Below are 57671 nucleotides of genomic sequence, written 5' to 3'. Positions count from 1 at the left end.
AAGCACCGGTGATCATGATGAGCCAGAACCGGCAGGAGGCACGCGACCGACTGCATGCAGAGGGCGACTACAAGGTGAACCTGAAGGCCGAGCTGGAGATCCGACACCTGCACGAAAAAATGGATTACCTGCTGCATCAGCACACCACCAAGCTGATGGAGGTGCAGCAGATCCAGCTGGACCTGCTGCGCGAGCTGGCACACGCACGCACCAAGGCAGCCAAGTAGCTCAGATGGAGCGCGGCAACGGACCGCGAGGGGTGAGCTTCACATTCTGAGCAGGCAGTCTGGCACCGTCCTTGATCCACTGGCGTAGAGCATGCGCATCCTTCTTGGAGATGGCATGCCCGCTGGGAGGCATGGCCCCGGGGACTTCATCCGGGAAAATGACCACCTGATAAAACCGGCTGGCATCAGGTCTGCCGGGAACGATCCAGTGGGAGCCGATGAGCTTGGCGATCGCCCGAGTATCGTTGATCGGCGGCATGGTGGAGAGGCGATTGTCGCCATGACAGTGCACGCAGTTGTGCTCCAGAACGTGGAGCGCAGCGTCTGCACCGCTGGCATCGGCTGCCTGGCGCACAGTGTGTGCGCATGATGACAGCAGAACGGGCAGCACAAGGAGCAGGCGCAGGCTTTTCATGCCGCAGAGTGTGCCAGATCTTCGGCCTCAGGGAAACTGCAATGCATGCGCAGAAATTGGCTCACTCCTCGCCTTTGAAGTAGTCCGCCTCCTGCATTTCAAAGACCTTCCGCTGCGGCTTGGTCATCCATTTGCCGGAGTCGGGGTAGTGGATCACATCGGCGCGGGGCTGGTCGGCAACGACGATGAACGTCAGGTCTTCGGAGCCGTTGTTGATCAGCTGATGGGCCTCGCCGGGCGGAAAAACAAGGTAGTCGCCTGCCTTGATGGACTCCTTGCCGGCCGCGGTGCGCACCTGGCCCAAGCCGCTGAGGATGTAGTAGGCCTCCCACTGGGCCGAGTGCTCATGCAGGGGAAAATTGATCTTCCCTGCCGGGATACGGTGGATTTCGAGATCAAAGGGGTGCCCCCCACCCCAAGTGCCCACGTCCTTCTGCCCCCCGGCAGCGATGGAGAGTGAACGACGGGCGAGGCCATACTTGCCCTGCGGGGAGTTTTGCTGGGTCCAGGGGAGGTCTTCGGCGTGGGTACGTGTCATGAGGTCAGGATGTAGCATGCCGGAGGCGGTTTGGCGCGGGCTGGCGCAAAGATTTTTCGGTAAAAACGGCATCCCCGCTTGCCAACGGGGCGTTCCCAATGCAGTTAGAATCATTCTAATTCTAAAGTTGTCATGCCCCCCTCCCCTTCACGCACTCCTGCCAAACCTTCCGGTCTGGACTGCCGTCTTGCCGTGCTGGGTTCGGACGTACGCCTGACGCCGCACCGGCGCGAGGTCTTTGAGGTACTGGCGTCCTCCACGGACCACCCCACGGCCTATGACATTCTGGACCGGGTAAAAAGCCGCAGCCCGGGCATCTCGCTGGCCACGGTGTACAACTGCCTGGAGCACCTGACGAACGCAGGCCTGATCAAGCTCGTCCACTTGGAGCGCGGCCAGTCTCGCTACTGCGCCAATCTACACGAGCACGTCCATTTCCACTGCGAGACCTGCGGCAAGGTCATTGATGCGCATCCAGTGGCGGATTTTGACCCTGCCAAATTTTGGAACCTGCCTGCGGGCACCAAGGTGACCCGGACGGACCTCGCCATCCATGGCACGTGCGCGCAATGCGCCAGCAAGGCCTCCCAAACACACTCCTGAACTCTTCCCACCCACCCCTTTCCATGTCCCTCGAAATTAAAGCCCTCCACGCCCAGATCCCCGGCCGCGAAATCCTCAAAGGCCTGAACCTCACAATCAACCCCGGTGAAGTCCACGCCATCATGGGTCCGAACGGCTCCGGCAAGAGCACGCTGAGCAAGGTCCTCTGTGGCCACGAAGACTATGAAGTGACCGGTGGCGAGGTGCTGCTGGACGGCGAGAACATTCTCGACATGAGCGTGGACGCCCGCAGCCGCGCCGGTCTTTTCCTGGCCTTCCAGTACCCGCATGAGATCCCAGGCGTGAGCAATGCGAACTTTCTCCGTGCCGCACTGAAGGCCCGCCTGCCCAAGGGCGAGGACATCGACGCCGTGAAGTTTTACAAGCAGCTCTACGCCCGCATGGACCAGCTGGAAATGGACCGCAGCTTCACCAGCCGCAGCGTCAATGAAGGCTTCTCCGGTGGTGAGAAGAAGCGCAACGAGATCCTGCAGCTCATGATGCTGGAGCCCAAGTACGCCATCCTCGACGAAACCGACTCCGGCCTGGACATCGACGCCCTCAAGATCGTTTCCCGCGGCGTGAACGCCATGCGCAGCGAGAACCGCGGATTCCTCGTGATCACCCACTACCAGCGCCTGCTGAACTACATCCAGCCCGACATCGTGCACGTGCTGATGGACGGCCAGATCGTCCACACCGGCGGCAAGGACCTCGCTCTCAAGCTGGAGGAGAAGGGCTACGACTGGGTCAAGGAAGAGATGCTGGCGGCGGCTTGAACATCTCACCGGCTATAAACCCTCAACTTTCCTTTTTTATGGTCTCCGCTCCTGACTCCACACTCGAAGCTCATGCTTCTGAGATTCCTGACATTTCCGACATCAAAGTCGACAGCGTCGGCGATTTCACTTTCCCTGAGCGCAACAAGTATGACTCCGGCTTCGGCATCACCGAGAAAACGGTCGATTTCATTGCTGATGTGAAGAATGATCCTGACTGGATTCGGGAGTTTCGGCACAAGGCGCTCAAAGTCTTCCAGGAAAAGCCTATGCCCACACACTGGGCCACGAAGGATCTGGAGAACATTAAGTTTGACGAATTCCGCTACTACCTCAGCGACGGCCAGAAGCCGAAGCGCTCCTGGGACGATGTGCCTGAGGACGTGAAGAAGACCTTTGACCGCCTGGGCATTCCTGAGCAGGAGCGCAAGTTCCTGGCAGGAGTGGAAGCTCAGTATGACTCCGAAGCCGCCTACTCCAACATCAAGGCGGCCGTGGAGGAGCAGGGCGTCATCTTTGTGAACAGCACCGAGGGTCTGCACAAGTACCCTGAGATCTTCAAGAAGTGGTTTGGCAAGGTGATCCCCACGGGAGACAACAAGTTCTCCGCGCTGAACAGCGCGGTTTTCTCAGGTGGTTCCTTCATCTACGTGCCACCAGGCGTGAAGGTGAAGCACCCGCTGCAGGCTTACTTCCGCATTAACAGCGAGCAGTTTGGCCAGTTTGAACGCACGCTGATCATCGCTGACGAAGGCGCCGAAGTGATGTACATGGAAGGCTGCACCGCGCCGAAGTTTGAAACCGCCACGCTGCACAGCGCGGTGGTGGAACTGGTGGCCATGAAGGGCGCCAAGATCCAGTATGTGACCGTGCAGAACTGGAGCAGCAATGTCTTCAACCTGGTGACCAAGCGCGGCATCGCGCATGAGGATGCCGAAGTGCGCTGGATCGACTGCAACATCGGCAGCCGCCTGACCATGAAGTACCCGGGCGTGATCATGAAGGGCAAGCGTGCGCGTGGCGAGGTGATCAGCATCGCCCTGGCCAACAGCGGCCAGCATCAGGACACCGGTGCCAAGATGGTGCATGCCGCCGATGAGACGACAAGCAACGTCATTTCCAAATCCATCTCCATCGGCCAGGGACGCAGCACGTATCGCGGCCTGGTCCACATCCCGAAGCACCTGAAGGGCTGCAAAAACAACACGGAGTGCGATGCTCTGCTGATCAACAGCAACAGCCGCACAGACACCTACCCTGCCATCTCCGTGCGCGGCAACCAGCACGCCACTCAGCATGAGGCGAGCGTGAGCCAGGTGAGTGCGGAGCAGATCTTCTATCTGATGCAGCGCGGCCTGACCGAAGCGGAAGCAATGAGCCTCTCCGTCAACGGCTTCATCAACGATCTCGTGAAGGAGTTCCCGATGGAATACAGCGTAGAGCTGAAACGCCTTATCGATCTCGAAATGGAAGGCAGCGTCGGCTGACCAGAACCACCGGCCCTCAAACCTTCACTGCCATGTCCGCCACTCTCGCCACAGCCCCCAAAAACAATCCCGTCCCAGTGTCTGCAGCCACCGAAAATCCCGCCCCATCCGGTCTCGAAATCACCACGCCTGTGCGTGATGAACAGAACTCCCCTGGCTGGTTCCTGGCACGCGCTGAAGCGGCGTGGGCTGAGTTTCAGAAACTGCCGATGCCTGGCATCAAGGATGAAAACTGGCGCTACTCCAGCTCCAAAAAAATCGAGCTGGCAGATCATACGCCTGCAGCAGCTCCGACGACGGCAAACACCTCCGCAGCCCTGGCCGCCACGCAGGGCCTGAAGGAGCGTGCAGCACGCTTTGTCTTCGTGAACGATGTGCTGGTGGAGTCCGACACCGCCAACCTGCCTGCGGGCGTCGTTTGCGTGACGTTTGCCGATGCACTGCGAGATCATGGTGATGTGCTGAAGCAGCACTTCATGCAGCGTGAAATGACGCTGGGTTCGGCCAAGTTTGCCGCACTGCATCTGGCGCATGTGAAGGCTGGAGTGGTCATCATCGTGCCCAAGAATGTGGCCGTTGAGAAACCCGTCGAAGTTTTCCACTGGGTGGTCGGCGATCATGCCGCCATCTTCCCGCATACACTCGTGGTCACCGGCGACAATGCCGAGATCAGCGTTGTGGATCACTACCGCAGTCTTGAAGGCGAAGGCGGGCTGAGCATCGCCATTGCCGATCTCATCGGCGGACGTGGCAGCAAGATCACCTATGCCGCCTGCCAGGAGCTGGCGGATGACGCGCAGGCGCTGCATCTTTCCAGCATCGTTGCCGAGCGTGATGCCGCTGTGAAAAGCTTTCAGGTGCAGCTGGGCGCGAGCTTCAGCCGCAGCGAGAGCGTGAGCGACCTCGTGGGAGAAGGCTCCCGCAGCGACATGCTGAGCGTGTCCCTGCCCATCGGCGAGCAAATCGTGGACCAGCGTACGTTGCAGAACCACAAGGCCCCTCATGCCAGCAGCGACCTACTCTACAAGAACGCGCTGTATGGGAAGTCACGCAGCATCTTCAGCGGCCTGATCACCGTGGATGAAGGCGCACACTACACCGACGCCTACCAGACCTGCCGCAACCTACTCAACAGCAACGAAGCCGAGGCAACCAGCCTGCCAGGCCTCGAGATCAACGCGGACCAGGTGAAGTGCAGCCATGGTGCGACGAGCGGTCCCATCAGTGATGAAGAACTCTTTTATCTCAAAGCTCGTGGCATCAGCGATGGGGAAAGCCGCAAGCTGATCATCGAAGGCTTCCTGGCGGGTGTGATCGAGCGCTTTGGCAATGGAGAGCTGCTGGACACCCTTGTGGCCCGCATTGATGAGAAGCTGGAGCGTGCGGCTTGAGTCAGAGATACACGCGAGGCACGCGTGAGTTGATGTTGGTCAGCACCTCATAGGCGATGGTGCCGGCCGCATCTGCCACATCCTGGGCGGTGATGGTTTCAGCGCCATCACTGCCGATGAGGGTGACGACATCGCCATTATAGGCGGTGCCCCATTCCAGGTTCACCATGAACTGGTCCATGCACACCCGGCCGACGATGGGGTGACGCTGTCCACGAATGAGCACTGAGCCGCGATTGGAGAGGGCGCGGAAATAACCGTCTCCATAACCGACGGGCACTGTGACGACGCGCACCTGATGGTCGCTGCGCCAGGTGCCGCCGTAGCTCACCGGGCTGCCCGGTTGGACCACTTTGAAAAACACAACCTGGGATTTCCAGCTGAGGGCCGAAGTCAGTGGAACCGTGCGGAGTGTTTCCTTGGAAGGATAAACGCCGTAGAGCATGATGCCCGGGCGCACGAGATCGAGGTGGCTCTCCGGCAATTGCAGGATGCCGCCGGAATTGGCGATGTGGCGCAGTGGCGGCTGCAGTCCGTGTTTGGGGTAAAACTCGAGGACTTCAAGGAAGCGCGAAAGCTGCTCTCTGGCGGCGGAGAGATCGGAATCGTCCGAGCTGGCAAAGTGGGAGTAGATGCCTGCCACCTCCACATTGGAAAATTGGAGGCTGGCCTCCAGAAGCTTCTCCGCGCTGTACCAATGGACGCCGATGCGCTCCATGCCGGTGTCGATTTTCAGATGCACACGGGCCTTCGTTTTCACTGCGGCGGCGGCTTCATCAATCTGCCGCAGTTTGTCGATGGAGGAGGCGGCCATCATCAGGCCATGCTCGATGAACTGCGGGATCTGCCGTGTAGCAACACCGCCAAAGACGAGGATGGGAATGGTGACGCCCGCCTGGCGCAAGACAATGGCTTCTTCAAGAAGGGCCACACCGAGGCATGGCGCGCCATGAGTCATAAGGTGCCGCGCCACCTCCACGAGGCCGTGGCCGTAGGCGTTGGCCTTGACCACAGGCATGACCTGCGCCGTGCCCACGTGGGCGCGGATGGCGTCATAGTTCTGCGCGATGGCGCCGAGGCTGACCTCGACGTGGGCTGGGCGGATGGCGTCGGCTGGGTTCAAGTGGGTGACACTCGACTAGCCCAAGATCGCTTTCAACTTCGCAGAAACATCGGCAAAAGCTTCGTCGCTCAGCGCAGGAGTGGCCGCAGCGGCCAGAGGGAGGCCTTCCTCCGGCAGAGTGATCCAGGAGCGGCAGCCGCCGTAGCTCTTGGCATAAGGGAAGTGCCAGTTCTGCGGCAGCTTGTAGGCACGCACGAGGGCGATGTGCAGGCAGCTCTCGTCGTCATAGACAAAGCGCTCTTTTACCACGTCCTCATTCCAGATGTGCAGCGGGGCCAGGGCGGACACCTTGTCCCAGTCTGTGACCTTCCAGACCTGCTCCAGTGTGGCGCAGCCGTCGATGTCCACGGTGGTGCGCTGTTCCTCGGGCGGAAAGTCGCGCTGAGTGTTTTCCGGAACCCAGTTCAGCTTTTCAGCCTGATTGTGAAACCAAGTGGGAAAGAGGAAGAACTGGCGGTGCTTCCACTCAAAGCCGCCGCGGCCTTCATGGATGCCCCCTTTGCGCAGAATGATGCTGAGGCGGCCCTGCACGAGGGCATCGCAGACGAAGGACCATTCTTTGAATCCGGTGGGGGTGGTGAGGTTGGGCATGCCTTGCGGATACATCGCTGGCCAGCCCCCCGCAAGTGCTGGCAGAGCGCAGAAAGTGCGGCATGCTGTGCCACGTTTGATTCTCTGCATGGCTTCTCCTTTCAATCCCACGGGTGCCTGCACCCGAATCAGCCGCCGCCAGCTTCTTTCCGCCGGCGGACTGGGGATGTTTGGGCTGACGATGCCGCGCTTTCTCCATGGTCTGGAAAACCAGGGAATGGACAAGCTGGTGGCACGCGCCAAGTCGGTGATCTTCTGCTTTCAGTGGGGCGGTCCCAGCCATCTGGAGACCTTTGACATGAAGCCGGATGCACCTGAGGGCATTCGCGGCTTTCACAAGCCGATCAAGTCCAGCGCCGACGGCATCTGGGTGTCTGAGAAGCTGCCAAAGACAGCCAAGGTGATGGACAAGGTGACACTGGTGAGGTCCGTGCATCACACGATGAAGAATCACAACAGCGCCGGTTATTATGCGCTGAGCGGCCACGCCCCGCCGAGCGATGACCAGCGGCTGAAGGATTCCCCGGACCTCTTCCCCGCCTACTCCTCCGTGGTGGACAAGATAGCACCGTTAAGAGGGGAGATCCCGACTTCGGCCACCTTTCCCTACATCGTGAGCGACGGCTCGGTAACGCCTGGACAACGCGGGAGCTTTCTGGGGAAAGAGCACGATCCCTTCATCGTGCTGCGAGATCCCAGCGCGGCGGGTTTTGCACTGCCGGAGCTGAGCCTGCCCAGCGGGGTGAGCTTTGAGCGCCTGAACGCACGACGCGAGCTGCAGAAGCTGGTGGATTCACAGACCCGGCTGCTGGACTACTCCGCCGAGGCGCGAGGCATCGAAAGCTACTATGACAAAGCGCTGGCCATGCTGCACAGCGAGAAGCTGCGTGCTGCCTTTGACCTGACCAAGGAGCCTGACAAGGTACGCGACGGCTATGGTCGCACGCCCTATGGGCAAAGCCTGCTGCTGGCGCGGCGGCTGGTGGAGGCGGGCGTCAAGTTTGTGACGGTGAACTTTGCCCAGGGCATCGGCGGACAAAGCACCACCGAAGGAGGATGGGACACACACGGCTTCAATGACACGCGCATGTTCCCGATCATTGAGAAATATCACCTGCCCATCACCGAGCAGACGCTTCCGACCTTCCTGACGGATCTCGATGAGCGAGGCCTGCTGGATGAGACACTGGTGGTGTGGGTGGGAGAGTTTGGCCGCACGCCCAAGATCAACAAGAACGTGTCACGCGATCACTGGCCGCAGTGCTACACGGCCCTGCTGGCAGGCGGCGGTGTGAAACGTGGCTATGTGCACGGTGCCTCTGACAAAAACGGGGAGCATCCTGCGGATAAACCGGTGAAGCCGGATGATCTGGCCGCCACGATGTATCATCTGCTGGGCATCCAGCCGGACACTGAGGTGCGCGATGTGGTGAACCGCCCTGTGCCGATCAGCTACGGCAAAGTCATTCAGGAGATCATCGCATGAAAACACTGCTCGCCTCCCTGTGCCTGCTGGCATGCGCCAGCCTCAGCGCCAAGGACCTTGGCATGAACCCGCTGTTCAAGCACTACATCGGCACCTGGAAGGCGGCGGGGGAGCTGAAGGGGGAGAACAACAACACTCTGGACATCAAGGAGGAATGGACGGGTAGCGCGGATGGCGACAACTCCTTTGTGATCAGAGGCACGCGAACCATCAATGGAGACACTCAGCCATTTCAGTGGACCATCACCTATAACGAGGGTGCCGACAGCTACGAGGCCAATCTGACCGGTGCCGATGGATCCCAAAACATCCATTTCGAAGGCCATGTGTCTGAAGTGAACCTTACGTTTGAGCTGAAAGCCATCACCGGCAGCGGCCAGAGCAGCATCACCATCACCGAAGCGTTTGCGGGCACAGGAGAGGCGAAAGATGTGATCGAAAGCAAGGTGACCTTCACCGGAGATGCAGGCCAGACGACGCTGGAAGGCGTAATCAAGCACGAGAAAGAGAAACAACCGTAGTGAACATCACCGACTGGAACCAAGCGTATCAAGAGAACTTCACCCCGTGGGACAAGGGACTGCCTGCACCGCCTTTAGTGGAATGGCTGGAGAACAACACCCTCACCGGCCGCGTGCTGGTGCCAGGATGCGGCGCGGGTCATGATGTGGCGCATCTGGTGTCACGCGGGATTGATGCACACGGGCTCGACATCGCCCCACTGGCGGTGGAACGCGCCAGGGCGCACTACCCGCAGTTGGCAGAGCGTTTTGTATGCGCGGATCTGTTTGAATTTCGTGGAGAGTACGACGCCATCGTGGAGCATACCTGCCTATGTGCATTGCCGCCGGAATGGCGAACCAAATACCGGGATGCCGTGGCTGGACTGCTGAAGCCTGGAGGACTGCTCATCGGAGTGTTTTTCATCAATCCGGAAATGGATCCTGGTGAAAGCGGGCCGCCGTTTGGGATCACCCAAGACGAGCTCAGCGGCCTGTTTGCCCCGCGCTTTGAAGTGCTGGAAAGCTGCATCCCAGCCAAGGCCTACCCAGGCCGCGAGGAGCGTGAGTGTCTCCGCGTGCTGAAGCGGCATTAATTGGCCGCGGCAGGAGCCGTAAAGCCTTTGGGCACGAGCTGCTTCACCGTGGCAGCGATGATGTTTTCGATGCCCGGCGCAAAACGATTGGGGCGGCCATAATAGATCATGGCACCGCCGGCCTCGTAACCTCCTTCTTCCCAGACTCGCTGTGAGGGGATGTAGCAGGGCACGTCATTGGTGTAGCCGTTCACCCAAGTGCGGGCGGGATCGTACTCGCGTTTGAAGCGCAGGCTGTAGTCCACCACCACCTCTCCTGGCAGATTGATCGTCAGCAGGGAGTTGCCGTAGTTCCAGACCTGAATGTCATAAGGCAGGGCCGGTGGAATCTTTTCTCCACGCTCGAGCATCTCCAGATGCTTTTTGGCGTGATAGGCCGTCCACTTGTTGGAGTCCGCCGCCTTGGCTTTCCACTCCTCCAGGGTGAGTGGTTTGTCGAAAGGCAGCATTACCTCCTGATGAGCGCAGCTTAGAGGGCCATTCAGAGGCTGCATTGGGTTGTTGATGAGACGCACGATTTCTTTGGCAATGGTGACGCCATGATCCATGGCAAAGCGACTCTCTTTTCTCGGGTATGGATTTTGATCTGCCCCGCAGCCGATGGCGATGAGGCAAACGGATTCAGGGAAGCGCAGTTCCAGTTCTTCATGCGCCAGCCCCGCCCAGTCTCCGTGGATCTCATTCATGCCGAGCGTAGTGCAGTGGCAGGCATAACTGGCGTGCGTGGCGATGAGCTTTTTCCCGTCTGCGGACCTGACACAGAGCACAGGCAGAGCACGATCTGTCGGCCCGCTGAAGTTCTGCATGTTTTGAAACCCCTTGTCGGTTTTCAGCCGCCTGTTGAATGCGAAGTAAACTTTGCCCACGCTCCATTCCAGCCTGGCAGGCTCCATCTTGTCCCAGGCTTTTAGGATAATGCTGACGATGTGCGAGGTTAGGTCTTCGGTATAGCGTGCGATGCGCTGCACCTGATCTGCAGGCAAGTCTGCGCCAAAGAGAAATGGCAGCACGCCTGTGAGCATAGGGGCGCAGTGAGTGTGAGTCGAATGCAGAGCCAGGCGCTCGTCCGCCACCACTCTACCAGCGGCGGCGAGGCGTTTGAGAACTTCAGTGCGCACTGCAGCAGGCACACCGCAATTGTCCACACTGACAATGACTGCGGGCTTGTCATCCTGCCATTGCACAACCAAGGCGTTTGCATGCAGACGCTGCGCCACTTTTTCATACTCAGTCGTGCGGCTGCCGTAACCGCTGAGACGCACCGGATAGTTCGGAGTGATGTCTGCATCGGCTGCGCCAGCCTTCCATGATGACTGTGCGTGAACCTGCAAAGCCGTCAGGCTCAAAAGAAGAACCGCAAAAATGATTCGTCGCATTTGCCCAATTATGGACAAATGCGACAAACGCTTACAAGACTATTCGAAAATGTAGCTACGAGCACTACATGTTGGCGTTCGTCCAGTCGATGGCAGCACGGCAGATTTCCCAGAAGCTTCCGGGTTCCAGGCTGGCACCGCCCACGAGAGCGCCGTCCACGTCCTTCTGGCTGATAAGTTCGGCCATGTTGCCGGGCTTCACGCTGCCACCGTACTGGATGCGGATCTTGGCGGCGACATCTTCACCGAAGAGCTCTCCGAGCACCTGACGGGTGAAGGCGTGGGCTTCCTGTGCCTGCTCAGGGCTGGCGGTGCGGCCGGTGCCGATGGCCCAGACGGGCTCATAAGCGATGACACAGTCGGTGATGCGGCGGGGGCCAACTTCAGCGAGGGACTCGCGAAGCTGACTGCCGAGCACCTGCTCAATCTGCCCGTTGTCACGCTCGGCGAGGGTTTCACCAATGCAGAGGATCGGATGCAGACGGGCCTCAAGAGCCGCGAGCACCTTGGCGTTCACGATGGCGTTGGTCTCTCCGTAGAGGCTGCGGCGCTCGCTGTGGCCGAGGATGACGTGTCTGCAGCCACACTCCTTGATCATGCGTGCGCTGATCTCTCCGGTGAAGGCACCGGCAGGCTGGGCGCTCATGTTCTGGGCGGCCAATTCGACGCTTTGCTCACGGGCATTCATGAGCACATCCTGGGCTTTGGCCAGGCTGACGAAGGGAGGAGCCACGACGATCTGCACCGGCACCTTGTCTGGCACCAGACGGGCAAAAGAACGGAGAAAGTCATCCGTCTCCTGGGGCGTCATGTGCATTTTCCAGTTGGCGGCGATGATGGGTTTGCGGAAGTGGGCGAAGGCCATATGAGGGGAAGTTTACAGTTGTTTACAACGATTCGAATTACTTGTCTTTGAGGCAGGCAACGCCGGGGAGAACTTTGCCTTCGAGGAGTTCGAGGGAGGCGCCACCGCCGGTTGAGATGAAGGTCATCTTGTCACCGAGCTTGGCTTTCTTGACGGCCTTCACGCTGTCGCCGCCACCGATGATGGTCTTGGCGCTGGAATTGGCCGCCACGGCTGCAGCCACGTCGAAGGTGCCCTTGGCGCTGTCCTTGATTTCAAACACGCCCATCGGGCCGTTCCAGATGACCGTCTTGGCCTTGGAGATTTCCTCGGAGAAGAGCTTCACAGACTCGGGTCCGATGTCCACGCCTTCCCAGCCATCAGGGATGCTTTCGCCGACGGAGGTGAACTTCAGGTTGCCGAGCTTCTTGGTGTCGAAGTCAAAGGAGTCGGTGATCATGGCATCCACCGGGATGAGGATCTTAACGCCACGCTCCTTGGCCTTGTCCAGTGCGGCCTGGGCGATGGGCTCCCACTCGGGCTTGTAGAGGCTCTTGCCGATGGAGATGCCTTCGACGATTTTGCGGAAGGTGTAGGCCATGCCGCCGCCGATGATGATGCTGTCCGCCTTTTCGAGCAGACGGTTGATGACGCCGATCTTGTCGTTCACCTTGGCACCACCGAGGATCACCACGAAGGGACGCTCGGGATTTTCGAGTTCGTCGTGCAGCCAGGTGAGCTCCTTCTCCATGAGCAGGCCGGAGACTGCAGGCAGGTAGTCGGCAATGCCGGCCGTGGAGCTGTGCGCGCGGTGGGCGGAGCCAAAGGCGTCGTTCACAAAGATTTCGGCGAGTTCAGCCATGCCCTTGGCCAGGGTGGCGTCATTTTTTTCTTCACCAGCGTGGAAGCGGGTGTTTTCCAGCAGGAGCACATCGCCATTGCCCAGCGCGAGGGCCTTGGCCTTGGCTTCTTCGCCGACGCAGTCGCTAGCGAAGGCCACCGGCCTGCCGATCAAGGCGCTGAGAGCTGGGGCCACAGGAGCCAGGCTCTGCTTGGGATCACGCTGTCCCTTGGGACGGCCCAGATGGCTGGCGAGGATGATCTTGGCACCCTTTTCGATCAGGAAGTTGATGGTGGGCAGGGTCTCCTGGATGCGGGTGGCGTCGGTGATGACCATCTGGCCGTCCTTCTCTTCGAGCGGCACGTTGAAATCAACGCGCACAAAAACGCGTTTTCCGGCGAGGTCGAGGTCACGAATGGTCTGCTTGGGCATGATGGTTTTTTGATGAGGGGTAAACAAGCCGCAAGGCGGCGGGGGCGGGATTCCTAGCACAGAGCGTGCTCGGTGCGCATGCAATTTTTTGCGGACCGGCGCGACGAACTGGGCGAAATGCCTATCTCTCATTCAAGTCCAGCCGGTGAATCTCCAGGGGAAGCTCCTGCTCCAGGTATTCGATCAGGCTTTTCACCCGCTGTGGCAGGTGCTCATGGGCCGAATGAGCAATCTGGAGGTCTATGGGGGCCAGATGCCAGTCTGGGAGAAGCTGCACCAACCGTCCGGCGGTGATGTCACGGGCGGCCATCCACTCCGGCAGGATGGTGAATCCTGCCCCCTCGATAGCGGCCTCCCGCAGAGCCGTCACGGTATCCAGCAGCATGACCGGGATCAGCTTGAGCTTTTTGACCTGCCTGGTTCTTTCGAGCTCCACACGGTCGCGGGAGTAGAAATGCGGCTGCAGAATTCCCAGCCAAGGCAGATGATTGAGGTCGTCCGGCCTGATAGGAAGCCTGTGATATTTAAGAAGAGACGGGGCTGCCACCAGCCTGCGGTTGAGCTGGGCGATCTTACGGATTGTGACCCGGCGGTCGGTGGGAGCGCCAACCATGATGCCGCAGTCAAAGCCCTCTTTGATGAATTTGGTGGGCCGGTTGATAAGGTGCAGCTCGGTGGTGACGTCTGGGTGCAGCTTTTGAAAGCGCGAGAGCACACGGGAGACGATCCACTGCCCCACATCCACCACGGAGACCATCCGCAAGTGCCCGCGCAAGGCGCGGCGCTCCGAGCGCAAACGGCTGCCTAGACGATCCGCCACAGTGAGAAGCTCCCTGGCATCTGACAGCACAATGATGCCGGCATCCGTCAGTCTCATGGTGCGGGTATCTCGACGAATCAAGGGGGCTCCGATCTGGGCCTCCAGCGCAGCCAGGTGCCTGCTCAGCGTAGGCTGCGCGATGCCCAGCACCCTGGCGGCACGCGAGATGCTTCCGGAATCGGCAATCTGCACAAATTCACGAACATGCTGGAGGTCATTGAGGGAACTCATGCATTTATTGTATAAGTGATATGTCGATTATGCACTATTTAAGCGGTGACTGAGTTCGTAACTCTGCACATGCAGCGCGCACTGTTCTTTCCCATTCTCCGCACCACAGCCCTGCGGCGGGCCTTCGCAGGCCTGCTCATCCTGAGCTCCCTGACCGCCTGCAAACGCAGCAACAACGCCGCCGCAGGCCCTCCGCCCACAGCAGCCCCTGAAGTGACCGTGGCCAAGCCGATAGCCAAAAGGCTCATGGACTGGGATGAATTTACCGGGCGACTGACTGCGCGCAAACGCGTTGAGGTTCATGCACGTGTATCTGGATATGTGACCAAAGTCAGCTTCAAGGAAGGTGCCGAGGTCAAGGCGGGAGATGTGCTCTTTACTATTGATCCACGCCCCTACCAAGCTGTGGTCGAACGCGCTGAGGCCATGCTGGCCCAGGCCAAGTCTGCAGCCGAGGTGGCGAGCGTGGAAGCACGAAACGCCACCGCCCTGCGTCAAGGGCAGGCCATTTCGGTGGAGGAGTCCGAACGCCGTCTGAAAAGTGCCACCGGTGAAATGGCGGGCGTGCGTGGTGCTGAGGCGGCCCTGCGCGCCGCCAAGCTGGATCTCGAATTCACCGAAATCCACGCCCCAATCAGCGGGCGCATCAGTGATGCGCGTGTCACTGAGGGCAACCTCGTCAGCGGTGGGAACCAGGGAGCCACGCTGCTGACCACCATCGTCGAGCTGGACCCCATTTACTGCGAGATCGAGGCCGATGAGCGTTCTGTTCTCAAATACCGCGAGATGCATAAGACTGGCGAGCGCACGAGCGCCATGTTTGCCCGCATTCCAGCCCAGATGGAACTGCTGAACCAGGATGGCTGGCCCAACCACGGAGAGATCGATTTCGTGGACAACCAGCTCAATCCCGCCACCGGCACCATCCGTGCCCGTGCGGTTTTTCCCAATGCCGACCGCCTCATGTCCCCGGGCTTTTTTGCCCGCGTGCGCATCCCCGGCAGCGGCGAGTATGACGGCCTGCTGATTCGAGATTCTGCTGTGGGAGACGACCAGGGCAGCAGCTTTGTGTGGGTGCTGGATGCCGAGGACAAGGCCGTTTACAAACCTGTCACACTGGGCCCGCTTCTGGATGGCATGCGTGTCATCCGCAAAGGACTGAAAGCGGACGACCGAGTGGTCGTGCTGGGCCTCATGAGTGTGCGCAACGGAGTGAAAGTGAAGGCCACACTGACCGACATGCAGCCTGCGGCGGAAGCCACCAAATAACACTGACATGAATTTCGCCCGCTTCTTTGTGGACCGGCCCATCTTTGCGGCCGTGCTGAGCATCGTCATCACCCTGCTGGGTGTGCTCGCCTATGTGGCGCTGCCCATCGCGCAATATCCCGAGGTCATTCCCCCCACCGTTGTCGTCTCGGCCACCTATCCAGGCGCGGATGCACGCACTCTGGCAGAAACCGTCTCCACGCCGCTGGAGCAGGAAATCAACGGTGTGGAGGACATGCTGTATCTCTCCTCCTCATCCACGAGCGATGGCAAGGTGCAGATCACAGTGACCTTCCGCCTGGGCTCAGACCTGAACGAGGCGCAGGTGCTGGTGCAAAACCGCGTGAATGCCGCTGTCTCCCGTCTGCCGGAGGAGGTGCGCCGTCTGGGTGTGAATGTGAACAAGCGCTCGCCCGACCTGACCTTGTCAGCCCAATTCTACAGTCCTGACGGATCACGTGATGTCGCGTACCTGAGCAACTACGTCACGCTGCAGGTGCAAAACGAGCTCGCCCGCATTCCAGGCGTGGCAGAGGCTTCAGCACTGGGTGGGATGGATTACTCGATGCGCATCTGGCTGGACCCGGAAAAAGTCGCCGGCTTGGGCCTGACAGCGGGTGATATTGTGCGTGCGATCCGCGAGCAAAACGTGCAGGTGGCCGCTGGCTCGCTAGGCCAGCCGCCGGCCTCCAAGGACTCGGAGTTTCAATACACGCTCACGGCACCCGGTCGCCTGAAGAAGGTCGAGGAGTTTGGTGATATCGTGCTCAAGACCGGAAAGCAGGGCGACGTGGTGCGACTGGCCAATGTGGCGCGCATCGAACTGGGCTCCCGCGACTACTCCAGCCGCACCTACATGGACGGGTACAATGCCGTGTCTCTTCGCGTGTTTCAGCTTCCGGGCAGCAACGCCATTGCGACTGCTGATGCCGTCTATGCACGCCTCAAACAACTCAAGGAACGCTTTCCGCCGGGCATCGACTACGCCATCAACTACGACACCACCAAGTTTGTCCGTTCCTCGATCAAGTCAGTGCTGAACACGCTGATGGAGGCGATCCTGCTAGTCGTGTTCGTCGTCATCATCTTCCTGCAAAACTGGCGAGCCTCAATCATTCCGCTGCTGGCTGTTCCCGTGTCGCTTATCGGGACACTGGCCGTGATGCAGTGGATGGGTTTCTCGCTCAACAACCTTTCGCTGTTTGGGCTGGTGCTCGCCATCGGGATCGTGGTGGACGATGCCATCGTGGTGGTGGAGAACGTCGAGCGAAACATCGCGCTGGGCCTAAGCCCGCGAGAGGCCTCCGTGCGTGCCATGAATGAGGTGAGCGGGGCCGTCATCGCGGTGGCGCTGGTGCTCTGCGCCGTGTTCGTGCCCACGGCTTTCATCAGCGGAATCACCGGCCAGTTTTACCGTCAGTTCGCGCTGACTATCGCGGTCTCCACCGTGATCTCCGCCTTCAATTCCCTGACGCTGAGCCCTGCGCTCTGCGCCCTGCTGCTGCAGCCGCATGGGGTTAAGCAGGACTGGTTCACACGTATGCTCAACCTCCTTCTGGGGTGGTTTTTCAAGGGCTTTAATCGTGTGTTCCAGCTTGGCTCAGACCTGTATGCTTCTCTTGTCGGAAAGCTCATCCGTCTGGCGCTGCTGGTACTTATTGGTTATGGCGCGCTGATCGGGCTGGCGGGCAAACTCTTCCAGGATGTGCCCGGCGGCTTCATCCCCTCTCAGGACATGGGCTATGCCATCGTTTTGGTGCAGTTGCCAGACGCCGCGGCCTTTGAACGGACCGACGCCGTGGTGCGCAAGATGGACGCGATGGCACGTGAGATTCCCGGAATAGCGCACACCTTTGCCATCTCTGGTTATTCCTCCGTGCTGCAGGCAAACCAGCCCAACGTCGGCGCGGCTTTCCTTGTTTTTGACGACTTTGCGAAGCGCCAGTCTCCAGACCTGAAGGGAGATGCACTCCTGACAGTCATCCGCAAAAAATTCTCCACCATTCAGGAGGGGCGCGTGCTCGTGCTGCCACCGCCGCCTCTCCGTGGTCTTGGAAACGCAGGAGGCTTCAAAATACAGGTTCAGGACCTCAACAACGCAGGCTTGCCAGCACTGGAGGCCGCGACGCAAAAGCTGCTGGCCGCGGCCCAGCAGGAACCTGGTCTGATCTCCCTCATTACTGGCTTCCGAGCCCGGACTCCCCAGTTCAAGCTGGAGATCAACCGTGCGCAGGCCAAGACCATGGGTGTGTCTTTGGCAGACCTCAATGAAGCGCTGCAGATCTACCTCGGCTCTGTGTATGTGAACGACTTCAACCTTTTCGGCCGCACCTACCAGGTGACCGCACAAGCGGATGCGGAATACCGCAAAGATCCATCGGATGTGAGCCGCATCAAAATCCGTAACCAGGCAGGCGAAATGGTGCCGCTGGCAGCGCTGGTGAAAGTAGTGAAAACCGGCGGCGCCGACCGCGTGCAGCGCTACAACCTTTACTACTCCGCCGATATCAACGGCAATACCCTGCCCAGCGTCAGCTCCGGCCAGATGATCGAAAAGATTGAGCGCCTGGCCAAGGAACACCTGCCAGTGGGATTTGCCATCGAGTGGACCGACCTGACCTACCAGCAGATTCTGGCTGGGGACACGCTCATCTACATCTTCCCCCTGTGCGTGATCTTCGTCTTCCTGGTGCTCTCCGCCCAGTATGAGAGCTGGAGCCTGCCTATGGCCATCATCCTCATCGTGCCGATGTGCCTTCTCTCGGCCATTGGCGGCGTGTGGCTGCGAGCGCAAGACAACAACATCTTCACGCAGATCGGGCTGGTGGTGCTCGTGGGCCTCGCGGCCAAAAACGCCATCCTCATCGTGGAGTTTGCCAAGCAGCTGCAAGACAGCGGCATGGACCGTGTGAAAGCGGCTGTAGAGGCCTGCCGCCTGCGCCTGCGCCCGATTCTCATGACCAGCTTTGCCTTCATCCTTGGGGTGCTGCCGCTGGTGCTCGCCAAGGGTGCCGGTGCAGAAATGCGCCAGGCGCTTGGCACGGCGGTGTTCTTCGGCATGATCGGGGTCACCATCTTCGGCCTTCTTTTCACGCCTGTGTTTTACGTCATCATCCGCGCCTTCGTCGAGCGCCGCGAAAGCCGCCGTCAGTCCGTTGCCACCGCCCCTGTGATTCATGAAGCCCACTAGCTCCCTCCTCTTCATCGTCTGCCTGGTTTCCAGCTGCAATGTGGGGCCAAAGTTCGTCAAGCCTCGGCCCAAAATGCCTGCGGACTATGCCTCCCGCAGCACGCAGGAGCAGCGGGCCCACGAGGTGGACACCGCTTGGTGGCGCAAGCTCAACGACAGCACACTGAACGAACTGGTGGCGCAAGCCGAGGCTCAGAACAAGGACATCGCCGCCGCACGTGCGCGCCTGCTGGAGGCACGTGCTCTGTGGCGAGAGTCCCGTTTCAACTATGCGCCCACGGTCACGCTGGGCTCCACGTATGAAAACACCCGCAGCGGCGCCACATCCTTCTCAGGCCTGCGCACGCGCGACTACGAGTTGTACCGCACCGGATTTGATGCAGACTGGGAGCTGGATTTCTTTGGCCGCATCCGCAATTCCGTGAAAGCCGCCAAGGCCAACTCCAGCGCCATGGACACCAATCTGCAGGACCTGCTGATCTCCCTGCAGTCCGAGGTGGCCAGCAACTACATGGAGCTACGCGGAGCCCAGGCCCAGCTGACCGTGGCGAATGAAAACGCCAGCAATCAGCGAGATGCCCTGCACATTGCCGAAGCCTCGCTCAAAGGCGGCCGCGGTACTCAGCTGGACGTGGCGCGGGCAAACGCGCTATGGAACGCCACCATGGCACAGATCCCCACCTACCAGGAAAACGTCGCCAGGTCGATTCACCGCATTGCCGTGCTTTGCGGGCAAAATCCGTCTGAACTCCGGGCCAAACTGCAGGTGAGCAAAAAGCAGCCCGCAGTCCCGGGTCACATCGGCATCGTCAAACCGGCCGAACTGCTGCGCCGCCGTCCGGACATCCGCACCGCCGAAAATATTCTGGCAGCAGAAACAGCACGCATTGGTGTGGCCGTGGCGGATCTGTTCCCGCGTGTCACTTTTAACGGTCGCATTGGGTTTGAAGCCGCCTCACTCGCATACATGGGTGACCGCCCCAATGCTGACGGCTACAGTTTTGGCCCCCGGATCACCTGGGCTGCGTTCAATCTAGGCCGCGTTAAACAACAGATCGCAGCCGCAGGAAAGCGCGCTGACGCCGCCCTGGCCCGCTATGAGCAGACAGTACTTCTGGCGCTCGAAGAGGCCGAAAACGCGCTGACGGTTTATGATCGCGAACGCCTTCGCCTACGCCATCTGGAAGCCTCCGCAGCCTCAGCGCGCGAAGCCGCCACCCTGGCTCGCAAGCGCTATCAGGACGGCATCGCGGACTTCCTGACCGTGCTGGACGCAGAACGCATGGCCCTCGGTGCGCAGAATGACATCGTCGTCAGCCGCACCCGCGTGGCTACTGCCTGGGTGACGATTTACAAAGCCATGGGCGGTGGCTGGAACGGTTAAGCCCCTCCTCGCTGCGCTCACCTTCAGCAGAAGACACCTTTGGATGGGCTGCAAAGTTTGTCTGACGACTCTTCGATCTTGTTTGCCGGAATAGACAGTGCGCTCAGCTTTACGGGCCCACCATCAGCAGCTGACCTTCGCTTTTTGGCACGCCACCTTTCTTCTCGACGCTGAGGGCAAATTTGGCCTCCCCTTTCACAGCTTCGACAGGTTTGAAAACGGTTTTCACCGATCCTTTAGGATCGACGGTCACCACCCCAGCGCTGACTGGATCAGGCTTGCTGGGATCCACGACCCAAAGCTGGTAGTCTTTGTCAGACTCCACCTTCGGCATTTTGTCGAGCACGATCACGCCCTGACCGCGCTTCTGGTCCCAAACCACCAGCATTTCGCTGCGGCGGTATTCCCAGACCTTGCTCTGAAGTGTGGCAATCTGGAGCTGGGATTCCTGCTCCTGCTTTTTCAGCGCCTCTAGATCGGCGGTAAGTTTGGCAATCTGGGCGCTGGCATCGGTTTCACGCTTGCGGAGCGTGTCGATCTCCACCTGGAGGGCTTTTTTCTGCGCCTCGTATTCGTCGCGGCGTTTTTTGAGCTCTTCTTCCAGCGTGCGCGCCTTGGCTTTGCCATCGTCCACGACAGGAGCGACTGGATTAACGGGAGGGGCAATCGCGCGGGAGGCGGCAGCCAGCTGCTCCTTCATACCGGCACGCTCGCTCCACAGCCAGATAGATGCCACGGCAAAACTGGCGGCCAGAGCCCAGCCAGCACCACCAATGATGGCACCGCGAGAAAGACCGATGCCCTTCACCCCTTTGGCACGCATTTTAGCGCGGATGCGCTTCTTCATGTCGGCGGGGGGCGCCACAGGATGAACGAGATAACCAAGCTCCGCCGCAGTCAAATCAAGCTCGAGCCCCAGCGTACGCAGATCTTTGTCCCGTGTGGTGGTGCCGTCCAGTGTACGCTTCTCGTCGCTCTCCAGCATGCCAAGGGCATTCATGGCGGCCAGTTCTTCAAATCGTTCCTGTTCCATTATGCCCCTCCTTTCAAAAGATCGCGCAGGCGCAGCAGCCCGCGGCGGATGTTGGTCTTTACAGTGCCCAGCGGCATGCCGAACGATTCAGCGATCACGTGGTGAGTGAGTCCTTTGAGAAAGGCACATTCAATGAGCTGGCGCTGCTCCTTGGGCAGTTCATTCAGCGCCTGACGCACCGCCTCGCCGCGCTCAGCATCCTGCAGGGCTTCATCAGCAGCCTGGGAGGAGCCACCGAGGGTGGTCTGCTCCAGCACCGCACCATCCACGAGTCGGTTTCTGCGGCCAAGCATGCGCATGCGATCGATCGCCTTGTGGCGGAAGAGCATGACCGCCCAGGTGAAAGCCTTGCTTCGCTCAGGATCAAAACTGGGAGCACGCTCCCAGAGCTGCACAAAGCCCTCCTGCAACACCTCTTCTGCCTCTTTTTCATCATAGAGCATCTGACGCAGAAGGCCGAACAGGCGTGGTGCCAGCCTGTCGTAGAGCTGGTCAAACGCGCGCGCGTCCCCACGTCCAGCACGCTGGAGCAGTTCATCTTCGCTGAGTTCTGGCTGGCTCATGGGAGTTTGGCACGCTGGCGTAGCCGGATAGGCTGCCAAGCGCGGATTCCATGCCAGAGCTATTGCGGTCACACAAGTTTTTGCGTCATGAAAGACGCTCCGGATTCAAAAAAAATCATTTTATGCTCACCAAGCGGCAGTTTCGGGTGAAAAGCAGGGCAGATTCGATCTTTTCAGGTGGCAGCCCCGTGAGCCGCCTCAAGGCCTGCCGATAAAGCAGGATCTGCGGGCGATAACCCGCCGTTTTTTCCGCCAGAGCCTCTTCATCTGGCACCTCGTCTGTTTTGAAATCAATCAGTCGCACGGATTCTTGAGTAACGATGACTCTGTCAAAAACACCACTGATCCAGCTTCCCTCATGGATAAGGTCAAAAGGCTTTTCCCGCCAGGCCTTGGCACCGGCTCCTGGCTGGCCGAAGGCATATGATGCCGCTGCAGACTGCAGGACGCCACGCACCATGGCCAGCGCCGCCGCCTCCACCGCCTCTCCACGCAGGAGACCGAAGTCCCGCCAGCGGGCTTCGAGGTCTTCCATGCCGGAGGTGGAATCCCACCACTCCACGTGGGAAAAGAGTTCGTGCACCAGATTACCCAACCGGCGCCCAGGCTCGCGCCCGGCACTGAAGAGCATGGATCCTTTGACCTGAAAGTCTTCCTCGCCCGAAGGCGTGACCCGTCGGGCCAGTGGCTGATGCTCCCTTAGAAGCCCCCCCACCCCCGCCTTTGTAAGTGCCATTTCAGGTGGTCCTGGAGGATGACAGGGGAGGTGGACGTACCACTCGGGATCGCCCGTCTGCCACTCGGTTAGACAGGGACCGGAGGAGTCGCCCTCGCCTTCCACGGCCAGCATCCGGCGCACAAATTGCGCCTCCTTCATCGTGGGCTCCTTGGCCTTGGGCGGTGGCTCAGCGATCATGTATAGACCACGTTTTGCCCGTGTCATAGCCACGTAAAGGCGGCAAAGCGACTCAAATCCAGCCCTCTGCCGGGCTGTATCCTGCTCCTGCTTCAGCGCCTCGTGGAACGGGGCAAAAATGCGAGGCGGCTCCTGCAACACCCACGAAACCCTCCCCTGAGCGTCACGACTGACGAGCAGCGACCGTGACCGCACATGGCTCATCGAATCGCCGTCCATATCCGGCAAAATGACCACATCAAACTCCAGCCCCTTGGCTTTGTGCACCGTCATCACCTGCACCGCATTGGCCGCACCGCGCACCTGCACAGGCATTTCACGCACATGCAGCAGAAAGGCATCGATGTCCCGAGAGCCGCCTGAGTCGAAAGCGGCGGCCATTTCGCCAAACTGCCGCAGCCGTAGTTCGTGAAACACATCCATTTCCGGCAGCATGGCGCGGAGGTGCTGCGCCCATGCCTCCACAAAGCCGACAAAGCCATGCTCCAGCACGCAACGACGCACCTGCTGGCAGGTCCATTGCCAGCCACGGTCCGGCGTTTCGATCTGTGGCCAGAGCGGCGTCATTTTAAGGTGCTCCAGCGCCAGGATATCCCCTGGATGCGCCGCCAGTTGCAAAAGCGAAAGCAGCGCCAGCGTGACAGCGTTGTCCGTGGCGGGATAGATCTGCGACTCGCACACGACCTCCATGCCCGTGGTGGCGCGCAGTTCCTCGGCAATCGCGTTGGCACTTCTGTTGCCCCGCACCAGGACGGCGCAGGTCAGCCCGCGCTCCAGGGGGCGGATCTCGTTCAGCAGTGCCGTCACTGCGGGCGTGGTGCCAGTGCTGCGCTGTCCTTCTTCATTCTGCACACTGAGCAGCGCCGCGCAGCCTCTCACATTCTTGTTCCGCTCCGCAGCCAGATGCCTCTTGAATGCAAAGCCTGCGGTGCATCCGGGCAGCAACGCCTCGATCCTGGCCTCGTCTTCGAAAACCGCATTCACTGCCTCCAGCACCGCCGGAGCGCTTCGGAATGACTGGCTGAGTGTCTGCGGTTCCAGCCCCTCTTCATCATGGCCCGGCCACTGGCGGAGCACATCGTCAAACAGCCCCGGCTCTGCCTGTCGCCAGAGGTAAATGGACTGCTTGGGATCTCCAACGGCGTAGAAGCTGCGCCTGCCGGAATCATCCTGCATCACCTCGTCCACCAGACCGCTGACGACGTTCCACTGCACGCGGCTCGTATCCTGGAATTCGTCGAAAAGCCAGTGGTCGTAGCGGCCGTCGAGGCGAAACCACAAATCAGCACTCTCTCCGTCAGCCCACTCGGCACCATCCGTGGAGGCAGCTGCCAGCAGGCGCTGCACATCGGCAAAGGAGAGCCGGCCACGCGCCCGCACACGCCGTGAGTATTCGACCTCATAGAGAGACATCAAAGCCGCCATGCCTTGGGTGCGCTGCACCCGGCAGGACAGCTCCTGCTGCAGCAGCAGTCCTGCCACACGCACCCAGGCGCGCGCCACTTCGCCGCTGAGTTCAGTTTTTTTGCCTCTTCCCCAGCTGATATCCGCCCTGCCAGCCTGCAGCTCCGGCCAGACAGCGCTCGTCTTTTCTAGAAAGTACTTCACCCGCAGCGGCAGAGTGGCTCCAGGCTCCCAGGCAGAGGCTTGGGCAATGAGCTGGTCCAAAAAATCCCTTCCTTCGTCCGTGCGTGGCGCAAAGCGATCTTGCAGGGCCTGCAGCGCGGCTCCCAGGCCGCTTGCCCCCTCCTTCTCCAGTCCAGGCAGTGCCCCCCAGCGAGAGCCATCGCCACTGTCCAACCAGGTGGCGTGATGGTCATCGATCCAGGACTCCAGACTGCCGGCAGCGCTGCGCTCTTCGATGCCAAAGGTGGCCTGTTTAAACCCCTCCAGCAATGCCCGGCCAGCCTGATCATCCCGCGAGGAATGGATCTGCTCCAGCAGGGCATCCAGCGCCTCCCGCCGCGCTTGCGCAGCCTCGTTTTCCGCCATCACAGTGGCCCCCAGCGGCAGGCCAAGCTCCAGAGGAAAGCAGGCGGTGATACTGGAGAAAAAACTGTCCATCGTCCCAAGCCGCAAACGATGCAGCCGCTGGGTGACCCTGCGCAGCAAGTCGCTGAAATCGGGCCATTCCGCAGGCAGGGGCTCTACACCCGCGAGATAAGAATGCGCATCTCCAGGCTGCTGGGAAAGCACCGAAAGCCGCTGCAGAATTCGCTGGAAGAACTCCCCCGCCGCCTTGCGGGTAAAGGTCATCGCAGCAATGCTCTCGGGCGGTTGCCCAAGCGTGAGCAGATGCAGATGCCGCCGCACCAGCTGGTAGGTCTTACCAGAGCCGGCTGAGGCGGAAACAAGGATGTGACGGAGATGGTTCAATCGAGACCACGATGCAAGCCCACAGCGTGCGCCGTGTCCAGCGCTGTCACTTCTCCACCCAGCGCCTGATCCTGGGCAGGGCCAGCACCAAGGCGATGATGACCGAAGCCCCTGCGTAAAAGCCCGAACTCATGAACTCAGAACGTCCAAAAATCAGCGCAGCAAGCACGATACCGTAAACCGGCTCCATGTTGTAAACCACGTTCACAGTGAAAACGCTGACTCGACGCAGCACATCCATGAAGGCGGCATAAGCAGCCGCAGTGCAGACGAGCCCGAGCAGACCCACCCAGATAATCGAAGGCCCATGGGGAATCGCAGGCGCCAGCCCTCCCTCCAGCCACGGCCGTGAAAATAGAGCTGCCAAACAGGCCCCAGCCATCTGATAACTGCCGATGACACTCCAGTGCATCTCGCGAGAGACCTGCTGCTTGCTCATCGTGGCAAAAAAGGCGGCAAGCACAGCGGCAGCAATGGCCACCGAAAAGCCCTGCCAGTACCGGAATTCCACCTGATAGATCAGCCAGACCGCACCGACCATCACCGCCCCCACCAGAAGCTCCGCCGGCCTCCAGCGCCGACTCCCATCAATGAGAGGCTCGATCAGCGAGCACCAAAGCATGGCTGTGGGCATGGCCGCAAGACACACCGAGGCTGTGGCCAGCCGGGCCGACCAAAAGAACAAAACCCAGTGCAGCCCGAGAATCGCTCCGACGCCAATCATGGCAGCCGCCTTGGGCAGGGGGACTTTGAGCGCATGTCTACAGACTAGGGCCACTCCCACAAAGCAAACCACCGCCAGTGTGGTGCGCCACACCACCACATCCACCGGCGGCAGGTCAATCAATTTGCCCAAAATGGCCGTGAGTCCCCAGGCAAGCACCACGAGGTGGAGCTGAATGTAGTTGCGCAAATGGGTATGAGACATGGCCTGTGACGAAACTGTTTCTTCGGCCACGAAGCCGCTAAAAACCCGTGATTTCTCAATCCCATACTGGAGAAAAGCAGGCCTGCCACCCCTGCCATGCGTTGTTGGTGCGCAAAATTTGGCAAGAACCTCCCTAGAACTTACGCCTTGACGTGGAGCACTGTGGAAGCAGTACTGCACGCTTGTTGAGCCCCCTGTCTGGGCGTGCCTTGCCGCCCAGTCTTCTCCCGCTGCCTATATTGCTTTTGCCTATGAATTACGGATTCCACCTCATGTCACGCCTGACACTTTCATCTATCGTGGCCCTCTCTGCCATGATCGTCACCCCGCTGCGGGTTCAGGCTCAAGTGGGTTTCCCCGCAGCCCCCGTGGCCAAGAAGATCGTGCAAGACGTTCAGATCGTTCTCAAGGGTGCGATCAAATTGGATGAAAACCGCATCCGCAGCCAGATGTCCACCCGTGTGGGCCAGCCATTCACCAATGAGTCTGTGGAACGCGATATTCGCACGCTCTATGGCACTGGTGCTGTGGAAAATCTGGACATCCGCGCCGTGGATGTGGCCGGCGGGGTGAAGGTGATCGTGGAAATCATCGGACGCGGTGGCATCGCCGAAATCAAGTTTTACGGCAACACGGCCATCGACAGCGCCAAGCTGCGCAAGGATATCTCTGTCAAGGTTGGCGATCCCGTGGATGACATCAAGCTCGCCGCAGCGAACCAAAAGATCGTGGAGATGTATGAGAAGAAGGGCTTCTCTGACATGACGGCCAACTACGACATCACCCCTTCCGAGCGTGAGGGCTTTTCCACTGTAACCTTCAAGATCGACGAAGGGGCTCGCGGCATCATCCATGACATCCGCTTTGAAGGCAACACCGCCATCAAATCACGCATCCTGCGCGGTCTGATCAAATCCCAGGAGCACCACTTCTGGAATCTCTGGGGCAAAAAGGGCAAGATCAACAACCAGGACCTTCAGGAAGACATCAAGAAGATCGAGCAGGCATTCCAGGACAAAGGCTATGTTTATGCCAAGGTGACCGAAGTGCGTCGGGAGCCTGTCTCCGCCAAACAGATGGACATTGTCTATGTCGTCAACGAGGGGGCAAAATATGACGTCTCGGCCGTCAAGATCTCGGGCAACAGCATCTTCACCTTTGAAGAGCTGAACCGCGGTGTGAAAACTGAAGCGGGTTTCCCATACGTAGGCAGCTATATCAAGGCTGACGAAAAGATGATTCAAGACTACTACGGTTCACGCGGCTACGCCGACGCCCGTGTGGAAACCAGCATCACTGAATCCGGCCCTGGCCAGGTGGCGGTGGCTTTCAGCATCACCGAAGGCACCAAGTCATACATCAGCAAGGTCAACATCTCCGGAAACTCGGTCACCAAGGACGAAGTCATCCGTCGTGAGCTTCCCTTTGCCCCTGGTGAAATCCTCGACACCACAAAAATCGAAACTGGCAAAAACCGCCTGCAAAATCTCAACTACTTCAGCAGTGTGGATGTGCGCAATACTCCGACCACAGCCCCTGGATACAAGGATGTGGACGTGAATGTGGCAGAACAGGCTACTGGAACGGTGAATTTCGGCGCCGGCTTCAGCTCCATCGACAGCATCACCGGTTTCATCCAGGTCACTCAGACCAACTTCGATATCAACGACTGGAAGGACTTCCGTGGTGGTGGCCAGCGTTTCAACACCAACATCCGAGCAGGTGCCCTTCGTCGTGACGTCACCGTCAGCTGGACAGAGCCTTGGTTCCTGGGCCGCGAACTTGCTCTGACCGTTGAAGCGTTCTTCCACAACCTCTACTACCTCTCCAACTTCTTCAATCAGACCAATCTCGGTGCCTCAACCGGGCTGCGCAAACGCCTTGGCGAGCACGCCTACATCGACACCACTTACACCCTGCAGCAAATCAAGGTCCAGGGTATCGCCAGCGGCGCATCACCCACCATCGCGCAAGAAGCAGGCTCCTATATCCAGAGCAAGGTGGAAGCCAACTTGGTGCATGACACCCGTGACAGCGTGTTCATCACCCGCAGCGGCCACAAGTTTGAAGCTGGTGCCATGATGTCAGGCTTGGGAGGCAATGTGCCTGTCTATGGCGCAAACATCGGCGGACAACAGTATTTTAACCTGCCCGGCGACACCATCCTCAGCTTTGAGGGAATGTTCCGCGTGGTCAACAGCTGGCAGGGCAGCAAGAGGGTTCCCATCTTTGAACGCCAGTTCCTTGGAGGTGCCAACAACATTCGCGGTTTTGCCTATCGTCACGCCGGCCCCAAAGACTTCACTGGCGAGCCTATCGGGGGCCTTACATCCATCTACGCCACCAGCGAGTTTTCCGTCCCTGTGCACATCACTGCCAATGCTGACAAATCTCCTCGTGTCGTTTTCTTTGGAGACATCGGCACCATCTCAGGCGCCTCGGGAGCCAACTACGGAAACAGCAAGATTTACTCTGACGCCGGCATCGGCCTGCGCCTCTTCCTTCCCGTGGGCCCCATTCGTGTCGACTACGCCGTGCCGATCGACAAAGACCAGACATCTGGAAGCGGCCGGTTCCAGTTCAACATGGGCTACAAGTTCTAAAAGCCCTCCACGGACATTTTGTTTATCCCCTTTCCCAATCCCCTTCAAACTCCCCTACTTATGATTCGCAGCGCGCTCACCGCCCTCCTACTCCTCGCCACCGCCTCACTTCAGGCTGCAGACCTCAAGATTGGCGTCATCGACATGTCCAAAGTCTTCCAGGAATTCCACAAGACCAAAACCGCTGCCGAAAAGTACAAAGGCAACTACGAAAAGGCCTCCCAGGAGATGAACGAGCGCTCCACGGCTTACAAAAACCTGGCCAATGAAGCACAAAAGCTCCAGAAGATGGCGCAGGACTCCATCATCACTCCTGAGCAGCGCGCCAAATACGGGGCTGACTTCAACGACAAGATGAAGGAACTCCGCTCCATGGAAATGGAGATGCAGGAATTTGCCGAGCGCCGCCAGACTCAGCTCAAGCAGGAGGACATGAGCATCCGCAAGGGCCTGTATGAGGAAATCCTCGACGTCGTCCGCGCCCGCGCCAAGAAAGACGCTTTTGACTTTGTGTTCGACAAGACCGGCGTCAGCCTCTCCACCGTGCCGATCCTCCTGCACGTCCGGGAAGGTGCTGCCACCGACCTTACAGACCAGCTCATCGTCGAACTCAACAAAGACGCTCCCCCTCCGGGAACCGAGCCTAAGAAGGAAGAGGCTGCCCCCAAGGCCGATGCCGCCAAGAAGTAACTTTCCTGGATCATTTTCTAAGAGGGCACGCCGCAGAGCATTGCGTCGTGCCTTTTTTGTTTCAGCTTTCTCTCCACGCCTGATTTCATGAGCCAATCGATCACCCTGCAGAAACTTGCCGAACTTGTCGGAGGCACCATTTCAACTGGCAGCCCTGATAGTGTCATCACTGGACTAAACTCTCTCATGGAAGCCATGCCTGGCGATGTGACGTTTCTCGGCAATGTACGTTACCTGCCAGCTCTGAAGACCACCAAAGCCTCCGCCGCCTTGGTCCCGGAAAATCTGAATGCCGAAGACGCTCGTGAAGGGCTGGCACTTATCCGCCTCAAAAATCCCACCTTGGCGTTTTCACATGTGATCCGCTTTTTTGGTCCTCCAGCCCTCGAGTTCACACCAGGAGTGCATGCCACGGCCACCATCGCTGCTGGTGTCACGCTTGACCCGCAAAAGGTCTGCGTAGGCCCGCATGCTGTCATCGAAAGTGGTGCACAGATCGGAGATGGCAGCACGATTCACGCCGGGGCTTACATAGGACGTGGTGTAAAACTCGGCGAAGCTTGCGTCATCCACGCCAATGCAGTCATCAAGGAGTACTGCGTGCTCGGCCGCCGGGTAATCCTGCACAGCGGCTCCGTGATCGGCAGCGACGGCTTTGGCTACGAGATGGTTCAAGGACGACATCAAAAGATCGACCAAGTGGGCATTGTGCAGATCGATGACGATGTGGAAATCGGCTCCTGCACCACCATTGACCGCGCCCGCTTTGGCCGCACTTGGATCGGTGAAGGCTGCAAAATCGACAACTTGGTGCAGATCGGACACAACTGCACACTCGGAAAGCATTGCATTATCGTCTCACAGACCGGCATCTCCGGCAGCACGCGCCTGGGAAATTATGTCACCATGGGGGGGCAGGTAGGTGTAGCCGGCCACCTGGAGATCGGGGACAAGGTCATGTTCCTGGCCAAGTCCGGCGTCACGAAAAACATCTTGGAGCCCGGCGCCTATACCGGCTACCCGGCGCGCCCGCTCATGGAAGGGCGTAAAATGCTAAGCCTCCCGGCCAAGATCCCGGATCTTCTCGACCGCGTGCGCACTCTGGAGAAGAAAATCGCCGCGCTTGAAGGCAGTGCGACCAACGCCTGAGCCGGACACGTAGCCTCTAATCCCCCCTGCGGAATCCGAGGCCGGACGTTGCCAATGTCCGGTCGTCGGCTAATTTCACCTCCCCCATGACCGCCGCCTCCAATCTCCTCCTCCCCGTGATGCCAGACACCCATGGCCACTTTGGCCAGTATGGCGGCATGTTTGTGCCGGAGACACTCATGTCTGCGCTGTCAGAGCTGACGGACCATTACGAGAAAGCCAAGGCTGATCCCGCATTTCAGAAAGAGCTGGACCGGCTGTTGCACGAGTACGTCGGGCGCCCCACACCGCTTTATTTTGCCGAGCGCTGGACTGAAAAGCTTGGAGGGGCCAAGGTTTACCTCAAGCGTGAGGACCTGCTTCACACGGGCGCCCACAAGATCAACAACGCCCTCGGGCAGATCCTGCTCGCCCAGCGCCTGGGAAAAAAACGCATCATAGCCGAAACTGGAGCAGGACAGCACGGCGTAGCCACCGCCACAGTATGCGCACGCTTCGGCTTTGAATGCGTCATCTATATGGGCAAGGTGGACATGGAGCGTCAGGCGCTGAACGTCGCCCGCATGCGCTTTCTGGGTGCCAAGGTCGTTGCCGTCACAGCCGGTCAGGCCACACTTAAGGAGGCCGTGAACGAGGCCATGCGCGACTGGGTCACCAATGTTCGTACCACCCACTACATCCTGGGTTCAGCACTCGGTTCCCACCCCTTCCCCATGATGGTTCGCGACTTTCATCGCGTTATCGGCGTGGAAGCACGCCGCCAGATTTTGGAACGCGAAGAGCGCCTGCCAGACCTGCTCGTGGCATGCGTGGGCGGGGGCAGCAACAGCATCGGCCTTTTCCATCCCTTCCTGAATGACAAGGACGTGCGTATGACCGGCGTCGAAGCTGGTGGAGACGGCATCATTCCTGAGCGCCACGCCGCGCGCTTCCAAGGTGGCCGCCTCGGTGTCCTCCAGGGCACCAAGACCTGGCTGCTGGCCAATGCTGACGGCCAGATCGAGCTCACCCACAGTGTGAGCGCCGGCCTCGACTACGCCGCCATCGGTCCGGAGCATGCCTGGCTGCATGAGCAAGGTCGCGTCACCTACAACTACGCCACAGATCAGGAAGCACTCGCGGCTTTTCAGGAACTCAGCCAGGTCGAGGGCATCATCCCCGCACTCGAAAGCAGCCACGCCATCGCCGAAGTACGTAAAGTGGCACCCACGATGCGCAAAGACCAGATCATCCTCGCCAACCTCTCGGGCCGTGGCGACAAAGACGTGGCCCAAGCCGCACGCATGATATTCGGCGAGGAGCTGAAGTTCTGATTTTAGGCCATGAAAACTTGGACCGTCGTTTTTGGCCTCGTTCTGGCTGCCTGCGGCGTCCATGCTTCTGCCGCTCCTACGCGCGTACATGTCTTTGTCGCTCTCGCTGACAATGCCACCCAGGGCATCTCTCCAGTCCCGGCCAAAATTGGCAACGGCGATGATGCTGAGTCCAATCTGTACTGGGGTGCCTCCGAAGGATTCAGATCCATCTTTGCCCGCAGCAAGTCCTGGCGGCTCGAAAAAGCAGAGGCCAATCCTACGCTGCAGATATTAGACCGTCGCATTTACCGGAATGCAGCCAAGGATTGCACGCTGGTCGCCGAAGCATGGCGTGGCAAAAACATTCACCAGTGCCTCGAGGCCTTTTTCAACAGCCTGCGGGACCGAAAGTGTGATCTCACAGCTTTCATTGGCCATAATGGGCTCATGGATGAACCCGTGGCAGTCTCCGTTCTGGGCGCAGAAGCACCTCCTACGGATGCCATCATCCTCTGCTGTGTCAGTGGCAGCTATTTCAAACCTCATCTTGCTGCCTTGAAGACCCGCCCGGTGCTCACCACCGAGCAGCTGATGTATCCGGGGGCTTTTGTGCTGAGAGATGCGCTCGATGTCTGGCTGAGCAAAGGAACGTTGTCTGAAATCCGCATGAGCGCCGCCAGGGCCTATGCCGCCAATCAAGGCATCTCCGTCAAAGCCGCAGCAGGCGTGTTTTCCAAACTGGAGTGATTATGAATCCACTTTTTCAGTCCCAAAAGCTCCCTTTGCAGACGGCAAACACCATTGAGGAAGACATGTCGAAGCTGAAATCGCTTCTACACGATTCGCTGTCCCCGCATCTGCCTGCCGGACAGAAGGACATGCGCATTCTCAACCTTGCCTGCGGACGTTGTGATGAGGCGGAGACTTTGATCCAGGTGGGCTCAGATTTGACCCAAGGCGGTGCCGTGGAAATGATCGGCGCAGACATCCGCATCCGGGAAATCCGGCAGGCGCGTGAAACTCACCGCAATCTGCCTGCGCAGTTTTTGATCGAAGACGCCACCAAGATCGACCAGCACAAGGAACTAGGAGATGACTTCAACATGGTGTTTCTACGCCATCAGAACTTCTGGCACGGGCAGGAGCTGTGGAAGAAGATTTTTGACCAGGGCATCGCCAAACTCCGCCCGGACGGCATGCTGGTCATCACGAGCTATTTTGACGTCGAGCACCGGCTGGCCCTCCGTGCCTTGGAGTCGCTTGGCATGGAGGTCGTCAGCAACAAGCGCAACAAGGAAAGCCGGTCCCTGAAGGACGCACCAGGCAAATCGGTGGACCGCTGGGTGGCCGTTTTGCGGCAGCGGCAGGCCTGAGTCCGGCTGCCAAGATCATTTACAAGGCCGCTGCGAAGCGGTATTCTCGTCCCCCTCCCCCTGAAAATTCCATGAATCGTCGTTTTTCCGTCCTCACCCTCATGGCGGCGCTTGCCCTTACCGCTCCGGTGTCACATGCCCAGTCCATCGATACGGGCAGTGACGTGGCGGAGCAGTACTTCCGCGGCTTCGTTCTCAACAATGAGGCTGCCAAACTGGAGGCCTCAGGAGACATCCCGCTGGCACAAAGCAAGTTCAAGCAGGCTGGCGAGATCATGGACAGCATCGCGCGGAACTACCCCACCTGGCAGCCAGAGATGCGTGCTGCGCGCCAGCAGAAGATTCAGGATGCACTCATGCGCCTCCAGTCTCGCGCAGCCACCGCAGCCCAGACACCTGCGCCAGCTCCAGCGCCAGCCGCCGTTCCCACCCCGGCAGTTTCAACACCGGTGGCAGCGGCAGCCCCGACGGCAGCCATCCCCACTCCAGGGGTGCTGGCACAGCCTGCGGCAGCCGCTCCCGCCCCTACTACTGGAGCCCTCCCGAGCCTCAGCGAGATGCTCGGCCAGTGGGAGCTCATGTATAAGCAGCGCGTGCTGGAACTTGAAACAAAAGCCAATCAGCAGCAGCTGGACCTCGGTAAATGGCAGAACTGGTACCAGTGGGCCTCGGGAGAGATCACCACCGCACGCGAACAGAACGATGCACTGGGTAAGAAGGCCGCCGCCATGGAGCAGACCATCCTCGCCATGGGCAAGGACGTGGAGGAAGGCCGCGCTGCTCAGGACAAGATGGGCAAGCTGATGGAGGAAAAAATGGCCGTGGAACTGGAAATGCGCAAAAACGGCCAGCGCCTGCAAGCTGCCGAGGCCGCCTCCAAAGAGGCCTCACAAAAACTGGCTGAAGCCTCCACCAAGATGGCTGACATCGAGCAGGAGCGCTCCAAAATCCTCAAGGAGCGCGAGCAGATCGTGAAGGACCGTGACACCGCGATGGCCCAAAGGGACGATGCGGTGAAGCAGAAGGATGCTGCCGTGAAAGAACGGGATGCCGCCAGTGCACGCAGCCTGGGCCTGCAAGCCGAGGTGGATGACCTCAAGAAGAAAACCGTCAGCTCTGAAATGAAGCGACTGCTGGCCGAGAATGATCGCCTGAAAAAAGAGCTCACAGATGCGCAAAAGCAGGTGGAAACTCTCAAGGCAGATGTGGGCCGCAAAGACAAGGAAATCGCTGATCTGCGCGGACAGCTCACCGGTCTGCAGGGACAGATGGCAGAATTGCGCAAGGAAAGCGCCACCTACCAGACTCAGGTGGCCGAGCTGACCAAGCAGCTCAAGGAACTGCAAGCGGGTGGCATGGAGGGCAAGATGGCCGCCACTCCTGAGCTCACCCAGGAGAATGAACTGCTGCGCGGCATCATCATGCGCCAGCTCCGTGCTCAGCATCGCCAGCAGGCGGCCAAGGATCTCATGATCGCCGAGCTCCAGAAGATGGAGAACGCCTCCAAAGACCTCATCAAGCAGGTCGAGGAGATGAAGGAAGCACGCATGATCCTCACTCCTGATGAAGAGAAGCTTTTCACAGATCCCGTCGCACGTGAACTCCTCGGTGCAAAGGGCGTTCAGGCCACCTTGGTTGCCAGCGCCTCGCCGGACAGCGACAAAAAAATGGCCCAGCCGGAACCGACCTCAGTCGAAAAGCTCATCAATCAAGCCAATGAGTCCTACATGAACAAGGATTTCGGCACTGCCGCCAAGCTCTACCAGGATGCCCTGCGCGCTGAGCCGAAGAACGTCACCGCTCTTATCGGCCTTGGCATCACTCGCCAGCGCGAAAACAAGCACGCTGAGGCGGAAGTGGCTCTGCAAAAGGCACTAGCCTATGATCCGAGCAACGAGCCAGCCTCATTCGCTCTGGGCGTCACCTACTTCAAGCAGGAGCGCTGGAAGGATGCGATGACCTATTTTGAAAAGAGTCTGGCCAAGCGCCCGGACAATGCCAGCGGCAGGCACTACCTGGGCATCATCGCCACCAAGCTGAGCCTCATCGAGCGTGCCGAGCGTGAATTCAAAACAGCGCTGGCCATCGACCCTAGTTATGGCGAAGCCCACTTCAATCTGGCCGTGCTCTACATCACCTGGGATCCGCCGCAGTGGGACAAGGCGCGCGCTGAATACGATGAGGCCATCAAGAAAGGCGTCCGCCCTGATGCCAATCTGGAAAAGCTTCTCCAAGGCGGCAAAGTTTCCCAGCGCTAAGCAGCGCCTGAGGCTCAGGATTCCAACGCCTTCTGCCATGAGAATCCTCATCCTGCTGCTATTCAGCACTCCTTTCCTCACGGCTCAAACACTTGTCGAGATCGGCACACCCGCTGACGGCATGGTGGTCAGTCTGCGCTACACAACGGCAGACAACTTCTTCAAAACCGCGTTTTATCCAAAGAGCGCCCGTGCGCTGCTGCGCCCAGAAACAGCCGCGAAGCTGACCAGAGTACAGACAGAACTCAAGTCTATGGGACTGGGCCTGAAAATCTGGGACGCCTACCGGCCGCTGTCTGTACAGCGTGCGATGTGGAAAACGCTGCCAGATGCTCGATACGTCGCAGATCCCGCCAAAGGCGGACGCCATAACCGTGGCGCAGCGGTGGACCTGACACTCGTCAATTCACATGGCCAGGAACTGACCATGCCAACGGCTCATGACGACTTTTCTGAAAGAGCAGGAGCACACTTCAATCTCGTTTCACCTGCCGCTTTCAAAAACCGCGCCAAACTGCAGGAAGTAATGCAGAAGCACGGCTTCGCCCTGTTTGAGAGCGAATGGTGGCACTTTGACGATACAGACTGGGAGCGCTACACCGCCTTGGATGTTCCCTTCGAGCAGGTGGAGACCAGCTGGCAAAAATAGCTGGCTATCCTGAAAAGGTAAAAAAAGGAGACGAGCCAGCTCGTCTCCCAGTGTCATCAGTCAGCTCGGCAGGAAAGAAATTAAACTCGGATTTCCTCGCCGGTCGTCGCATTCGCGAGCGTGATCTGCTCTCGATGGAAGGCGGGATCGCTGCGGAAAGTGAGGCGCGCCTGATATTTGCGTTCAAGATCCACGAGCAGTTCGCCGTCCTCAGTCTTGAGGCGGTTGAGCACCTCGGGATGCACGATGACAATGAGACTCTTCTGATCCTCCTTGGCGCGGCCCAGCACAGAAACCAGCCTGCGCTGCAGTTCCACACTCATGGTCAGCGGTGTTTTGACCTGACCGTGCCCTTTGCAGTAGGGACAGGGTTCATAGAGCGTGGTGCCCAGGCTCTCATTAAGTCGCTGGCGTGTCATCTCCATAAGGCCGAACTGCGAGATGGGCAGCACCTGCGTCTTGGCCTTGTCACGCTTGAGATGCTCCATCATGAGCTTGTACACGGCCTGCTGGTCGCGGCGATGCTTCATGTCGATGAAGTCCACGACGATCAGGCCACCCATGTTGCGCAGGCGGAGCTGGCGCGCCACTTCAGCGGCGGCTTCGAGGTTGGTTTCGAGCAGCAGCTTGTCGACATCCTTATGCCCTTTGTTGCGGCCTGTGTTAACGTCGATGGAGACGAGTGCCTCCGTCTGGTCGATGACGATGTAGCCGCCGCAAGGCAGCCATACCTGGCGGTAGAAGGCATTGTCGATCTGCTTCTGGATGCCGTAGTGCTCAAAGATGGCGGTCTGGCCCTGATAGTAGTTGATCCGGCGTTTGGCACGCCCGGAAATCAACGCGGCCATGCGCTGCATGCGCTCCACAGTGGCTCCGTCATCGCAGGCCACTTCGTCGATGTCTTCGGTCAGGAAATCACGCACCGTGCGCTCCACAAGATCAGGCTCCTGGAAGCAGCAGACCGGGGCGTTCTGCCCGTCGCGCTTGGCCACGATCTGGTCCCACTCGTCGAGCAGGATGTTCAAATCCCGCACGATATGGCGCGCACGTTTGCCTGAGGCTTCGGTGCGCAGGATGATGCCCATGCCTTCCGGCAGACTGATCTTCTCAATGATCTTACGCAGACGGGAGCGCTCTTTGGGGTCCTCGATCTTGCGGGAGATGCCGCAGGTGTCGTTCAGCGGCATCAGCACCAGCAGGCGGCCGGCCAGGGAGATGTTGGTGGTCACGCGTGGGCCTTTGTTGCCCACGGGTCCTTTGGTCACCTGCACCATGATTTCAGAGCCAACAGGATACAGGCTGGGAATGTCCTTGGCCTCGATGCGCTTCTTTTTTTTGCTGCCACCACGGTTGATCTCCTCCAGCCCGGCATCCAGCGCGGCAGGAATGGCGTCCCAGAAATGCAGGAAGGCGTTTTTGTCGAAGCCGATGTCGATGAACATGGCTTTGAGCCCTTGTTCGATGTTGCGGATGCGTCCTTTGAACACACTGCCGATAAGGCTGTTGGTGCCGACACGCTCGATGTTGTACTCTTCGACAACGCCTTTGTCGAGGAGCGCCACACGGTTTTCAAGTTTCTCGCAGTTGATGACGAGCCGCACGCCGCTCTTGATGTCGCGTTTGCCGGTAAGCAGTTCTTTGATTCTCTGAACGAAGGTCAATGCCATGATGTAAAGTCTCCTTGGGGAAAATGAGTGCAGTCTTCAGCGGAAGAGCCTGCGGAATAATCCGCCGCCGCCAGGAGCAGCATCGGAAGGTTTGTTTTCCTGGGAGCCTGCCCGGTTGAAGATACCGACCCTGCGCACTGGCACGGCCTGTGGTACTTTCTGCTCAGAGCTGGCTCCGGCCGATCCCGCTGAATCGGCCTTCGGCTTGATGTTGGGCGCCGTTTTCACACGCGGCGCGTCATCACCATCCGGTTCAGGCGCGGACACACCCGTGCCCACGTCTCCGTCCTCATCCCCACCGAGTGCCTCAGCGGGCACCGCAGCATCAGCGTATTGGACGGCTGCTATGTGATTGAAATGCCCTTCCGCCGGCTCCATCGGCGTCACGGCGATGTTAAACTTCGGATTTTCCAGTGCCAGGCACTGCTCCAGCACTCGACGCGCCACAGGCGCTGCACATCCTCCACCGGACTTGCCATTCTGCACCAGCACGGCCACGGCAAACTTGGGATCTTTATAAGGCGCGAAACAGATGAACCAGGTGTGATTGTCGTCATGCTTGATGTGTTTTTCATCCAGACGCCAGTTTTGCGCCGTACCGGTCTTGCCCGCTACCTCCACTCCAGTGATGCGCGCCCCTTTACCGGTACCGGAGGGATCGTTAACCACCTTCCACATTCCTTTGCGGATGACCTCGATCTCCTCGGGCTTCACACTGGCGGAAAGGTCACCACGAAGGCTCGGCGGATTGTCCAGCACCACCTGGTCATGATCCATCACCCGCTTGAGCAGATGCGGGCTCCAGGCCTTGCCGCCGTTTGCCACTGTCGCGCTGACAGAGGCCATCTGCAGAGGAGAAGCCAGCACGTATCCCTGACCAATGGAGGTATTGGCGGTGGCTCCGTCACTCCAACGCTCATTGGGATGTGTGGCGCGCAGCCAGTCAGGATTGGGAAGAATGCCCGGGTTTTCATCTTCCAGTTCAATACCAGTCCTGGTACCGATGCCCAAAATCTTGCCCACTTTGGTGATGTTGCCGATGCCGGCGGCGTTGCCGTAACGGTAGAAGAAGCAGTTGCAGGAGTACTTGATGGCATCGCTGAGCCCAAGTGTGCCGTGGGAGCCGCCACTCTGACGCTGAATCCAGCATTGCATGGCCTTGTTGCCATAAGTAACGCTGCCGCTGCAGTTGAAGTGGCTGAGCTGAATTCCAGCCAAACAGCCTGCAAATGAAATCGGGATCTTGAAGGTCGATCCCGGCACATGTCCCTTCACCGCTCGATTCAGCAGCGGGATCGTAGGATTGCCCAGCAGCGCATCCCAGTCCGACTGCTGAATGCTCGGAATAAACTGGTTCGGGTCAAAGGAAGGCACAGACACCATCGCCAGCACTTCCCCGGAATTGGGCTCGATCACGGCCACAGCGCCGCGGCCGATTTTGGCGTCTCGAAGGGCTTTGTCCGCAATGATCTGCATGCGGGCATCCAGGGTGAGATAGACGTCGTTGCCCTTGCGCGGTTCCACGTACTCCTCATCCACTTCGCCCACAGGTCTGCCGCGCTGATCGCGCTGCATCACACGGACACCTGGCTTGCCACGCAGGTAGTTGTCAAAGCTCTTCTCCACACCTGCACCGCCAAAGTCATCCGGCACATAATAATCCCAGCCTTTGCGGTCTTCTGCGGAGGCACGCTGATCATCCGGCAGACGTACATAGCCCAGAATGTGACAAGCGACAGACTTGAGCGGGTACACACGCGAAGCACGTTCCGCCACAGTGACACCAGGCAGCCCCAAGTTGTGCTCGGCGATGCGGCTGAACTCCGCAAAGGTCAGATCATCCCGATAGACCCAGGGCACTGCACCGCCAAAGCTGCGGTAATGCACACGCAGGGAATCCACGGAGTAGTCCTTGTGCACGCCCATCTCCATCATCCTGCGCGTGATGGTCTCTTCAAAGACCTTGTAGATGTCCAGCTCAGGCTTTTGACGCTTGATGCCTTTTTCGACGATCTCAAAAGTAATCTCCGGAATGGCTGGCCGCTTCTTCTCTTTGACGAGGCGTTTGTACTCAGCGACGACTTCAGCGAGATTAACACGCACTTCAAAGCTGGCCTTGTTGGTGGCCAGCACGACACCATTGCGATCCTTGATCTCACCGCGAGGCCCTGGAATACGAGCGCGCTCTTTCTTGGCCCCAGGAATCATTTTGGCAAACTCCTCCCGGCGGTCAATCTGGAGAGACCAGAGCCTGAAAACGAGCAGCCCGAACCCGCACAACATCGCGAGGGTGAAAAGGTAAAGTCTGAAGCGGTATTTAACGACCATCGAAGCGATACCTCAGGCCTTCGTATTTGATTTCATAGCTCGACAGGCGGGCCAGCGAGTAGAGCAGAAGAAAGATGAGCGGAGCAGCAAGCATGGCAAGCAGGGAGTCGGTGATCATCTTAGACCACACTCCTGGGGGGAACTGCAAAGAACCGCGCAGGAACGTAATGATCAAATACTGGGAGAGCAGCCATGTAAAGGTGGCCACACCCACCATGAGTACCGGCAGCTCAAGCCGGCCTCGCTTGAACAAAGGACGAATCCCCTGCAGCAAGATGCCCAGCATGCCAAACAAAGCGATGGAGAGTCCGAATGGCAGCGGGTGGCTGCCTGCTCCCAGTTCCACATCAGCACCAGTGCCAAAAATGTCTTCGGCGCCAGAGAGGCTTTCTGCCACACCTGGCAGATGACGCGCATCCCAGATGAATCCAGTGATAAATGCCAGAAGCAGCATCACTGCAAAAGGCGAGGCCACTGATGCGCTGAAGAAAAACACCGCTGGCAGAAACAGCGTGGCAAACTGTGCAATCTCCAAACCGGGCACGAACTCCTGCACCATGAAGGTGAGAAGCAGCAGGATGATGGAGATCGGGTGAAACAACATGACGGCTCAGGGCTTGGTGCGTGCCGGCGTCGGCGCAGGCTCCGGAGTGGGTTCGGCCACCTGCATTTCGATCACAAAGACATAATCCAAGGTGGAGAAATCAACGGCGGGTTCGATGACGGCCTCTCCAGATATCTCACGATTTTCAAAGCGCTTCACCCGGCCGAGCAGCAGATCCGGAGGGAACACTCCACCTTCACCGGAGGAATACACTCCTGCGCCAGCGTTGATGTTGGAGTTGCGATTAAGAAAGCGCAGATGCAGTTCCGGGCGCACTTCCAGAGCCGCGCGTTCACCCGCCAGGATGCCCTGCTCCAGCGTGCCTTCAATCTTGGCGGAAACACGGCACATCTCATCCGTCAGCAGGATCACCTTGGCCATGTGCGGCGCGAGCGTCGATGTCTTGCCCACGAGCCCCACGGATGTGATCACAGGGCTGTCAGTGCCAATGCCGTCGAGAGAGCCCTTGTCGATGATCAGGCTGTTCCACCACGTGCTGGAGCTGCGGCGGATGACCTTGGCGGCCGTCATCTTAAACGGAGCCGACTGCTTGAACTCGATGAGCTGACGCAGTTTGGCGTTCTCTTCGATAATCTGATTATACTTCTGCTGGATGATGCGCAGGCGCTCCAGTTGCACACGCTGCTCGTCGTTTTCGCGCTTGAGTTCAGCGGGATTGACCTGAGGGGCGACAGCGTTTTCTGCAGCCTGCTCCATGGCGGCGCTGCTGTGGATGAACGGCGCCAGCAGGCTCATGACACGAGCCTGGATCTTCCGGGTGGTCGCCGTATCAAACGTAAACACGGCGACAAGCCCTGCCACGAAGATCAAAAGCGCGAGGATATTGAGCTTTTTCATGATTAGCCTTTCCTCCGGGCTGGAAGCGGCGCTGTCTGGCAGACGCCGCGATGCAGCACGAAACGGTCATCAGACTTCTGTCGTGCTCACTTTGCGGAGGAATTCGAGTTCGCTAAGCACGCGTCCCGTGCCTTCGCCGACGGCGCTGAGCGGATCTTCCGCCACATGCACCGGGAGCGCTGTTTCTTCCTGCAGCAATTTGTCCAGGCCGCGCAGCAGCGCGCCACCACCAGCGAGCATGATGCCGCGGTCCACCAGGTCGGCGGAGAGTTCAGGCGGGCAGCGCTCCAGTGTAGTGCGCACAGCGTCGATGATCGCATTGAGCGGCTCCAGCATGGCCTCACGAACTTCCTGGCTGGTGATGGTGATGGTCTTTGGCAGGCCGGCCACCATGTCGCGGCCCTTGACTTCCATCGTCGTTTCCTTGCCCAGAGGGAAGGCCGAACCGATGCGCAGCTTGATTTCTTCCGCAGTGCGCTCGCCAATCATCAGATTGTAGGCACGCTTCATGTAATTGATGATCGCCTCGTCGAGCTCATCGCCCGCCACGCGCACGCTGCGGCTGTAAACGATGCCAGAGAGAGAGATGATGGCCACCTCCGTGGTGCCTCCGCCGATATCGACGATCATATTACCAGCAGCTTCCTGCACTGGCAGGCCCACGCCGATCGCGGCGGCCATTGGTTCTTCAATCAGGTAAACTTCACGTGCACCAGCCTGCTCGGCGCTTTCTTTGACCGCACGCTTTTCCACTTCGGTGATGCCAGAGGGAACAGCGATGACGACGCGCGGACCACGCACCTTGCGGCCGCCGCCTTGAACTTTCTTGATGAAGTGACGCAGCATGGCCTCGGTCACGCGGAAGTCGGCGATCACACCATCTTTCAGCGGGCGGATGGCCGTGATACCGCCAGGCGTTCTGCCGAGCATGCGCTTGGCATCGTCGCCTACAGCCACCACTTCATTGCTGCCTGATTTTACCGCCACCACCGAGGGCTCCCTCAGAACGATGCCGTGATCTTTTACATAAACGAGTGTGTTTGCCGTGCCGAGATCGATACCGATGTCTTGGGCGACGAAGCCAAAAAGTTTGCCGAACATTGAGAATAAATGGGAAAAGTGTTGATGCGATCAGGAATCAGAACCGTATGCGCGACGTGGAATTCCATTTGTTTTAAGAATCACGAAAGGCAACGCGCGCGCGTTATTCCAACCCATTATAAAGCTAAAACCGCCTGAAATTGCGTCAAGGGATGTTTCTAAGAAGCTCAGAATTGACCTTTTCGGGCAAAAATCCAGATTTTCAGCCCCGGATCCGACTCAAAACCGCCTGGTCCACCCCATAGACCCGTCCGGACAGGTGGTCGGCATCCGCCCAGTCCAGAGTGGTGGTGGTGATGATCTTCTGCGTTCCGGGCGGCAGGAGGGAGAGCAAAGCCCTGCGGCGCTGGGCGTCCAGCTCGCCAAAGACGTCGTCCATCAGCATCAGGGGAGCTGAGCCGCAGGCGTGCTCCAGCACCTGCGCCTGGGCCAGTTTCATGGCCAGGGCAAAGGAGCGCTGCTGCCCTTCGGAGGCAAAGGTGGTCGCGTCTAGGTCGTTCAGGCTCATCCCGATGTCATCGCGGTGCGGGCCCAGGGCGGTGGACCGGCTGCGGCCCTCCTCCTCTCGCACAGCCAGCAGCGCCTCAAACAAGCCTCGCTCATCTGCGCCAGTGCTTTGGAAAGAGATGGTCACCTTCTCGGCCCCGTCGCTCAGTTTGGCATGCGCCACTGCGACCTCAGGAAGCAGTGCTGCACACAACTCCGCACGCCTCTGCCAGAGCGTTTGGGCAAAGCCGTCCATCACCCGGGCAAAGGCATCTGCCTGCTTCCAGGAAATGACGGCATCCCGCTTCAGCACATAATTACGGCCACGAAGCGCACGCTCGTAGCCACGCAAGGCATGCAGATAGTCCGGGAACATCTGGCTGGCGGCAAAATCGAGAAACCTGCGGCGGTGCTCCGCCCCGCCACGCAGCAAGCTCATATCTCGGTGGTCCATCCACACCACCAGCCCGGAGGCGGCCAGATAATCCATCGACCGGCTGCAGGTGGCTCCATCCACCGCAAGCCGCCGTGTGGTGGCAGACTGCGCATAGCGCAGGGGCCTGCCGTGCCAGTGCGCCTCCAAGAGGCAGGTGGAGGCGCCAAAACGCACCAACTCGACGCGGTTCGACGTACGGGGAGACTGAAGCCGTAGCAGCACACACGCGGCCTCGATCAGAGACGTTTTACCCTGCGCGTTACGCCCGACGAGCAGCGTCACATCAGGGTGCAGTTCCACCTTCGCCTCAGCGAAGCAGCGGAAATCACGCACGAACAGGTCGGAGAGCATGCAGCAAGTCACTTCTGCGCCACGCCGCATTTCCGGTTGCGTTCACGGTGCACATGAAGATGAATCCCGCCCCCTCTATGGCCTCCATCCAAACAGTCAAAGGCTTTCGCGACTTCTTCCCTGAAGAATGCGCATTGCGTAACTACATTTTCGACACCTGGCGCGCGGTCGCCCGTCGTTACGGCTTTGTGGAGTATGAAGGGCCGGTGCTGGAATCCACCGACCTCTTCCGCAAAAAGAGCGGAGATGAGATCACCAGCCAGCTCTTTTGCTTCACCACCAAGGGGGAGGATGATGTCTCTCTGCGCCCTGAGGTGACCCCTTCCCTGGCTCGCATGGCCACGGCACGGCAGCGTGATTTTAAGAAGCCCATGAAGTGGTTTCAAATCGGCTCCTGCTTCCGTTACGAAGCGCCGCAGGAAGGCCGTACACGCGAGTTTGTACAGTTCAATGCAGACATCCTGGGAGATGCTTCCCCTGCCACGGACGCTGAGCTCATCGCGCTGGCTATCGACACCGTGCGCGAGTTTGGCGTGAGCACTGAAGACTTCGCCATCCGCCTGAGCAATCGTGAGATTTGGAACACCTATCTTTCTGAGAAAAACATCCCGGCCGAGCACACCTCGACCTTCCTTCAAATCATCGACAAAATCGAACGCGCCAAGCCCGAGGACACGGAAAACAAGCTCGCCGCCATCGGTCTGAGTCTGACGGACGTGCGCGCCTTCATGGCGTCCGCAGACGAAAATCACCCCGCCTTCGCTGCCCTGCGCGAAAACCTCACCGCACGTGGCCTCTGGCAGCAGGTGCGCATTGATGCCACAATCGTGCGCGGCCTGGCCTACTACACGGGCACGGTCTTTGAAGTTTTCGATCTCAAGCACGGCCTGCGCGCCGTCGCAGGCGGCGGCCGCTATGACAAACTTTGCTCCCTGATGAGCGACGGCAAGGTGGACATGCCCGCCGCCGGCTTCGCCATGGGCGATGTGGTTCTCGGCATCCTGCTAAAAAAGACCCCGGGCGCCCAGATGAAGCTGACCAGCGCTCTGCTGGCCTCCAGCAGCATTGATGCCTACGTGGTGGTGGCAGATGAAGCCCAGCGTGGAAACGCGCTCGCCGCCGTGCAGACACTACGCGCCGCCGGCGTGCGCGTGGACTACAGTTTCGGCGCACAGAAAGTGGGCAAGCAGTTCCAGGCCGCCGAGGATCGCAAGGCACGTTTTGCCATCACCTTCGGCACTGAATACCCCGAGGTGGTCATCAAGAACCTCCTCGCCCGCTCCCAGAGCACCGTGCCGGTGGACGGCCTTGTGGCTGAAGTGCAGCGCCTGCTCGCCGAACCCGCGCTGGGTCCGCTGATCGCCTGATCAAAGGCAAACAAGTAGCCTTCATGAGCGTTGGTTTGAGCCACTCTCATGAAGTCTCTCCTGTTTCTTCTCGGCCTCGCTGCCATCACCGCACAGGCTCAACCGGCCTTCCGCGCAGGCGTCTCCGCCATCGACATCACTCCAAAGACCTTTCCACGCATCATCGCAGGCGGCTTTCTCGAAGGACGCGGGGACAAGATCGCCGACCGCCTGCACGTCCGCAGCTTTGTTCTCGATGACGGCAAGATGAAGATCGCCTTCGCCATCGTGGACACCTGCATGATGGAGCAGACGCTCATCGATGAAGCCAAGGCGCTCGCATCAAAACAGTGCGGCATTCCGGTGGACCGCATGATGGTCAGCGCCACGCACACGCACTCCGCACCCGCCGCCATGGGCTGCCTTGGCACGCGCAAAGACTCGGAGTATGGCAATTTCCTCACGCCAAAAATCGCCGAAGCCATCGTGGCTGCGGACAAGGCGCTGCAGCCCGCGCGCATCGGGTGGGGCAGCTTTGACGACTGGGAACATACGCACAACCGCCGCTGGATTCGTCTGCCAGGAAAAGAAGTCGTCGATCCCTTCGGCAATCCCACGGGCCGCGCCAACATGCATCCCGGCTACCTCAGCAAAGACGTCGTCGGCCCCAGCGGTCCGGTCGATCCCCAGCTCTCCGTAATCTCAATGCAAACCATCGACGGCAAACCGCTCGGCGTGCTGGCAAACTACTCCCAGCACTACTTCGGCAGCGGCCCGATCTCTTCCGACTACTACGGCCTCTTCTGCAAACACCTCGCAGCCAAATTGAGCCAGCAGGGCGAAGGCAACGGCCCCTTTGTCTGCGCCATGAGCCAGGGCACTAGCGGCGACCTCATGTGGATGGACTACGGTGCGGAAAAAAAGAACATCACGCTGGATGAATACGCCAGTGCTGTGGCTGAAAGTGCCATGCAGGCTCTGAAGACGGTCAAATATCACGATCACGTTCCCCTCCGCATGGTGGAGAAAACGCTGGAGTTAAACTACCGTGTCCCCGACGAAAAGCGCCTCGCCTGGGCGCGGCCCATCGCCGCCAAGATCAAAAACGACGTGCCAAAAAACAAGGAGGAGGTCTATGCCCGCGAGGCTCTGATCTTGCACGAACGGCAGAAGACGAGCGTAAAGCTGCAGGCCATCCGCATCGGCGACCTGAGCATCGCCACGCTGCCAAACGAAGTGTATGCGATTACGGGATTGAAGTTGAAAAAATTTTCACCCGCCAAATCACACTTCAATATTGAACTGGCCAATGGCGCCGAAGGTTACATCCCACCTCCAGAGCAGCACAAACTCGGCGGCTACACCACCTGGCCCGCCCGCACCGCAGGACTCGAAGTGCTGGCAGAACCAAAGTCGGTTCAGACTCTGCTGGGCGCGCTGGAAGAAGTCACGGGGCAGAAGCGGAGATCAGAACAAAGCGAGAATGGCCCTTATGCGAAAGACATCATCGCATCGAAGCCTGTCGCGTACTGGCGGCTGGATGAAATCTCCACAGATTATTCACTGCGAAGCGAGGTCCCTATCTTGAAACGTCCTGGAGGACGGGATTTGCACTTTGCGGTCTCTACTTCCAGATGTGCCATGTATCTCCCCGGTGTCGGTTCGGGTTCGGGATGTGGCGATCAGGAAAAACTGCGCTCATCACCTTTCTCAGGCCCGGAAGCCATCAATCGTTGCGTCCATGTCGCCGGAGGAGAGATTGACGGATACATTCCAGCCTTGGGAGATCACCACTCGGTGGCTCTCTGGTTCTGGGCGGGACGCCTCGTGGATATTGGAGACAAACCGGAAACCGAATTATTCAGGTCCGGCATTGAATGGGTGCACCTCTCAAACAAACGAGGCAAAGGATGGCACCTTACAATACCTGGGCCGTCCGGCGCAGATGGGACATCACCTCGAAGCATCATGCTCACCGGGGCTGATCCAACAGCCATCAAGCATGGGTCTACCGTGATATCAGAGAATTCGTGGCACTTTCTTGTTTATTCCAAAAAGGGAAATGAAACGACGGTCTTCCTTGATGGAAAAAAGGAAATGTCGACCGAGCTCGAACCAGCATTCAAGGAGAGCAGAAAGGTGGATGTGAGCATGCTTGCATTTGGCCAATCCTTCGAAGGCAAAATCGATGAAATCGCCGTTTGGGACCGGGTCATCGAACCCGAGTTCATTGAACAGCTATGGGAGACCTCGAAAATGGAGGAAGCCAATGAGCGCGATGCCGCAGCGCGGCTTGAAAAAGCAAAGCAGGCCCGGGCCCAAACCTCGACCATGCTGAAGGGCCATGAAAACTGGTCGGCCTCACTTCGCTTCCGTAACACGAAGGCGAATGATGCTAGCCCCGTGACGGCTTATCTCATCTCTCGCGGTCCAAAGGGTGATCATCAGGCACCCGGCGACCACCTTGGCATTGGCGGCAGCTACAAAGACTCGCTGCCTGGGAGGTTATTTGTTTACAATGGCAATGCAGCGAATCAAATCGTGCGCGGTCAGACGCTCATCACCCCGGCTTCATGGAATGAAGTGAAGCTGGAGCGCCAGGGCTCACACGTGAAAGTCATGCTGAATGGCAAGGTAGAGATTGACGCCGAGCTTCCCGTCACAGCGCCCGGTGCTACAGAGCTCTTCTTCGGACGGCGCTGCGATGACTTTGCACCCTTGGAAGGTGAATTCGCAGACGTGGCAGTCACCGGCTTGGAAAAACCGGCCGCCGCTGCACCCAAGCCACAGGTGGAGCTCGCCTCTCAGCCGCTCGGCCCCGAGGAGTCCGCCAAAAAATGGCACGTCCGCGAAGGCTATCGCATCGACCTCGTCGCCGCAGAGCCTGTGGTTCTCGATCCCGTCGCATTTGACTGGGATGACAAAGGCCGCCTTTGGGTCATTGAGATGGCGGACTACCCGCTCGGCATGGATGGCAACGGTAAAGCGGGAGGTCGTGTGGTCATGCTCGAAGACACCAACTCCGACGGCCGCTACGACAAGCGCACGGTGATCGTGAACGACCTCAGCTACCCCACCGGCATCCTGACTTGGCGCGATGGCGTCATCGTGACCGCCGCCCCGGATATTTTCTTTATCAAACCGAGCGGAGAAAAGCAGGTTCTCTACACCGGCTTCAGCACCGGCAACCAGCAGCTCCGCGTGAACGGCCTGCGCTGGGGCATGGACAGCTGGGTTTACTGCGCAGCCGGGGCGCACCACGGCGGCTACAACAAGGGAACCCAGATCGAGTGCAAACTCACCGGGCAAAAGATCGATCTCGGCAGCCGCGACTTCCGCTTCAAGCCGGACACGGGTGAGTTTGATCCGCAGAGCGGCCCCTCGCAGTTCGGCCGCGCTCATGATGACTGGGGCCATTGGTTCGGTGTGCAGAACAGCTTCCCGCTGTGGCATTACGTGCTGCAGGACCACTATCTGCGCCGCAATCCCTACGTCATCCCCCCGGACCCGGTTCACCAGCTTTTCCCGCGCAATCCCCCTGTGTATCCCGCCAGCAGCATGGAGAAGCGTTTTCATAGCTTCGATCAGGCTGGCCGTTTCACCAGCGCCTGCGGCATCGAGGTGTATCGCGACCGCGTGCTGTTTGGCGATGGCAAGACCCACGCCTTCACCTGCGAGCCCTTCCACAACGTGGTGCAGCACCACGTGCTGGAGGATGATGGCGTGACCTTCAAAGCCTCCCGCGACCCCGCCGAGTCAAAGATGGACTTCCTCGCCAGTGAAGACCGCTGGTGCCGCCCCGTGATGGTCCGCACAGGCCCCGATGGCGCGCTGTGGGTGGCAGACATGTACCGCTACATGATCGAGCACCCGCAGTGGCTGCCACAAAACGGCAAAGACGAACTGCTGCCACACTACCGCGAAGGAGATGACAAGGGCCGCATTTGGAAGGTGGTCCGCATCTCTGCGCCATCCACACGCACAGATGCAGGGCAAGGCCTTGCCTCTGCCAATGGATGGCAGCGCGACAAGGCCCAGATGCAAGTGGCCTGGGAAAACAGGAAAGCGGAGACCAATGACCTCCTCCAATCCAAGCAGCCCCAGACGCGTGCGCAGGCGGCATGGGCATCGCTGAGCCAGGGCCGGCTGACCACCAGCGCGTGTCTGCAATTGCTGGAGGATGAGTCCCCCCACGTCCGCGAGCAGGCCTTGCAGATGGCCGAGCATTTGAAATGGAAAGGCGACTCAGCCGCATTGCAGCAGGCGCTGGCCAAACTCCTGAACGACAAAGATGAAAAGGTTCAGCTCCAGCTCGCCTGCACCCTGGGCGAACTGCGTGGCGACTGGGCGGCAGATCTGCTTGCGGAGTTGCTCCGCACAGCGCCCACGGCGTCACCGCTGCAAGGCGCGGCCTTGAGTTCCATACTGCCACACCTGGAACGTGTCTGCACTGCTTCTCCCGAGAGCGACAACCGCGTTGCAGGCATGCTGTTTCGCTGCGCTCTGGCGGTGAAAAATGAAACCGCCCTGGCAGCTCTGCTTTCGCGTCCGGCATCACAAAAACAGGCCTCAGAATTTCTGGCCGTTCTGGATGAAAACGGCCTTTCCCTGGCCCAGTTCACCAAGCAGACCACGTCGCCAGCCGCGCAGCAGGGATTGAAACAAATGTCTGACATGCTTGCCAAAGCGGCCGCCGCGCTGAAGACCTCACAAACTTCACCACCCATGGCAGACCTGGAACTGCTGGCCTCAGACCGCGAGCATCGGGAGATGGTCAAAGCTCTGCTGCCTGAGCTCTGGCAGAAATCGGCAGACGCCGGAGTGCTGCGTCTGGTCACCAGGCTTCAGCCAAAGAGCGGCCCTGAATTTCTCCTCGCAGGCTGGAACGAGCGCACGCCTGCCGTGCGCATGCAGATCCTCGAAACCCTCCTCTCCAACGACGGCTGGACGCTCGCGCTGCTCCGGCGCCCCGAGGCCAAAGGCTGCGATGCAGCTACGCGGGCACGCCTGATCAAGCATCCCAAAAAGGAGATCGCCAAACTGGCCTCAGCCGTGTTTGAAGATGCCTCCAGCTCCACACGCACCGCTGTGGTCGAGAAGTTCAAGCCAGCCCTCAAGCTCAAGGGAGATGCCGCCAGAGGCAAAACCACCTTCGCTCAGGTCTGCATCAGTTGCCACAAGCTCGACGGCGTCGGCATCGAGCTCGGCCCGGACCTCCGCAGCGTCGTTCAGCATGATGCCGAGAAGCTTCTCAACTCCATCCTGGATCCCAGCGCAATCATCGAGCCCGGCTTCATGGCCTACCACTGCACCCTGAAAAACGGCGAGCAGCTCTATGGCGTGATCGCCACGGAAACGAGCGCCAGCCTTACCCTGAAAATGGCCGGCAACATGACGAAATCGGTGCTGCGCAGTGACATCGCCAAACTCCAGAGTACAGGCGCCTCTCTGATGCCCGAAGGGCTGGAAGCCGCCCTCACGCCGCAGACTCTGGCAGACTTGATCGCCTATCTGCAGATGCCGAAGTAATTTTCGAATTCGCAGTATGTGGCTAGAGAGCTGCTTTCTCTCGCGTATCCGATCACGATGTCTTCTCCCGATCATCACTGCAGCGGCCATGGCGGACAGCATGCCTTCGGCTTCATGAACCCGCGCTTGCGGGACGGTGTGGTCGTCCACAGCCGCCGCTCCGTCCTCAAGACGAGCCTCGCCGGGTTGGGTGGCCTCACCCTTCCTGCGCTGACCAAACTGCGGGCCGAAGGCAAGACCGCCAAAAGCGGCAAGTCTGTGATCCTGCTCTGGATGACCGGCGGCCCCTCCCAAATCGACACCTGGGACCCCAAGCCCGGCCGCCCGCGCGAGATTCGCGGCCCCTTCAAGACCATCCCCACCAAGCTGCCCGGAACGCACATTTGCGAGTATCTGCCCAAGCAGGCCGCCATGCTGGACAAGTTCACGCTCATTCGCTCGGTGGACTGCCGCTTCAGCAACCATGAGCCCAACATGGTCATGCAGACGGCAAACCTGGCCAACGAGCCGCGCACCAATCCCAAAGCCAAGTACTACCCCTCGTTTGGCAGCATCGTGGCCAAGCACCACGGCTCAAACCACCCCTCCATGCCGCCCTACGTGGTGCTAAACATGAAATCCCGCTCCCACGTGGGCTGGGGTGGCTACCTCGGCACCCAGTACGATCCTTTTGATGGCAACAACGCCTCCAAGCTCTTCCAGCTCCCCGCAGGCCTCAGCATGGAACGCCTGCAGGCACGCCAGACCCTGAGCCAGCAGATGGACGGCCTGCGTGCCGAGATCGACGCCAGCGGCATGATGAGCGCCATGGACAGTTTCTCCCAGACTGCCTTCGACATCGTGGCCGGTGGCCGCGCTCAGGAGGCCTTTGACCTGAGCCGCGAACCCCAAAAAGTACGCGACCGCTACGGCGACCACGACTGGGCCAAACAGGCCCTGCTGGCACGCCGCCTCGTCGAACGCGGCTCCTCCTTCGTCACCATCGACCTCAGCAACCACGGCGCTTCCGGCACCTGGGATAATCACGGAGACAACATCCCACCCTACGGTGGCATTTGGAACGGCCTGCGTCCCCTGCTTCCTGTCTTCGACCACGTCATCACCACGCTGATCAGCGACCTCGGAGAACGTGGCCTCCTAGATGACACCCTGGTCATCTGCATGGGAGAGTTTGGCCGCACCCCCACCCTCGGCACCCAGGGCAGCACCGATGGCCGCAACCACTGGCCCTATGTCATGTCCATGTGCCTCGCCGGCGGCGGCTTCCGCCACGGCCAGGTCATCGGCGCCTCAGACAAAGACGGCGGCCAGATCAACGAACGCCCCGTCACCCCAGGCGACCTCGCCGCCACCATCTACCACCACATGGGCGTGCCCCTCGACACCACCTACACCGACCACCAGGGCCGCCCGAACTTCATCGTGGACCAAGGTGCACCGATCCGGGAGCTTATTTGAGCACATTCATCTGAGTGCCCTCTGACCATACACCTCCCAAATTCGCGACCTAATTGTGAGCAATTGAACAGTTTGTGAATACAGGAGGCGCATTTTTTCGCGAATAATTATGGCAAACGCACTGATAATCTCTTATTTAAGAGATATTAACTACCGGTTTCGTATGTTTTTCGTCACCGGACTTTCTCAGTTCGTCTGCTCATGTCTGCCGCCAAGAATGGTTCGAAGAAACCAGCCAAGCGCCCTTCCCGTAAGCGCAAGGGTGTTGGCACGCACGTGATCGATTACGAGCCCGAATCTCCCGTCATTCGCGAACATGAGGCTGTGGAGCGCCGCCGCAGAGGATTCCGCACGGCGATGTGGCTCATCGCCGCGATGATCGTCATCGGCGTGTGCTGGGTCACGTGGCACGAGGCCCTGGAAAAGAACTCTCAGTTTCTGCTGAAGACGGTGGAGGTAAACACTCAGGGCACGCTCACGCGCCAGCAGCTTGTGGCCGCCACCGGGCTCACCGAGGCCACCAACCTTCTCACGGTTAATCTCCGCGAGGTGCGCGCCAAGATCGAGCGTCTGCCGCAGGTAAAGTCCGCAGTGCTCAAACGTGACTACCACGGCAAGCTCACGCTCGACGTGGAGCAGCGCCTGCCGGTGGCCTGGATCGAATGCCCCAAGCACAAGCTGCTGGGACCGCTCACTGGAAAAGGCTGCCTGATGGACGCGGAAGGCGCGCCGGTGCCCTGCGATGTCATCACACGTGAATACCTGGCCATGCCGCGCATTCAGTTCCCTGCCATGAGCGAGGCCATCCCAGGCAAGCCCTCTTCAGACCTGCAGGTGCACGCCGCACTGCGCCTCATGGAAAAACTGCAGAACCGCCGCGACAGCCTGCCCACTCTGGAGTCGATCGAGATTCCCAATCCCTGGTCGCTCGTCGCTCATTTCAACGGCGATGCCAAAATCACCTTTGGCATTGATGATCTGGATCCGCAGCTGGCGCGCTTTGACCGCGTGATGCACGAAGCCCGTGCGCGCAAATGGCGGATCGCCACACTGAATCTCATTGCCACCATCAACACCCCTGTCACCTTCCACGAAAAACCGGACATCGCCGGGCTGAATCTGGCGGACAGCGCCCCCACTCCACCCGCACGCTGAATCTCATGGCCAAAAGCACCATCTATGCAGGTCTTGAAATCGGGACACACAAGATCTGTGTGGTCGTGGGAGAGGCAAAGCGCGACGGCGCCATCAAGATCCTCGGCGTAGGCCAGGCCCCCTCCCGTGGCGTACGCAAAGGAGAGATCGTGGACTTTGAAAAAGTGCAGACCTGCGTAAACGACGCCCTCGTGCGTGCGGAGGACCGCAGCGATGTGATGATCCGCAACGTCTTCCTGGGCGTCACTGGCGCGCACATCGAAAGCCTGAACAATCGGGGCCGCCACCGCCTGCCAGACGACCAGACAGAGATCGCCGAGGACGATGTGGAAGAGGCCAAGGAGATCGCTCGCAGCGTGTCCATCCCGCAGTCCAATGTCTTCCTGCACAGCGTCACGCGCCAGTACATCGTGGACGGCCAGGAGGCCGTGCGCCAGCCCATCGGCCGCGAGGGACGTGTGCTGGAGGCCGACTACCACATCATTCACGGCGTACGCGGTCGTGTGCAAAACGCCATCCGCTGCGTGCGTGAAATCCCGCTGGAAGTGGAGGACGTGGTCTTCAATCCCGTCGCGGCGGCACAGGTTGTGCTCACACGCGAAGCGAAAATGCAGGGTGCGCTCATGATCGACTTTGGTGCCGGCACTTGTGACTACGTCTTGTATGAAGACGGCATGATCACCGCCTCCGGCTGCGTCCCCCTCGGCGGCGACCACATTACCAATGACGTAGCCATGGCTCTGCAAATCCCGAACGGACGCGCCGAGCGCCTCAAGGTCGAGGAAGGCAGTGTGCTCTATGAAGATGTAGCTGAGGGCGAAATGCTCAGCATTGAAGACGACACCGGCTTGGTGCTCGGAGAGATCGAGCGCGCGTTTCTGTTCGAAGTGATGAACCTTCGCACTAAAGAGATACTTACCCAGGTCCGCGTGCGGGTTGAGGATCACCTCGGCCGCCTCGGCGCGGGCATTTACCTCACGGGAGGCGTCAGCATGATGAAAGGCGTTGACGCAGTGGCCCGCGAAGTGTTTGGAATCAAAGTTACGCGCGCAGGTTCGGCCCCCGTCAGCGGCATCACCGCCACTTTCGAGAATCCGCAATACTCCGCCCCGATCGGCCTCATTCGTTATGCGCAGATTCTGGACAGCGAGAAGCCCTTCCTCTCGCCCCTCAAGCGCCTCGGCAGGCGCATGCAGGAGCTCCTCTCATCCGTCACACTTTAAATTTTCAGCAAGCCAGCAGCCCAACCTCAACCACCCACGATTATGGTAGAATACGACCGCTCCCATTCACCTGAAGGTGCCAGCACGGCGGCGCCACGCATCTGCATCGTCGGTGTCGGCGGCGCAGGCTCCAATGTTGTCGATCGCATCACCCTGGACCGCATCGTGGACGCCACGCTGGTCTGCGCGCACACGGATGTGCGTGTGCTGGGCCACTCCATGGCTCCGGTGAAGATCCAGCTGGGCGCCGAGCTCATGAAGGGCATCGGCGCAGGCGGCGATCCCGATCTAGGCCGTGAAGCAGCCCTGTTCTCTCGTGAGCAGATCCGTCAGGCCATCGAAAATCACGACATCATCTTCATCAGCGCCGGTCTCGGTGGCGGCACCGGCAGCGGTGCGGCGCCAGTCATCGCAGAGATTGCCAAAAACACCAACGCCCTCGTGCTGGTGGTGGCCACCATGCCGTTCAGCTTTGAAGGTCGTCGCCGTCTGGGGCAGGCCGAGGAGGCACTGGAGCTGCTGCAAAAGCGAGCCGATGCCCTCGTGCTGTTTGAAAACAACCGCATGGGAGAGCTCATTCTGCCCAAGGACGGCATCCAGAAGGCCTTCAATCAGGCGGACCAGCTCATCGCCCAGAGCCTGCGCGCCATCTCCACCATCACCACCACCCCAGGTCTCGTGAAGCTCGGCTTGGACGACCTCACCTCCGCGCTGGCCAATGCCAATGGCCGCTGCCTCTTCGGCTTCGGCGAAGCCCGTGGCCAGAACCGCGGATCCGAGGCGCTCAAGAAAGCCCTCAAGAGCCCCCTCATCGACTCCGGCCGCCTTCTGCACCAGACCAAGAACCTGCTCGTCCACGTGGCTGGCGGCGAATCGCTCACACTGGTGGAAGTGGAGGGCGTCATGAAGCAGCTCGGCCGTCATGTGCCGGACCAGACACACATCCTCTTTGGCCTCGGTGTGGATGCCAAGCTGGGAGATGCAGTTGCAGTCACCCTCATCAGCTCCCTGGGGCTGAACCAGCTCAATGCGCACGCCGCAGCCGCTCCGCCCTCGGAAATGTTGCAGCCGCGCGCAGAAATGCCCGTCTCCGTCGCTCCCACCCCCGCTCCGCTCATCCCTGCTCCAGCCCCGGCTCCTGCACCCAAGCGCGAGCCCGCTGCGAAGAGGGCCCCCGCTCATTCCCAGTACGCCCCGCCTCCTCAGCTGGAGTCCACCCCGGACCTTCTTTTCAAGGCTGAGGAGTTTATCTCCGTGCCCGCCGTGGGCGAGGCCTTCCCGCTGTCCAGCCTCCACGCTGAAGCCGCCGCACCAGCGCTGCCCAAAGAGCTGCAAGTGCCGCAGTCTCTCATGATTGATGAGCCGCCTGCCTTGGAAATCCCGGCCGCGCCCGTCATCGCCCCGGCACCTGTGATCGCTCCTGCCCCGGAAACCGCACGCATCCCCGTTCGCACTCCGATCGCCAAAGAGCTGGCAGACGCCGCCCGCAGCCCGAAGGAATCTACCCTCGCCGCCGTCGTGGCCCGCAGCGTGACCCTGCAAACCGAGGCAGCCCCCGCTCCGCAGGATGACCTCATCTCCTTCGATGAGCCTGAGGAAACAGCCACCACCATCAGCGCCACCACGGCCGTTCTTTCCGCACGCAGCACCAAGCCCACGGCGGAAAGCCAGCAGACCTTCAGCCTTGGCGAGGAAGACCGGGGCCGCTTCAAGGACACCGAACCCTCCATCGTGCAGGGAGAGGACCTCGACGTGCCAACTTGGATGCGCCTGAAAAAGAAGCTGCGCCGTTAATCCCGGCCTGCGCATTTAGCTCACGAAAAAGACACCGCTGGAGCGTTGATGTTTGCTCACATGAGCGTCCACATCTCCCGCCGCCGTCTGCTTCAAAGCCTGCCACTCGCCGCCGTCGCTGGCGGTTTCAACATCCACGTGCGCTCTCATGAAGCACGGCAGTCCTGGATCACCGGCAATCCGGCCATCGACAAGCCGCGTGAAATCGCGCTCAGCCTGCTGAAGCCCACCCAGGCGCAGATCGACCATGCCTGGGAGCTGCACTTTGGCTCCGTTGTCTTTGAGAGCTACGGCTTCGCACCCCGCTGCGCCGTCGATGCTGAGGCGATGAATGAGGCCATCAAGGCCGGCTTCAGCGCAGCAGAGATCAATGACCTGCGCGAGTCCATGTCCATGAACCGCAACGCGACCAACGAACGCGAGCGCAAGGAATTCCTGGACGCCTTTCACGCCGCCGGCGTGACCTGCATCTTCCAAAACACCGGAGAAGAAGGCAGCGACCCCATGCGACTGATCAAGCGCCTGGCCCACTTCACCAAGGCTACGGACCTGCTGAAACCTTCGCTGTCCAAAGTGGTGACGGCAGACGAAATTGTGGCGCTAAAAAAGGCGGGAAACGTGGGCCTGTGCTTCACCACCAACGGCGTGCCCCTGATGCAGGACTGGGAAAGTGTGCGGGATGAGCTGCGCTTCATCCGCATCTTCCACGAGTTGGGCACACGCATGATGCATGTGACCTACAACCGCCGCAATCCGCTGGGAGACGGTGCCGGGGAGCCCCACGACGGTGGGCTCAGTAACTTTGGTCATGCGGCCGTGGCTGAGATGAACAAAATCGGCGTCATTGCAGACGTGGCGCACAGTGGCTGGAAGACGGCCTGTGACGCCGCCAAAGCCAGCAGCAAGCCCATGGTGGCCAGCCACACCACCTGCTGCGGGGTTTACGAGCACTTCCGAGGCAAGCCTGACGACACCATCAGGGCCATCTGCGACACCGACGGCCTCGTGGGTATCTGCTGCATCCCGCGCTTCCTCGGTGGCAAAGGGGACATCACCGCGCTGCTCGACCACCTGGACCACCTCATCAAAAAATTCGGGGCCAAACACGCCGCCATCGGTTGCGATGTGGCATACACCTCACGCTTTGATAAAGAAGAGCGTGCGAAGCTTCTCAAAGCCCCGGGCGGCAGCGCGGACAAGTGGGAGCATCTCTGGCCCAAAGATGATTTTGTCACAACTGTGACAGCGGAGCAGAGCATCGCCTGGTCAAACTGGCCCCTCTTCACCCTCGGCATGATCATGCGCGGTCATAACGACGACACCATCCGGCAGGTGCTCGGTGGAAACATGCTCAGGGTGCTGAAGGCAAATCAGGTCTG

General features: G+C 59.6%; 44 protein-coding genes (2 of these 44 running past the window's edge). 26 read left to right on the top strand and 18 right to left on the bottom strand.

What is annotated here, in order from left to right:
- Positions 1–227 carry the end of a DUF1003 domain-containing protein gene (locus tag HNQ65_RS21730; protein WP_246438537.1) on the top strand. Its footprint begins 508 nt before the window's first position, so only the last 227 of its 735 coding nucleotides appear in the window; its start codon lies off the left edge, out of view; its stop codon occupies positions 225–227.
- A 1-nt stretch (position 228) separates the two neighbouring features.
- Here the strand turns inward: HNQ65_RS21730 and HNQ65_RS21725 are convergent, their stop codons facing one another.
- Both HNQ65_RS21725 and HNQ65_RS21720 read right to left on the bottom strand, forming a co-directional pair.
- Positions 229–642: a hypothetical protein gene (locus tag HNQ65_RS21725; protein ID WP_184342978.1), complete on the bottom strand. Its 414-nt coding sequence runs from the start codon at positions 640–642 to the stop codon at positions 229–231.
- 61 nt (positions 643–703) lie between these two features.
- Positions 704–1180: a cupin domain-containing protein gene (locus HNQ65_RS21720; RefSeq protein ID WP_184342976.1), complete on the bottom strand. Its 477-nt coding sequence runs from the start codon at positions 1178–1180 to the stop codon at positions 704–706.
- 132 nt (positions 1181–1312) lie between these two features.
- On the opposite strand from HNQ65_RS21720, the gene HNQ65_RS21715 reads away from it, so the two are divergent.
- From HNQ65_RS21715 to sufD, 4 genes are read left to right on the top strand one after another with little or no spacing between them, the layout of a single operon-like run.
- Positions 1313–1783 (top strand): Fur family transcriptional regulator, encoded by a 471-nt coding sequence (locus tag HNQ65_RS21715; protein ID WP_184342974.1) that lies wholly within the window; start codon positions 1313–1315, stop codon positions 1781–1783.
- Positions 1784–1806: 23 nt separating this feature from the next.
- On the top strand, positions 1807–2562 hold the full coding sequence (sufC, locus tag HNQ65_RS21710; RefSeq protein ID WP_184342972.1) for a Fe-S cluster assembly ATPase SufC: 756 nt from the start codon (positions 1807–1809) through the stop codon (positions 2560–2562).
- A gap of 38 nt (positions 2563–2600) precedes the next feature.
- Positions 2601–4049, top strand: a complete 1449-nt coding sequence (gene sufB, locus HNQ65_RS21705; RefSeq protein ID WP_184342970.1) for a Fe-S cluster assembly protein SufB — start codon at positions 2601–2603, stop codon at positions 4047–4049.
- Positions 4050–4081: 32 nt separating this feature from the next.
- Entirely contained in the window at positions 4082–5440 is a 1359-nt protein-coding gene (sufD, locus tag HNQ65_RS21700) for a Fe-S cluster assembly protein SufD (RefSeq protein WP_184342968.1), read from the top strand.
- 1 nt (position 5441) lies between these two features.
- Here sufD and alr read toward each other — a convergent pair whose 3' ends face one another.
- Positions 5442–6563 carry an alanine racemase gene (alr, locus tag HNQ65_RS21695; protein ID WP_184342966.1) on the bottom strand — a complete coding sequence of 374 codons (1122 nt, stop codon included), beginning with the start codon at positions 6561–6563 and terminating at the stop codon, positions 5442–5444.
- 15 nt (positions 6564–6578) lie between these two features.
- Positions 6579–7154: a DUF1802 family protein gene (locus HNQ65_RS21690; RefSeq protein WP_184342964.1), complete on the bottom strand. Its 576-nt coding sequence runs from the start codon at positions 7152–7154 to the stop codon at positions 6579–6581.
- Between the two features lie 88 nt (positions 7155–7242).
- On the opposite strand from HNQ65_RS21690, the gene HNQ65_RS21685 reads away from it, so the two are divergent.
- Genes HNQ65_RS21685 through HNQ65_RS21675 form a run of 3 tightly spaced genes read left to right on the top strand, consistent with a single transcriptional unit; the run spans position 7243 to position 9736 of the window.
- Positions 7243–8640, top strand: a complete 1398-nt coding sequence (locus tag HNQ65_RS21685) for a DUF1501 domain-containing protein (RefSeq protein ID WP_184342962.1) — start codon at positions 7243–7245, stop codon at positions 8638–8640.
- On the top strand, positions 8637–9161 hold the full coding sequence (locus tag HNQ65_RS21680; RefSeq protein ID WP_184342959.1) for a hypothetical protein: 525 nt from the start codon (positions 8637–8639) through the stop codon (positions 9159–9161). The genes HNQ65_RS21685 and HNQ65_RS21680 overlap by 4 nt, the downstream gene beginning before the upstream one ends.
- Positions 9161–9736, top strand: a complete 576-nt coding sequence (locus HNQ65_RS21675) for a methyltransferase domain-containing protein (RefSeq protein ID WP_184342957.1) — start codon at positions 9161–9163, stop codon at positions 9734–9736. Before HNQ65_RS21680 ends, HNQ65_RS21675 begins: the two co-directional genes overlap by 1 nt.
- On the opposite strand, the gene HNQ65_RS21670 is transcribed toward HNQ65_RS21675, so the two are convergent.
- The 4 genes from HNQ65_RS21670 to HNQ65_RS21655 form a co-directional block, all read right to left on the bottom strand.
- A complete protein-coding gene (locus HNQ65_RS21670) occupies positions 9733–11112 on the bottom strand; it encodes a neutral/alkaline non-lysosomal ceramidase N-terminal domain-containing protein (protein ID WP_184342955.1) in 1380 nt (459 codons plus the stop codon). The two genes, HNQ65_RS21675 and HNQ65_RS21670, sit on opposite strands and share 4 nt — an antisense overlap.
- Positions 11113–11176: 64 nt before the next feature.
- Positions 11177–11977 carry a triose-phosphate isomerase gene (tpiA, locus tag HNQ65_RS21665; protein WP_184342953.1) on the bottom strand — a complete coding sequence of 267 codons (801 nt, stop codon included), beginning with the start codon at positions 11975–11977 and terminating at the stop codon, positions 11177–11179.
- Positions 11978–12014: 37 nt separating this feature from the next.
- On the bottom strand, positions 12015–13229 hold the full coding sequence (locus tag HNQ65_RS21660; protein ID WP_184342951.1) for a phosphoglycerate kinase: 1215 nt from the start codon (positions 13227–13229) through the stop codon (positions 12015–12017).
- A 121-nt stretch (positions 13230–13350) separates the two neighbouring features.
- Positions 13351–14280: a LysR family transcriptional regulator gene (locus HNQ65_RS21655; protein WP_184342949.1), complete on the bottom strand. Its 930-nt coding sequence runs from the start codon at positions 14278–14280 to the stop codon at positions 13351–13353.
- A 69-nt stretch (positions 14281–14349) separates the two neighbouring features.
- On the opposite strand from HNQ65_RS21655, the gene HNQ65_RS21650 reads away from it, so the two are divergent.
- Genes HNQ65_RS21650 through HNQ65_RS21640 form a run of 3 tightly spaced genes read left to right on the top strand, consistent with a single transcriptional unit; the run spans position 14350 to position 20123 of the window.
- Positions 14350–15549 (top strand): efflux RND transporter periplasmic adaptor subunit, encoded by a 1200-nt coding sequence (locus HNQ65_RS21650; RefSeq protein WP_184342947.1) that lies wholly within the window; start codon positions 14350–14352, stop codon positions 15547–15549.
- Positions 15550–15556: 7 nt separating this feature from the next.
- Positions 15557–18739, top strand: coding sequence for an efflux RND transporter permease subunit (locus tag HNQ65_RS21645; protein ID WP_184342945.1), 3183 nt, complete (start codon positions 15557–15559; stop codon positions 18737–18739).
- On the top strand, positions 18726–20123 hold the full coding sequence (locus HNQ65_RS21640; RefSeq protein ID WP_184342943.1) for an efflux transporter outer membrane subunit: 1398 nt from the start codon (positions 18726–18728) through the stop codon (positions 20121–20123). The genes HNQ65_RS21645 and HNQ65_RS21640 overlap by 14 nt, the downstream gene beginning before the upstream one ends.
- Before the next feature lie 109 nt (positions 20124–20232).
- Here HNQ65_RS21640 and HNQ65_RS21635 read toward each other — a convergent pair whose 3' ends face one another.
- The 4 genes from HNQ65_RS21635 to HNQ65_RS21620 form a co-directional block, all read right to left on the bottom strand.
- Complete coding sequence (locus tag HNQ65_RS21635; protein ID WP_184342941.1) at positions 20233–21156, bottom strand: anti-sigma factor domain-containing protein; 924 nt, start codon at positions 21154–21156, stop codon at positions 20233–20235.
- Positions 21156–21719: an RNA polymerase sigma factor gene (locus tag HNQ65_RS21630; protein WP_184342939.1), complete on the bottom strand. Its 564-nt coding sequence runs from the start codon at positions 21717–21719 to the stop codon at positions 21156–21158. The genes HNQ65_RS21635 and HNQ65_RS21630 overlap by 1 nt, the downstream gene beginning before the upstream one ends.
- A gap of 115 nt (positions 21720–21834) precedes the next feature.
- Positions 21835–25011, bottom strand: coding sequence for a UvrD-helicase domain-containing protein (locus HNQ65_RS21625; RefSeq protein WP_184342937.1), 3177 nt, complete (start codon positions 25009–25011; stop codon positions 21835–21837).
- 46 nt (positions 25012–25057) lie between these two features.
- Positions 25058–25939 (bottom strand): DMT family transporter, encoded by an 882-nt coding sequence (locus HNQ65_RS21620; RefSeq protein WP_184342935.1) that lies wholly within the window; start codon positions 25937–25939, stop codon positions 25058–25060.
- 272 nt (positions 25940–26211) lie between these two features.
- Here HNQ65_RS21620 and bamA point away from each other — a divergent pair, with 272 nt between their 5' ends.
- The 8 genes from bamA (at position 26212) to HNQ65_RS21580 (ending at position 35956) form a co-directional block, all read left to right on the top strand.
- The gene (bamA, locus tag HNQ65_RS21615) at positions 26212–28542 is read left to right on the top strand and encodes an outer membrane protein assembly factor BamA (protein ID WP_184342932.1); all 2331 of its coding nucleotides are present in this window, start codon (positions 26212–26214) and stop codon (positions 28540–28542) included.
- Between the two features lie 60 nt (positions 28543–28602).
- Positions 28603–29232, top strand: a complete 630-nt coding sequence (locus tag HNQ65_RS21610; RefSeq protein ID WP_184342930.1) for an OmpH family outer membrane protein — start codon at positions 28603–28605, stop codon at positions 29230–29232.
- Between the two features lie 87 nt (positions 29233–29319).
- On the top strand, positions 29320–30381 hold the full coding sequence (lpxD, locus tag HNQ65_RS21605) for a UDP-3-O-(3-hydroxymyristoyl)glucosamine N-acyltransferase (RefSeq protein WP_184342928.1): 1062 nt from the start codon (positions 29320–29322) through the stop codon (positions 30379–30381).
- A gap of 86 nt (positions 30382–30467) precedes the next feature.
- On the top strand, positions 30468–31694 hold the full coding sequence (gene trpB, locus HNQ65_RS21600) for a tryptophan synthase subunit beta (RefSeq protein ID WP_184342926.1): 1227 nt from the start codon (positions 30468–30470) through the stop codon (positions 31692–31694).
- Between the two features lie 9 nt (positions 31695–31703).
- Positions 31704–32423 (top strand): hypothetical protein, encoded by a 720-nt coding sequence (locus HNQ65_RS21595; protein WP_184342924.1) that lies wholly within the window; start codon positions 31704–31706, stop codon positions 32421–32423.
- 2 nt (positions 32424–32425) lie between these two features.
- Complete coding sequence (locus HNQ65_RS21590) at positions 32426–33049, top strand: class I SAM-dependent methyltransferase (RefSeq protein WP_184342922.1); 624 nt, start codon at positions 32426–32428, stop codon at positions 33047–33049.
- Positions 33050–33120: 71 nt separating this feature from the next.
- Complete coding sequence (locus HNQ65_RS21585; RefSeq protein WP_184342920.1) at positions 33121–35307, top strand: tetratricopeptide repeat protein; 2187 nt, start codon at positions 33121–33123, stop codon at positions 35305–35307.
- A gap of 37 nt (positions 35308–35344) precedes the next feature.
- A complete protein-coding gene (locus HNQ65_RS21580; protein WP_184342918.1) occupies positions 35345–35956 on the top strand; it encodes a M15 family metallopeptidase in 612 nt (203 codons plus the stop codon).
- 80 nt (positions 35957–36036) lie between these two features.
- Here HNQ65_RS21580 and HNQ65_RS21575 read toward each other — a convergent pair whose 3' ends face one another.
- The 6 genes from HNQ65_RS21575 to recF all read right to left on the bottom strand — a co-directional run bounded on the left by HNQ65_RS21575 (position 36037) and on the right by recF (position 43787).
- A complete protein-coding gene (locus HNQ65_RS21575) occupies positions 36037–37623 on the bottom strand; it encodes an Rne/Rng family ribonuclease (RefSeq protein ID WP_184342916.1) in 1587 nt (528 codons plus the stop codon).
- Between the two features lie 36 nt (positions 37624–37659).
- Positions 37660–39951: a penicillin-binding protein 2 gene (mrdA, locus tag HNQ65_RS21570; RefSeq protein ID WP_221306245.1), complete on the bottom strand. Its 2292-nt coding sequence runs from the start codon at positions 39949–39951 to the stop codon at positions 37660–37662.
- A complete protein-coding gene (locus tag HNQ65_RS21565; protein WP_184342912.1) occupies positions 39941–40555 on the bottom strand; it encodes a hypothetical protein in 615 nt (204 codons plus the stop codon). Before HNQ65_RS21565 ends, mrdA begins: the two co-directional genes overlap by 11 nt.
- A gap of 6 nt (positions 40556–40561) precedes the next feature.
- On the bottom strand, positions 40562–41413 hold the full coding sequence (mreC, locus tag HNQ65_RS21560) for a rod shape-determining protein MreC (RefSeq protein ID WP_184342909.1): 852 nt from the start codon (positions 41411–41413) through the stop codon (positions 40562–40564).
- 69 nt (positions 41414–41482) lie between these two features.
- Positions 41483–42514 (bottom strand): rod shape-determining protein, encoded by a 1032-nt coding sequence (locus HNQ65_RS21555; protein ID WP_184342907.1) that lies wholly within the window; start codon positions 42512–42514, stop codon positions 41483–41485.
- Between the two features lie 202 nt (positions 42515–42716).
- Positions 42717–43787, bottom strand: a complete 1071-nt coding sequence (gene recF, locus HNQ65_RS21550) for a DNA replication/repair protein RecF (RefSeq protein ID WP_184342905.1) — start codon at positions 43785–43787, stop codon at positions 42717–42719.
- Between the two features lie 77 nt (positions 43788–43864).
- Between recF and hisS the strand changes: the two genes are divergently transcribed.
- The 7 genes from hisS to HNQ65_RS21515 form a co-directional block, all read left to right on the top strand.
- A complete protein-coding gene (gene hisS / locus HNQ65_RS21545; RefSeq protein WP_184342902.1) occupies positions 43865–45154 on the top strand; it encodes a histidine--tRNA ligase in 1290 nt (429 codons plus the stop codon).
- A gap of 48 nt (positions 45155–45202) precedes the next feature.
- A complete protein-coding gene (locus tag HNQ65_RS21540; protein ID WP_184342900.1) occupies positions 45203–50662 on the top strand; it encodes a neutral/alkaline non-lysosomal ceramidase N-terminal domain-containing protein in 5460 nt (1819 codons plus the stop codon).
- A gap of 57 nt (positions 50663–50719) precedes the next feature.
- Positions 50720–52120: a DUF1501 domain-containing protein gene (locus HNQ65_RS21535; RefSeq protein ID WP_184342898.1), complete on the top strand. Its 1401-nt coding sequence runs from the start codon at positions 50720–50722 to the stop codon at positions 52118–52120.
- Between the two features lie 201 nt (positions 52121–52321).
- Positions 52322–53275: a cell division protein FtsQ/DivIB gene (locus HNQ65_RS21530; RefSeq protein WP_184342896.1), complete on the top strand. Its 954-nt coding sequence runs from the start codon at positions 52322–52324 to the stop codon at positions 53273–53275.
- A gap of 5 nt (positions 53276–53280) precedes the next feature.
- Positions 53281–54498 carry a cell division protein FtsA gene (gene ftsA / locus HNQ65_RS21525; RefSeq protein WP_184342894.1) on the top strand — a complete coding sequence of 406 codons (1218 nt, stop codon included), beginning with the start codon at positions 53281–53283 and terminating at the stop codon, positions 54496–54498.
- 42 nt (positions 54499–54540) lie between these two features.
- The gene (locus HNQ65_RS21520; protein WP_184342892.1) at positions 54541–56292 is read left to right on the top strand and encodes a cell division protein FtsZ; all 1752 of its coding nucleotides are present in this window, start codon (positions 54541–54543) and stop codon (positions 56290–56292) included.
- Positions 56293–56352: 60 nt separating this feature from the next.
- On the top strand, positions 56353–57671 hold the 5' portion of the coding sequence (locus HNQ65_RS21515) for a dipeptidase (protein ID WP_184342890.1). 1 nt of this gene lie beyond the right edge of the window; only the first 1319 of its 1320 coding nucleotides appear in the window; its start codon is at positions 56353–56355; its stop codon straddles the right edge of the window (only 2 of its three bases are visible, at positions 57670–57671).

It is taken from the genome of Prosthecobacter vanneervenii (genome assembly GCF_014203095.1).
GTDB lineage: Bacteria > Verrucomicrobiota > Verrucomicrobiia > Verrucomicrobiales > Verrucomicrobiaceae > Prosthecobacter > Prosthecobacter vanneervenii.
This window is presented reverse-complemented; position numbering and strand designations above follow the sequence as displayed.

Bases quoted from the DNA above. Each gene is read 5' to 3' on its own strand.
- HNQ65_RS21725 (WP_184342978.1), bottom strand. From the start codon at position 642: ATGAAAAGCCTGCGCCTGCTCCTTGTGCTGCCCGTTCTGCTGTCATCA.
- HNQ65_RS21720 (WP_184342976.1), bottom strand. From the start codon at position 1,180: ATGACACGTACCCACGCCGAAGACCTCCCCTGGACCCAGCAAAACTCC.
- HNQ65_RS21715 (WP_184342974.1), top strand. From the start codon at position 1,313: ATGCCCCCCTCCCCTTCACGCACTCCTGCCAAACCTTCCGGTCTGGAC.
- sufC (WP_184342972.1), top strand. From the start codon at position 1,807: ATGTCCCTCGAAATTAAAGCCCTCCACGCCCAGATCCCCGGCCGCGAA.
- sufB (WP_184342970.1), top strand. From the start codon at position 2,601: ATGGTCTCCGCTCCTGACTCCACACTCGAAGCTCATGCTTCTGAGATT.
- sufD (WP_184342968.1), top strand. From the start codon at position 4,082: ATGTCCGCCACTCTCGCCACAGCCCCCAAAAACAATCCCGTCCCAGTG.
- HNQ65_RS21690 (WP_184342964.1), bottom strand. From the start codon at position 7,154: ATGCCCAACCTCACCACCCCCACCGGATTCAAAGAATGGTCCTTCGTC.
- HNQ65_RS21685 (WP_184342962.1), top strand. From the start codon at position 7,243: ATGGCTTCTCCTTTCAATCCCACGGGTGCCTGCACCCGAATCAGCCGC.
- HNQ65_RS21680 (WP_184342959.1), top strand. From the start codon at position 8,637: ATGAAAACACTGCTCGCCTCCCTGTGCCTGCTGGCATGCGCCAGCCTC.
- HNQ65_RS21670 (WP_184342955.1), bottom strand. From the start codon at position 11,112: ATGCGACGAATCATTTTTGCGGTTCTTCTTTTGAGCCTGACGGCTTTG.
- tpiA (WP_184342953.1), bottom strand. From the start codon at position 11,977: ATGGCCTTCGCCCACTTCCGCAAACCCATCATCGCCGCCAACTGGAAA.
- HNQ65_RS21660 (WP_184342951.1), bottom strand. From the start codon at position 13,229: ATGCCCAAGCAGACCATTCGTGACCTCGACCTCGCCGGAAAACGCGTT.
- HNQ65_RS21655 (WP_184342949.1), bottom strand. From the start codon at position 14,280: ATGAGTTCCCTCAATGACCTCCAGCATGTTCGTGAATTTGTGCAGATT.
- HNQ65_RS21650 (WP_184342947.1), top strand. From the start codon at position 14,350: ATGCAGCGCGCACTGTTCTTTCCCATTCTCCGCACCACAGCCCTGCGG.
- HNQ65_RS21645 (WP_184342945.1), top strand. From the start codon at position 15,557: ATGAATTTCGCCCGCTTCTTTGTGGACCGGCCCATCTTTGCGGCCGTG.
- HNQ65_RS21640 (WP_184342943.1), top strand. From the start codon at position 18,726: ATGAAGCCCACTAGCTCCCTCCTCTTCATCGTCTGCCTGGTTTCCAGC.
- HNQ65_RS21635 (WP_184342941.1), bottom strand. From the start codon at position 21,156: ATGGAACAGGAACGATTTGAAGAACTGGCCGCCATGAATGCCCTTGGC.
- HNQ65_RS21630 (WP_184342939.1), bottom strand. From the start codon at position 21,719: ATGAGCCAGCCAGAACTCAGCGAAGATGAACTGCTCCAGCGTGCTGGA.
- HNQ65_RS21620 (WP_184342935.1), bottom strand. From the start codon at position 25,939: ATGTCTCATACCCATTTGCGCAACTACATTCAGCTCCACCTCGTGGTG.
- bamA (WP_184342932.1), top strand. From the start codon at position 26,212: ATGTCACGCCTGACACTTTCATCTATCGTGGCCCTCTCTGCCATGATC.
- HNQ65_RS21610 (WP_184342930.1), top strand. From the start codon at position 28,603: ATGATTCGCAGCGCGCTCACCGCCCTCCTACTCCTCGCCACCGCCTCA.
- lpxD (WP_184342928.1), top strand. From the start codon at position 29,320: ATGAGCCAATCGATCACCCTGCAGAAACTTGCCGAACTTGTCGGAGGC.
- trpB (WP_184342926.1), top strand. From the start codon at position 30,468: ATGACCGCCGCCTCCAATCTCCTCCTCCCCGTGATGCCAGACACCCAT.
- HNQ65_RS21595 (WP_184342924.1), top strand. From the start codon at position 31,704: ATGAAAACTTGGACCGTCGTTTTTGGCCTCGTTCTGGCTGCCTGCGGC.
- HNQ65_RS21590 (WP_184342922.1), top strand. From the start codon at position 32,426: ATGAATCCACTTTTTCAGTCCCAAAAGCTCCCTTTGCAGACGGCAAAC.
- HNQ65_RS21585 (WP_184342920.1), top strand. From the start codon at position 33,121: ATGAATCGTCGTTTTTCCGTCCTCACCCTCATGGCGGCGCTTGCCCTT.
- HNQ65_RS21580 (WP_184342918.1), top strand. From the start codon at position 35,345: ATGAGAATCCTCATCCTGCTGCTATTCAGCACTCCTTTCCTCACGGCT.
- HNQ65_RS21575 (WP_184342916.1), bottom strand. From the start codon at position 37,623: ATGGCATTGACCTTCGTTCAGAGAATCAAAGAACTGCTTACCGGCAAA.
- mrdA (WP_221306245.1), bottom strand. From the start codon at position 39,951: ATGGTCGTTAAATACCGCTTCAGACTTTACCTTTTCACCCTCGCGATG.
- HNQ65_RS21565 (WP_184342912.1), bottom strand. From the start codon at position 40,555: ATGTTGTTTCACCCGATCTCCATCATCCTGCTGCTTCTCACCTTCATG.
- mreC (WP_184342909.1), bottom strand. From the start codon at position 41,413: ATGAAAAAGCTCAATATCCTCGCGCTTTTGATCTTCGTGGCAGGGCTT.
- HNQ65_RS21555 (WP_184342907.1), bottom strand. From the start codon at position 42,514: ATGTTCGGCAAACTTTTTGGCTTCGTCGCCCAAGACATCGGTATCGAT.
- recF (WP_184342905.1), bottom strand. From the start codon at position 43,787: ATGCTCTCCGACCTGTTCGTGCGTGATTTCCGCTGCTTCGCTGAGGCG.
- hisS (WP_184342902.1), top strand. From the start codon at position 43,865: ATGGCCTCCATCCAAACAGTCAAAGGCTTTCGCGACTTCTTCCCTGAA.
- HNQ65_RS21540 (WP_184342900.1), top strand. From the start codon at position 45,203: ATGAAGTCTCTCCTGTTTCTTCTCGGCCTCGCTGCCATCACCGCACAG.
- HNQ65_RS21535 (WP_184342898.1), top strand. From the start codon at position 50,720: ATGTCTTCTCCCGATCATCACTGCAGCGGCCATGGCGGACAGCATGCC.
- HNQ65_RS21530 (WP_184342896.1), top strand. From the start codon at position 52,322: ATGTCTGCCGCCAAGAATGGTTCGAAGAAACCAGCCAAGCGCCCTTCC.
- ftsA (WP_184342894.1), top strand. From the start codon at position 53,281: ATGGCCAAAAGCACCATCTATGCAGGTCTTGAAATCGGGACACACAAG.
- HNQ65_RS21520 (WP_184342892.1), top strand. From the start codon at position 54,541: ATGGTAGAATACGACCGCTCCCATTCACCTGAAGGTGCCAGCACGGCG.